This is a genomic window from Xanthomonas sp. 3498, from assembly GCF_014199795.1.
In the GTDB taxonomy this organism is placed as follows: Bacteria; Pseudomonadota; Gammaproteobacteria; order Xanthomonadales; family Xanthomonadaceae; genus Xanthomonas_A; species Xanthomonas_A rydalmerensis.
Window position 1 is genome coordinate 283,357 of sequence record NZ_JACHOH010000003.1, and the last position, 53,974, is coordinate 337,330.

General features: G+C 66.4%; 60 protein-coding genes and 5 tRNA genes (2 of these 65 running past the window's edge). 10 read left to right on the top strand and 55 right to left on the bottom strand.

Annotated elements, in window-relative coordinates; translation table 11 throughout:
- Both GGR66_RS10970 and GGR66_RS10975 read right to left on the bottom strand, forming a co-directional pair.
- Positions 1-126, bottom strand: partial view of a mechanosensitive ion channel domain-containing protein gene (locus GGR66_RS10970; RefSeq protein ID WP_184448279.1) — the 5' end (the start) only. Its footprint begins 1,032 nt before the window's first position; the window shows 126 of its 1,158 coding nt (coding positions 1-126); it begins with the start codon at positions 124-126; the stop codon falls past the left edge of the window.
- A 267-nt stretch (positions 127-393) separates the two neighbouring features.
- Positions 394-1,788: a 3-deoxy-7-phosphoheptulonate synthase class II gene (locus GGR66_RS10975; protein WP_184448280.1), complete on the bottom strand. Its 1,395-nt coding sequence runs from the start codon at positions 1,786-1,788 to the stop codon at positions 394-396.
- A gap of 200 nt (positions 1,789-1,988) precedes the next feature.
- Between GGR66_RS10975 and GGR66_RS10980 the strand changes: the two genes are divergently transcribed.
- Together GGR66_RS10980 and GGR66_RS10985 are read left to right on the top strand one after the other, a co-directional pair.
- The gene (locus GGR66_RS10980; protein ID WP_184448281.1) at positions 1,989-4,133 is read left to right on the top strand and encodes a TonB-dependent receptor; all 2,145 of its coding nucleotides are present in this window, start codon (positions 1,989-1,991) and stop codon (positions 4,131-4,133) included.
- A gap of 222 nt (positions 4,134-4,355) precedes the next feature.
- On the top strand, positions 4,356-5,246 hold the full coding sequence (locus GGR66_RS10985; protein ID WP_184448282.1) for a CocE/NonD family hydrolase: 891 nt from the start codon (positions 4,356-4,358) through the stop codon (positions 5,244-5,246).
- Between the two features lie 183 nt (positions 5,247-5,429).
- Here the strand turns inward: GGR66_RS10985 and GGR66_RS10990 are convergent, their stop codons facing one another.
- From GGR66_RS10990 to GGR66_RS11250, 53 genes are all read right to left on the bottom strand, one after another.
- Positions 5,430-5,942, bottom strand: coding sequence for a disulfide bond formation protein B (locus GGR66_RS10990; RefSeq protein ID WP_160967023.1), 513 nt, complete (start codon positions 5,940-5,942; stop codon positions 5,430-5,432).
- Positions 5,943-6,136: 194 nt separating this feature from the next.
- The gene (rplQ, locus tag GGR66_RS10995) at positions 6,137-6,520 is read right to left on the bottom strand and encodes a 50S ribosomal protein L17 (RefSeq protein ID WP_010340456.1); all 384 of its coding nucleotides are present in this window, start codon (positions 6,518-6,520) and stop codon (positions 6,137-6,139) included.
- Positions 6,521-6,717: 197 nt separating this feature from the next.
- Positions 6,718-7,716 (bottom strand): DNA-directed RNA polymerase subunit alpha, encoded by a 999-nt coding sequence (rpoA, locus tag GGR66_RS11000; RefSeq protein WP_010340455.1) that lies wholly within the window; start codon positions 7,714-7,716, stop codon positions 6,718-6,720.
- Between the two features lie 51 nt (positions 7,717-7,767).
- Complete coding sequence (gene rpsD, locus GGR66_RS11005; protein WP_010340454.1) at positions 7,768-8,397, bottom strand: 30S ribosomal protein S4; 630 nt, start codon at positions 8,395-8,397, stop codon at positions 7,768-7,770.
- A 14-nt stretch (positions 8,398-8,411) separates the two neighbouring features.
- On the bottom strand, positions 8,412-8,804 hold the full coding sequence (gene rpsK, locus GGR66_RS11010; protein WP_003470632.1) for a 30S ribosomal protein S11: 393 nt from the start codon (positions 8,802-8,804) through the stop codon (positions 8,412-8,414).
- 9 nt (positions 8,805-8,813) lie between these two features.
- A complete protein-coding gene (gene rpsM / locus GGR66_RS11015) occupies positions 8,814-9,170 on the bottom strand; it encodes a 30S ribosomal protein S13 (RefSeq protein ID WP_160967083.1) in 357 nt (118 codons plus the stop codon).
- A gap of 339 nt (positions 9,171-9,509) precedes the next feature.
- Entirely contained in the window at positions 9,510-10,880 is a 1,371-nt protein-coding gene (gene secY, locus GGR66_RS11020) for a preprotein translocase subunit SecY (protein WP_160967021.1), read from the bottom strand.
- Positions 10,881-10,887: 7 nt separating this feature from the next.
- Positions 10,888-11,331: a 50S ribosomal protein L15 gene (gene rplO / locus GGR66_RS11025; protein ID WP_010340451.1), complete on the bottom strand. Its 444-nt coding sequence runs from the start codon at positions 11,329-11,331 to the stop codon at positions 10,888-10,890.
- Between the two features lie 6 nt (positions 11,332-11,337).
- Positions 11,338-11,529 (bottom strand): 50S ribosomal protein L30, encoded by a 192-nt coding sequence (gene rpmD, locus GGR66_RS11030; protein ID WP_010340450.1) that lies wholly within the window; start codon positions 11,527-11,529, stop codon positions 11,338-11,340.
- Positions 11,522-12,067 (bottom strand): 30S ribosomal protein S5, encoded by a 546-nt coding sequence (gene rpsE, locus GGR66_RS11035; protein ID WP_160967019.1) that lies wholly within the window; start codon positions 12,065-12,067, stop codon positions 11,522-11,524. The genes rpmD and rpsE overlap by 8 nt, the downstream gene beginning before the upstream one ends.
- Positions 12,068-12,222: 155 nt before the next feature.
- Entirely contained in the window at positions 12,223-12,582 is a 360-nt protein-coding gene (gene rplR, locus GGR66_RS11040) for a 50S ribosomal protein L18 (RefSeq protein WP_160967017.1), read from the bottom strand.
- An 87-nt stretch (positions 12,583-12,669) separates the two neighbouring features.
- Complete coding sequence (rplF, locus tag GGR66_RS11045; protein WP_160967015.1) at positions 12,670-13,197, bottom strand: 50S ribosomal protein L6; 528 nt, start codon at positions 13,195-13,197, stop codon at positions 12,670-12,672.
- Between the two features lie 16 nt (positions 13,198-13,213).
- Positions 13,214-13,612 (bottom strand): 30S ribosomal protein S8, encoded by a 399-nt coding sequence (gene rpsH, locus GGR66_RS11050; protein ID WP_010340446.1) that lies wholly within the window; start codon positions 13,610-13,612, stop codon positions 13,214-13,216.
- 254 nt (positions 13,613-13,866) lie between these two features.
- On the bottom strand, positions 13,867-14,172 hold the full coding sequence (gene rpsN, locus GGR66_RS11055; protein WP_160967013.1) for a 30S ribosomal protein S14: 306 nt from the start codon (positions 14,170-14,172) through the stop codon (positions 13,867-13,869).
- Between the two features lie 107 nt (positions 14,173-14,279).
- Positions 14,280-14,822 carry a 50S ribosomal protein L5 gene (gene rplE, locus GGR66_RS11060; protein WP_010341606.1) on the bottom strand — a complete coding sequence of 181 codons (543 nt, stop codon included), beginning with the start codon at positions 14,820-14,822 and terminating at the stop codon, positions 14,280-14,282.
- An 11-nt stretch (positions 14,823-14,833) separates the two neighbouring features.
- Positions 14,834-15,151, bottom strand: coding sequence for a 50S ribosomal protein L24 (rplX, locus tag GGR66_RS11065; RefSeq protein WP_160967011.1), 318 nt, complete (start codon positions 15,149-15,151; stop codon positions 14,834-14,836).
- Between the two features lie 15 nt (positions 15,152-15,166).
- The gene (gene rplN / locus GGR66_RS11070; RefSeq protein WP_003486699.1) at positions 15,167-15,535 is read right to left on the bottom strand and encodes a 50S ribosomal protein L14; all 369 of its coding nucleotides are present in this window, start codon (positions 15,533-15,535) and stop codon (positions 15,167-15,169) included.
- Positions 15,536-15,549: 14 nt separating this feature from the next.
- Complete coding sequence (gene rpsQ / locus GGR66_RS11075) at positions 15,550-15,819, bottom strand: 30S ribosomal protein S17 (RefSeq protein WP_010341599.1); 270 nt, start codon at positions 15,817-15,819, stop codon at positions 15,550-15,552.
- 11 nt (positions 15,820-15,830) lie between these two features.
- Positions 15,831-16,016: a 50S ribosomal protein L29 gene (rpmC, locus tag GGR66_RS11080; protein ID WP_010341597.1), complete on the bottom strand. Its 186-nt coding sequence runs from the start codon at positions 16,014-16,016 to the stop codon at positions 15,831-15,833.
- Positions 16,016-16,429, bottom strand: a complete 414-nt coding sequence (gene rplP / locus GGR66_RS11085) for a 50S ribosomal protein L16 (protein ID WP_003470657.1) — start codon at positions 16,427-16,429, stop codon at positions 16,016-16,018. Before rplP ends, rpmC begins: the two co-directional genes overlap by 1 nt.
- A gap of 5 nt (positions 16,430-16,434) precedes the next feature.
- Entirely contained in the window at positions 16,435-17,169 is a 735-nt protein-coding gene (gene rpsC / locus GGR66_RS11090; protein ID WP_160967009.1) for a 30S ribosomal protein S3, read from the bottom strand.
- Between the two features lie 17 nt (positions 17,170-17,186).
- Positions 17,187-17,522: a 50S ribosomal protein L22 gene (rplV, locus tag GGR66_RS11095; RefSeq protein WP_184448283.1), complete on the bottom strand. Its 336-nt coding sequence runs from the start codon at positions 17,520-17,522 to the stop codon at positions 17,187-17,189.
- 12 nt (positions 17,523-17,534) lie between these two features.
- A complete protein-coding gene (gene rpsS, locus GGR66_RS11100) occupies positions 17,535-17,804 on the bottom strand; it encodes a 30S ribosomal protein S19 (protein WP_003470666.1) in 270 nt (89 codons plus the stop codon).
- A gap of 6 nt (positions 17,805-17,810) precedes the next feature.
- Positions 17,811-18,638, bottom strand: a complete 828-nt coding sequence (gene rplB / locus GGR66_RS11105) for a 50S ribosomal protein L2 (protein ID WP_160967007.1) — start codon at positions 18,636-18,638, stop codon at positions 17,811-17,813.
- A 10-nt stretch (positions 18,639-18,648) separates the two neighbouring features.
- A complete protein-coding gene (gene rplW, locus GGR66_RS11110) occupies positions 18,649-18,948 on the bottom strand; it encodes a 50S ribosomal protein L23 (RefSeq protein ID WP_010341592.1) in 300 nt (99 codons plus the stop codon).
- On the bottom strand, positions 18,945-19,550 hold the full coding sequence (gene rplD, locus GGR66_RS11115) for a 50S ribosomal protein L4 (protein ID WP_048490092.1): 606 nt from the start codon (positions 19,548-19,550) through the stop codon (positions 18,945-18,947). The genes rplW and rplD overlap by 4 nt, the downstream gene beginning before the upstream one ends.
- A 12-nt stretch (positions 19,551-19,562) precedes the next feature.
- Positions 19,563-20,213: a 50S ribosomal protein L3 gene (gene rplC / locus GGR66_RS11120; protein WP_010341590.1), complete on the bottom strand. Its 651-nt coding sequence runs from the start codon at positions 20,211-20,213 to the stop codon at positions 19,563-19,565.
- Between the two features lie 11 nt (positions 20,214-20,224).
- Entirely contained in the window at positions 20,225-20,536 is a 312-nt protein-coding gene (gene rpsJ / locus GGR66_RS11125; protein ID WP_010341589.1) for a 30S ribosomal protein S10, read from the bottom strand.
- A 477-nt stretch (positions 20,537-21,013) separates the two neighbouring features.
- Complete coding sequence (gene tuf / locus GGR66_RS11130) at positions 21,014-22,204, bottom strand: elongation factor Tu (protein WP_160966994.1); 1,191 nt, start codon at positions 22,202-22,204, stop codon at positions 21,014-21,016.
- A gap of 89 nt (positions 22,205-22,293) precedes the next feature.
- Positions 22,294-24,384, bottom strand: coding sequence for an elongation factor G (gene fusA / locus GGR66_RS11135; RefSeq protein ID WP_160967005.1), 2,091 nt, complete (start codon positions 24,382-24,384; stop codon positions 22,294-22,296).
- 140 nt (positions 24,385-24,524) lie between these two features.
- The gene (rpsG, locus tag GGR66_RS11140) at positions 24,525-24,992 is read right to left on the bottom strand and encodes a 30S ribosomal protein S7 (protein WP_048490049.1); all 468 of its coding nucleotides are present in this window, start codon (positions 24,990-24,992) and stop codon (positions 24,525-24,527) included.
- Between the two features lie 11 nt (positions 24,993-25,003).
- Entirely contained in the window at positions 25,004-25,381 is a 378-nt protein-coding gene (gene rpsL / locus GGR66_RS11145) for a 30S ribosomal protein S12 (protein ID WP_160967003.1), read from the bottom strand.
- A 229-nt stretch (positions 25,382-25,610) separates the two neighbouring features.
- Positions 25,611-29,828, bottom strand: a complete 4,218-nt coding sequence (rpoC, locus tag GGR66_RS11150) for a DNA-directed RNA polymerase subunit beta' (protein WP_160967001.1) — start codon at positions 29,826-29,828, stop codon at positions 25,611-25,613.
- Positions 29,829-29,958: 130 nt separating this feature from the next.
- Positions 29,959-34,110 (bottom strand): DNA-directed RNA polymerase subunit beta, encoded by a 4,152-nt coding sequence (rpoB, locus tag GGR66_RS11155; protein WP_160966999.1) that lies wholly within the window; start codon positions 34,108-34,110, stop codon positions 29,959-29,961.
- Between the two features lie 293 nt (positions 34,111-34,403).
- Positions 34,404-34,772 carry a 50S ribosomal protein L7/L12 gene (gene rplL, locus GGR66_RS11160; RefSeq protein WP_010341338.1) on the bottom strand — a complete coding sequence of 123 codons (369 nt, stop codon included), beginning with the start codon at positions 34,770-34,772 and terminating at the stop codon, positions 34,404-34,406.
- 63 nt (positions 34,773-34,835) lie between these two features.
- Entirely contained in the window at positions 34,836-35,378 is a 543-nt protein-coding gene (gene rplJ, locus GGR66_RS11165; protein WP_010341340.1) for a 50S ribosomal protein L10, read from the bottom strand.
- A 484-nt stretch (positions 35,379-35,862) separates the two neighbouring features.
- Positions 35,863-36,561, bottom strand: coding sequence for a 50S ribosomal protein L1 (gene rplA / locus GGR66_RS11170; protein ID WP_160966997.1), 699 nt, complete (start codon positions 36,559-36,561; stop codon positions 35,863-35,865).
- A gap of 3 nt (positions 36,562-36,564) precedes the next feature.
- Complete coding sequence (rplK, locus tag GGR66_RS11175; protein WP_010341342.1) at positions 36,565-36,993, bottom strand: 50S ribosomal protein L11; 429 nt, start codon at positions 36,991-36,993, stop codon at positions 36,565-36,567.
- 201 nt (positions 36,994-37,194) lie between these two features.
- A complete protein-coding gene (gene nusG / locus GGR66_RS11180; protein WP_145699991.1) occupies positions 37,195-37,752 on the bottom strand; it encodes a transcription termination/antitermination protein NusG in 558 nt (185 codons plus the stop codon).
- Positions 37,753-37,765: 13 nt separating this feature from the next.
- A complete protein-coding gene (gene secE / locus GGR66_RS11185) occupies positions 37,766-38,179 on the bottom strand; it encodes a preprotein translocase subunit SecE (protein ID WP_160966996.1) in 414 nt (137 codons plus the stop codon).
- Positions 38,180-38,229: 50 nt separating this feature from the next.
- Positions 38,230-38,305, bottom strand: a tRNA-Trp gene (locus GGR66_RS11190).
- 165 nt (positions 38,306-38,470) lie between these two features.
- The gene (gene tuf, locus GGR66_RS11195; RefSeq protein ID WP_160966994.1) at positions 38,471-39,661 is read right to left on the bottom strand and encodes an elongation factor Tu; all 1,191 of its coding nucleotides are present in this window, start codon (positions 39,659-39,661) and stop codon (positions 38,471-38,473) included.
- Positions 39,662-39,706: 45 nt separating this feature from the next.
- Positions 39,707-39,782, bottom strand: a tRNA-Thr gene (locus GGR66_RS11200).
- A gap of 30 nt (positions 39,783-39,812) precedes the next feature.
- Positions 39,813-39,886 (bottom strand) — tRNA-Gly (locus GGR66_RS11205).
- A 32-nt stretch (positions 39,887-39,918) separates the two neighbouring features.
- Positions 39,919-40,004 (bottom strand) — tRNA-Tyr (locus GGR66_RS11210).
- A 159-nt stretch (positions 40,005-40,163) separates the two neighbouring features.
- Complete coding sequence (ychF, locus tag GGR66_RS11215) at positions 40,164-41,255, bottom strand: redox-regulated ATPase YchF (RefSeq protein WP_160959215.1); 1,092 nt, start codon at positions 41,253-41,255, stop codon at positions 40,164-40,166.
- A gap of 75 nt (positions 41,256-41,330) precedes the next feature.
- Positions 41,331-41,915: an aminoacyl-tRNA hydrolase gene (gene pth / locus GGR66_RS11220; protein ID WP_184448284.1), complete on the bottom strand. Its 585-nt coding sequence runs from the start codon at positions 41,913-41,915 to the stop codon at positions 41,331-41,333.
- Between the two features lie 53 nt (positions 41,916-41,968).
- A complete protein-coding gene (locus GGR66_RS11225; RefSeq protein WP_160959210.1) occupies positions 41,969-42,619 on the bottom strand; it encodes a 50S ribosomal protein L25/general stress protein Ctc in 651 nt (216 codons plus the stop codon).
- Between the two features lie 163 nt (positions 42,620-42,782).
- On the bottom strand, positions 42,783-43,742 hold the full coding sequence (locus GGR66_RS11230; protein ID WP_160966991.1) for a ribose-phosphate diphosphokinase: 960 nt from the start codon (positions 43,740-43,742) through the stop codon (positions 42,783-42,785).
- A 141-nt stretch (positions 43,743-43,883) separates the two neighbouring features.
- Positions 43,884-43,960, bottom strand: a tRNA-Gln gene (locus tag GGR66_RS11235).
- A gap of 13 nt (positions 43,961-43,973) precedes the next feature.
- The gene (gene ispE / locus GGR66_RS11240; protein WP_184448285.1) at positions 43,974-44,837 is read right to left on the bottom strand and encodes a 4-(cytidine 5'-diphospho)-2-C-methyl-D-erythritol kinase; all 864 of its coding nucleotides are present in this window, start codon (positions 44,835-44,837) and stop codon (positions 43,974-43,976) included.
- The gene (lolB, locus tag GGR66_RS11245) at positions 44,834-45,487 is read right to left on the bottom strand and encodes a lipoprotein insertase outer membrane protein LolB (protein ID WP_184448286.1); all 654 of its coding nucleotides are present in this window, start codon (positions 45,485-45,487) and stop codon (positions 44,834-44,836) included. The genes ispE and lolB overlap by 4 nt, the downstream gene beginning before the upstream one ends.
- The gene (locus tag GGR66_RS11250; protein ID WP_184448287.1) at positions 45,484-47,154 is read right to left on the bottom strand and encodes a tetratricopeptide repeat protein; all 1,671 of its coding nucleotides are present in this window, start codon (positions 47,152-47,154) and stop codon (positions 45,484-45,486) included. The genes lolB and GGR66_RS11250 overlap by 4 nt, the downstream gene beginning before the upstream one ends.
- Positions 47,155-47,220: 66 nt before the next feature.
- Here GGR66_RS11250 and hemA point away from each other — a divergent pair, with 66 nt between their 5' ends.
- The 8 genes from hemA to ppk2 form a co-directional block, all read left to right on the top strand.
- A complete protein-coding gene (gene hemA / locus GGR66_RS11255; protein WP_184448288.1) occupies positions 47,221-48,504 on the top strand; it encodes a glutamyl-tRNA reductase in 1,284 nt (427 codons plus the stop codon).
- Positions 48,482-49,567, top strand: coding sequence for a peptide chain release factor 1 (gene prfA / locus GGR66_RS11260; RefSeq protein ID WP_184448289.1), 1,086 nt, complete (start codon positions 48,482-48,484; stop codon positions 49,565-49,567). Before hemA ends, prfA begins: the two co-directional genes overlap by 23 nt.
- Entirely contained in the window at positions 49,564-50,016 is a 453-nt protein-coding gene (locus GGR66_RS11265; protein WP_184448290.1) for a GNAT family N-acetyltransferase, read from the top strand. Before prfA ends, GGR66_RS11265 begins: the two co-directional genes overlap by 4 nt.
- Positions 50,017-50,056: 40 nt before the next feature.
- Positions 50,057-51,772 carry a tetratricopeptide repeat protein gene (locus GGR66_RS11270; RefSeq protein ID WP_184448291.1) on the top strand — a complete coding sequence of 572 codons (1,716 nt, stop codon included), beginning with the start codon at positions 50,057-50,059 and terminating at the stop codon, positions 51,770-51,772.
- Between the two features lie 376 nt (positions 51,773-52,148).
- Positions 52,149-52,673, top strand: a complete 525-nt coding sequence (locus GGR66_RS11275) for a hypothetical protein (RefSeq protein ID WP_237475314.1) — start codon at positions 52,149-52,151, stop codon at positions 52,671-52,673.
- Positions 52,674-52,875: 202 nt separating this feature from the next.
- Positions 52,876-53,394, top strand: coding sequence for a molybdenum cofactor biosynthesis protein B (moaB, locus tag GGR66_RS11280; protein ID WP_160966975.1), 519 nt, complete (start codon positions 52,876-52,878; stop codon positions 53,392-53,394).
- 13 nt (positions 53,395-53,407) lie between these two features.
- Entirely contained in the window at positions 53,408-53,752 is a 345-nt protein-coding gene (locus GGR66_RS11285; RefSeq protein WP_160966973.1) for a helix-turn-helix domain-containing protein, read from the top strand.
- A protein-coding gene (gene ppk2 / locus GGR66_RS11290) for a polyphosphate kinase 2 (protein WP_160966972.1) crosses the window boundary here: on the top strand, positions 53,749-53,974 show its 5' end (the start). It continues 563 nt past the right edge of the window; only the first 226 of its 789 coding nucleotides appear in the window; it begins with the start codon at positions 53,749-53,751; the stop codon falls past the right edge of the window. The genes GGR66_RS11285 and ppk2 overlap by 4 nt, the downstream gene beginning before the upstream one ends.

A 53,974-nucleotide genomic window follows, 5' to 3' on the forward strand; every position in this document is an offset into this window, starting at 1 on the left:
GTCGCGACCGCGCATGCGCTGGGCGATGCGCAACAGCAGCCACCAGGCCAGGAAGCCGAGAATCAATGCGGCGCCGATCGGCACCGTGTAGGCACGCCAGGGCACCCAGTGAAGATCGAGGGTCAAGTTGCGCTCCTTTGTTGGGGGGAGGAGTCGCGACAGTCTGGCAGTGCGGGGATTAGCGCAATGTCGAGCACGCACGGTGCGGCGCCGGGCAATGGCAGCCGCAGCAGGCGTCGGCGCGTGAGCGCACAATTCTGCGAAACGGGTTGTCAGTGCAGCGAGACGCCGCCACGCGCAGTGCATGCAGATGTAATGGCCCCGCACAGGTCCGTGCCCAGCGCCAGCGCAGCACCGACGCGCATACTGCGCGACGGCGCATGACGCCAACGACTACGCGAGCGGCGTGGCGACGTTGCGCCCGTTCTGCTTGCGCACGATCGCCATCGCGATCTCCAGCGACTGCTCGTAGTTCAAGCGAGGGTCGACACTGGAACGGTAGGCGCGCTCCAGGTCGCGCTCGGTCAGTTCGCGCGCGCCGCCGGTGCACTCGGTGACGTCCTCGCCGGTCAGTTCCAGATGCACGCCGCCCAGGCGGGTGCCGGCCGCGGCGTGGATGTCGAACGACTGCTCCACCTCGCCCAGGACGTTCTGGTAGCGCCGGGTCTTGTAGCCGTTGCTGGTGCTCTCGGTGTTGCCGTGCATCGCATCGCACACCCACAGCACGCGGCGGCCGTCGCGCTTCACCGCGTCCAGCAGCGGCGGCAGCTTCTCGGCGATCTGCGCCGCACCCATGCGGTGGATGAAGGTCAGCCGGCCCGGCTCGTCTTCCGGATTGAGCACGTCGATCAGCCGCAGCAACTGGTCCGGCTGCGCCGACGGCCCGACCTTGATCGCGATCGGATTGCGGATGCCGCGGAAATACTCCACGTGCGCGCCGTCCAGCGCCGCGGTGCGCATGCCGATCCACGGATAGTGCGTGCTGAGGTTGAACCAGCCCCACTGCCGGGGCACCTCGCGGGTCAGCGCTTCCTCGTAGGGCAGCAGCAAGGCCTCGTGCGAGGTGTAGAAATCGACGCGATTGAGGTTGTACAACTGCGCGCCGGAGAGGGTCTCCATGAAACGCACCGCATCGCCGATCGAGGACACCATCTTCTGGTAGTCGTCGGCCAGCGGCGAGCAACCGACCCAGCTCAGGTTCCAGTACTCGGGATGGTGTAGGTCGGCGAACCCGCCGTCGATCAGCGCACGCACGAAGTTCATGGTCATCGCCGAACGCGAGTGCGCGGTGATCATGCGCCGCGGGTCCGGCACCCGCGCCTGCGCGGTGAACTCCGGGCCGTTGACCACGTCGCCGCGGTAGCTGGGCAGGGTCACGCCATCGCGGGTCTCGGTATCGGCCGAGCGCGGCTTGGCGTACTGCCCGGCGTAGCGGCCGACCCGCACCACCGGCAGGCGCAGGCCGTGCACCAGCACCAGGCTCATCTGCAGCAGCACCTTGAGCCGATTGGAGATGGTGCCGGATTCGCAATCGCTGAAGTTCTCCGCGCAATCGCCGCCCTGCAGCAGGAAGCGCTTGCCTTCCTGTGCCTCGGCCAGCTGCTTCTTCAGCGCGAAGATCTCCCAGGACGTCACCAGCGGCGGCAACTGCCGCAACTCCGTCAGCGTGGTCTCCAGCGCCTGCGGGTCCGGATACACCGGCATCTGCAGCGCCGGCCGCTCGCGCCAACTGGCGGGCGACCAGGAGGACGAGGCGGATTCGGACACGGCGGCGGCGGACAGATTCATGAAAGGACTCCTTGGCAGTGTGCGATGTTCGCAGAGCCGGGGCGCGCCGCATAGCGCCGCACGCCGGTCATGCCGGCAGCGCCGCGACATGAATGGCAAGCAACACCGCGACGCCACCATGACTTCCGGCCTACGCCGGCGTTTTTGCGAAAGCACACTGTTATTAAGTAACAATTCCTTTCCCTTTGGTCCGCCTTGCCATGACACGTCGCCCCCTCTCCTCCGCCATCGCCCTGGTCCTGCTGGTCGCCCCCGGCCTCGCCCTCGCCGCAGACGCCGCTGCCGCCGACAGCACCGCTGCCACCGAACCGACCGTCGATCTCGATCCGGTCACCGTCACCGCCAAGCTGGAAGCCGTGCGCAACGCGCTGTCGCCGGACATCGGCAGCAGCCAGTACGCGATCACCGCCGAGGACATCGCCCGCCTGCCGCTGGGCGCCTCCACCCCGCTCAACCAGGTGCTGCTGCAGGCGCCGGGCGTGGTCCAGGACTCCTACGGCGGCATCCATGTGCGCGGCGACCACGCCAATCTGCAGTACCGCATCAACGGCGTGATGATTCCCGAATCCATCTCCGGCTTCGGCCAGACCCTGGACCCGCGCACGATCAAGAACATCCGCCTGCTCGACGGCGCGCTGCCGGCGCAGTTCGGCGACCGCACCGCGGCGGTGGTCGACATCACCACCAAGAACGGCGTGGAACTGGGCAACGGCGGCAGCGTCGGCATCACCGGCGGCTCTTACGGCACGCTCAATCCCAACGCCTCGTGGTGGGGCAGCGACGGCCGCTTCAGCTGGTTCGCCAGCGGCAACTACCTGCAGAACCGCATCGGCATGGAGAACCCGACCGACAGCGACAACCCGATCCACGACAAGACCCACCAGGGCAAGGGCTTCGCCGACCTCAGCTACCTGCTGAACGAGAACACCCGGCTCAGCCTGCTGGTCGGCTACGCCAACAACCGCTTCCAGATCCCCAACAATCCGGGGCAGACGCCGGCGTTCACCTATCTGGGCAACAACAGCTTCGATTCCGCGCAGCTCGACGAGAACCAGCGCGAGAACACCCGCTTCGGCACCCTGGTGCTGCAGGGCGCGCTCGGCGACACCAGCTACCAGCTGTCGGCCGGCCAGCGCTACAGCAGCGTCGCGTTCTCCCCGGACATCGCCGGCGACCTGATCTTCAACGGCATCGCTTCGCAGGTGCAGCGCGCCAACCGCGCCAGCACCCTGCAGGCCGACTTCTCCACGCCGTGGGGCAGCACCCACACCTTGCGCTACGGCGTGTACGGCAACTTCGAACACGCCAACGCCAGCAACAACGCCTACGTGTTCCCGGCCAACGACGACGGCAGCCAGAGCAGCGACGTGCCGCTGTTCATCCCCGACGGCAGCCGCTTCCACGCCAGCACCTACGCGGTGTACCTGCAGGACGAATGGCAGCCGAGCGATGCCTGGACCATCAACTACGGCGTGCGCGGCGATCGCTACAAGGCCTTCGGCACCACCGAGGGCCAGCTCAGCCCGCGCCTGGGCGTGGTCTGGCATGCCAGCGACAGCACCACCCTGCACGCCGGCTATGCGCGCTACTTCACCCCGCCGGCCACCGAGCTGATCTCCACCAGCGACATCGCCCTGTACGACGGCACCACCAACCAGCAGTCGGCGGCGGGCGGCCCGACCAAGCCGCTGAGCGAGCGCAGCGACTACTACGACCTGGGCATCTCGCAGATGGTCGGCGACCACCTGACCCTCGGCCTGGACACCTACTACCGCAAGGCCGACCGCCTGCAGGACGAAGGCCAGTTCGGCGCCGCCTACGTCTACTCCACCTTCAACTACCGCTACGGCCGCATTCGCGGCGCAGAGTTCAGCGCCGACTACAGCAACGGCCCGATCAACGCCTACTTCAACGCGGCCTACAGCAAGGCCATGGGCAAGCAGGTAATGACCAGCCTGTACAACTTCGACCCGGATGCGCTGGCCTACGCCAACGATCACTGGATCCACCTGGACCACGACCAGAAGCTGACCTCCTCCGGCGGCATCAACTACGCCCTGGCCGAGGACAGCCACGTCGGCGCCGACTACCTGTTCGGCAGCGGCCTGCGCACCGACGCCAACGGCGTGCCCAACGGCGGCGAGCTGCCGGCGTACTTCCAGCTCAACCTCAGCGCCGGCCACGACTTCGCCCTGGCCAGCAGCCACCCGCTGCACGCGCAGCTGGCCGTGCTCAACGTGCTCGACCGCCACTACCAGTTGCGCGACGGCGGCGGCATCGGCGTGTTCGCGCCGCAGTGGGCGCCGCGCCGTGGCGTCTACCTGAGCCTGCAGCAGGACTTCTGAGCAGGCGCGGCGATCGCCTGCGGCGTGCCACCCGGCGCACCGCAGGCCTCGCGCCGCAAGACGTGACGGGCCGCGGCCCGTCCGGCACCACAGCGAAGCCGCACGCCGCGTCGTGGCCGTGGCTTCGCCCCGCCCGAGGGAGGCGCCCCACCACGTCATCCCCGTGCTCCGGACCGCCGCCACGACGCGTTGCCATGCATCCCGTCCAGGCAGGTCTCGCGCATGCTCAAACACCTGTTCGCCACCATCGGCGCGGCCACCATTCTCGCCATCGCCGCACCGTCGACGGCACACGCCGAAAGCGTCACCGACTTCCGAATGCCGGTCGTCGTGCAAGGGGTCGACTACGATCTCGCCGCCCGCGTACATCGCCCCGCGGGCCCCGGCCCATTTCCGCTGATCGTCATCCATCACGGCACTCCGGCGGACAAGCGCAAGCTGGCCGACACCCGCCTCGGTTTCGCCCGCGCCGCGCGCTGGTTCGCCGCCCGCGGCTACATGGTGGTGCTGGCCTTACGGCCTGGCTACGGCAGTTCCAGCGGCACTTATCTGGAAGGCGCCGGCAACTGCCACGACGTCGATTTCGTCGTCGCCGGGCGCAAGATCGCCGCGGCCGAAACGGCGATCGTCGACGCCGCCGCACGCCTTCCCGGCGTGGACCCGCAGCGCATCGTGGTGGTCGGCCAGTCCGCCGGCGGTCTCGGCGCGGTGGCCCTGGCCGATGCGCCGCCGCCGGGCGTGCGTGGCGTCATCAGCTTCGCCGGCGGGCGCGGCAGCAATGGCAAGGAGGTCATCTGCGCCGGCGAGGACCGCCTGGTCGCAGCAGAAAAGACCCTCGGCGCGGCCAACACACTGCCGCAACTGTGGCTGTACGCCGCGAACGATCACTTCTTCCGGCGCGACCTGGCGCACCGCATGTATGCGGCCTACCGCGCCGGCTCGACGCCGCCGGTGACCTTCGTCGATCTGCCGGCCTTCGGCGACGATGGCCACAAGACCTTCGCCCAGGCCGATCCGTCGGTGTGGGCCAGGCCGGTGGCGGCGTTCCTGGCCCAGGTCGTCCCGCAGGCTACAAGCGCGCAGGCGCTGCCACAGGCCAGCGCGGCGTATTGAGGCAGACAGGCGAGAGAGCGGATCGCCAATCGGGGGACAGCACATCAGGACGTTGCCCAATCGGATGGACAACGTCGTGGCGCGGCGGCGTGCGTCCGCTCTGCCCATCTCGGCGTCAAGCAGCGCTGACGCCAATCGCCAGGCGCCATAACGCTGAGCGATCAGCGCACAGCAGGGGAACCGTCAGATCAGCGTGCGCCGCCGGCTCTTGAAGCCCGCATACAGCGCGAACACCGCCAGCAACACGAAGCAGATCAGGCACCACATCGGCATCGACAGACCGAGGAAGCGCCAGTCGATGTTGCCGCAGTCGCCGGTGCCGGTCAGCACCCGGCGCAGCACCTCGAACGGCCCCATGGTCTCGCGCAGGAAGCTCAGCGGCGGGCCGCAGGACGCCATCGGGTCCGGGAACAGCTGCACCGAGACGTGCTTGGTGGAGATGCCTGCGCCCACCATCGCGGCCAGGAACGCCAGGACGCCGTAGAGCTTGCGCCCGCCAGCGCTGCGCGGCCCGTGCAGGGCGCCGAGCAGGAACAGCACGCCCAGCGCCGCGAACGCGATGCGCTGGAAGATGCACAGCGGGCACGGCTCGATGCCCAGCCGGTATTGCACGAAAATCGCATAGCCCAGCAAGCCGGCGCAGATCAGAAAGCCGAGCAGGAACTGCGCGCGGAAACCCCAGCGTAACGGATTCATCGGACTCGAACTCGCATCGACGATCCGCGCATTATCCGCGATCGTGCGCCCCATCACCATGTGTCATGCGCTGGTGGTCGCCCTCGCCCGCACGGCGAGCGCTCCCAATCCCTAATCGCGACTCCCCAATCCCGGCCCCAACAACAAAAAAGCCCGGACATGCCGGGCTTCTTGCTGCTGCAGACGCGAACCGATTACTCGGCCACTTCCTCGGCCACAGCCGGGCGATCGACCAGTTCGACGTACGCCATCGGCGCATTGTCGCCGGCGCGGAAGCCGCACTTGAGGATGCGCAGGTAACCGCCCGGGCGCGCCTGGTAGCGCGGGCCCAGCGTGGTGAACAGGGTGCCGACCGCTTCCTTGTCACGCAGGCGGGCGAACGCCAGGCGGCGGTTGGCGACGTTGTCGACCTTGGCCAGGGTGATCAGCGGCTCGGCGACGCGGCGCAGTTCCTTGGCCTTCGGCAGGGTGGTCTTGATCAGCTCGTGCTTGATCAGCGACGCCGCCATGTTCTTGAACATCGCTTCGCGGTGGGCGCTGGTGCGGCTGAACTTGCGGCCGGATTTCTGGTGACGCATGGGTTGGGATTCCTATGGAAGAGTGTGACTGTTGGAGATCGCTGTCGCCGTCGTGGCGTTGAAAGTGGACTGCGGATGGTCCTTGCCGGCCGTCCCTGACCGGGCGACGCCGCGGGCTTTGACCCGTCGACGTGGTGGTGCGGATGACGCGAATGACATGCGGCCGATGCCTTGCGGCACCGGCCGGATGCGCAAACTCAGCCGAGCATGCCGTGCTGGGCGACACCGGCCGGCGGCCAGTTCTCCAGCTTCATGCCGAGCGACAGGCCACGCTGGGCCAGCACTTCCTTGATCTCGGTGAGCGACTTCTTGCCCAGGTTCGGAGTCTTGAGCAGCTCGACTTCGGTCTTCTGGATCAGATCGCCGATGTAGTAGATGCTCTCGGCCTTCAGGCAGTTGGCCGAACGCACGGTCAGTTCCAGATCGTCGATCGGACGCAGCAGCACCGGATCCACGCCGTTGCTGGCCGGCTTGGCCGCGCCACGGTCGCGATGGGTGAAGTCGCCGAACACCGACAGCTGGTCGCTGAGGATGTCGGCGGCGGTGCGCACGGCTTCCTCGGCATCGATCGTGCCGTTGGTTTCGATGTCCAGGACCAGCTTGTCCAGGTCGGTACGCTGCTCGACGCGCGCCGATTCGACCGCGTAGGCGACGCGGCGCACCGGCGAGAACGAGGCGTCCAGGACCAGGCGACCGATGGTGCGGGTCTCTTCGTCCGGACGGCGACGCGCGGCGGCCGGCTGGTAGCCGAAGCCACGCTCGATCTTCAGACGCATGTTGATCGCCGTGTCCTTGGTCAGGTGGCAGATCACGTGGTCGTTGTTGAGGATCTCGACGTTGTGGTCGGTCTTGATGTCGGCGGCAGTGACCGTGCCCGGACCCTGCTTGGACAGCGACAGCGTGGCGCTGTCACCGGTATGCATGCGGATGGCCACGTCCTTGAGGTTCAGCAGGACTTCCAGCACGTCCTCCTGCAGCCCTTCGACCGTGGTGTACTCGTGCAGCACGCCGTCGATCTCGACTTCGGTGATCGCGAAGCCGGGAATCGAGGACAGCAGCACGCGACGCAGGGCATTGCCCAGCGTATGCCCATACCCGCGCTCCAAGGGCTCGATCACGACCTTGGCGCGGTTGTCGGTAAGGCGTTCGATCTGCGGCCCACGGGGGCGCAGAACCTGGTTGGCGGTAACCGTCATGTTGCGGGTTCTCCTGACGAGCCTCCGTGGACCGGAGGCTCTCCGATGTGATTACTTCGAATACAACTCGACGATCAGCGCTTCGTTGATGTCGGCAGGCAGGTCCGCACGGTCCGGCACGGCCTTGAAGATGCCGCTGAACTTCTTCGAATCGACCTCGACCCACGACGGGTTCAGGTCGTGCGTTTCGGCAACGGTCAGCGCTTCCTGCACGCGAAGCTGCTTCTGCGCCTTTTCCGACAGGGCGATCGCGTCGCCGGCCTTGACCTGGTACGAGGCCAGGTTCACCGACTTGCCGTTGACCAGCACGCCACGGTGCGACACCAGCTGGCGCGCGGCCGGACGGGTGACGGCGAAGCCCATGCGGTAGACGACGTTGTCCAGGCGGGTTTCCAGCAGCTGCAGCAGGTTCTCGCCGGTGTTGCCCTTCTTGGTCGAGGCCTTCTTGTAGTAGTTGCGGAACTGACGCTCCAGCAGGCCGTAGATACGCTTGACCTTCTGCTTTTCGCGCAGCTGGGTGGCGTAGTCGGACAGCTTGCCCTTGCGGGCGGTCGCGCCGTGCTGGCCGGGCTTCTGCTCCAGCTTGCACTTGGAGTCCAGCGCACGCGCCGGGCTCTTGAGGGAAAGATCGGCGCCTTCGCGGCGCGCGAGCTTACAGGTAGGACCGATATAACGAGCCATTTCTTATCGCTCCTTTAGACGCGACGCTTCTTCGGCGGACGGCACCCGTTGTGCGGGATCGGCGTCACGTCGATGATGTTGGTGATCTTGTATCCGACGTTGTTCAACGAACGGACGGCGGACTCGCGACCCGGACCCGGGCCCTTGATGCGCACTTCCAGCGACTTCACGCCGTAGTCGAGCGCAGCGCGCCCGGCCTTCTCGGCGGCAACCTGCGCCGCGAACGGCGTGGACTTGCGCGAACCGCGGAAACCGGCGCCACCGGAGGTCGCCCAGGACAACGCATTGCCCTGACGGTCGGTGATGGTCACGATGGTGTTGTTGAACGAAGCGTGGACGTGGGCGACACCGTCGGTGACGACGCGCTTGATCTTCTTCTTGGTCTTTGCTGCTGCGGGCTTAGCCATGTCGGTCCCTTACTTCCTGATCGCCTTGCGCGGGCCCTTGCGGGTGCGGGCGTTGGTACGGGTGCGCTGACCGCGCAGGGGCAGGCCACGACGGTGACGCAGGCCGCGGTAGCAGCCCAGGTCCATCAGTCGCTTGATGGCGATGCCGATTTCGCGACGCAGGTCGCCTTCGACGATGTACTTGCCGACTTCGAGACGCAGGCGCTCGATTTCCGGCTCGGACAGGTCGCGGATCTTGGTGGTCGAGGTCACGCCTGCGGCTTCGCAGACCTTCTTCGAACGGGTACGGCCGATGCCGTAGATGCTTTGCAACCCGACCCAGACGTGCTTCTGGGCTGGCAGGTTGACGCCTGCAATACGCGCCATGACGCGGTTCTCCAACTGAGTGATGGCCCGACGGCGCACCACGGCGCCATCCGGCAGGATGGATCAAAAAGTGAACTTGTAAGTCTAGCAAGGTCTCGGGTTACATGGAAGCCTGCGGAACCTGAGGTTCCGCAAGCCCGGCATGGGGAGTGTGCCCATGCTCCGGCGCCGGACGTCGTTGACAGGGAGAAACCTCCGCCCCGCCGCCCGCGCTACTCCAGCGCAGGACCACCACGTCTCACCCGCGCACGAGACCGCTGCACGGGCCGCCCTTCAAGTCGGAAGACTGCGCCCGGGAACCGGGGGCGTCTTCGCGGAAGGATTCAAACAGTATAGCAATCAACCGCGGGCAAAACCGCCGCCGCGCGAGCCACCCTTGAGGTTGGCCTTCTTCAACAGGCTTTCGTACTGGTGCGACATCAGGTGCGCCTGGATCTGCGCGATGAAGTCCATCACCACCACGACCGCGATCAGCAGCGAGGTGCCGCCGAAGTGGAACGAGGTGCCGAGCTGGGCGCGCATCACTTCCGGCAGCAGACACACGATCACCAGGTACACCGAGCCGGCCGCGGTCAGGCGGGTCAGCACGCCGTCGACGTAGTCGGCGGTGGCCTTGCCCGGCCGGATGCCCGGAATCAGCGCGCCGGACTTCTTCAGGTTGTCCGCGGTTTCCTGCGAGTTGAACACCAGCGCCGTGTAGAAGAACGCGAAGCCGATGATCAGCGCAGCGAATACGATCATGTGCACCGGTTCGCCGGGGCCGAGCGCATTGGCGATGCGCTGCAGCACACTGCCGAAGGTGCTGTTGGAGGCGGCCTGGCCCGACCACATCGACAGCGTCGCCGGGAAGGCGAGGATGCTCGAGGCGAAGATCGGCGGGATCACGCCGGCCATGTTGAGCTTCAGCGGCAGGAACGAGGTCTGGTTCATGTACGCGTTGCGACCGCCCTGGCGGCGCGCGTAGTTCACCGTGATCCGTCGTTGTCCGCGCTCGACGAACACCACGAACAGGGTGAAGGCGAGGATGGTCAGCACGATCAGCAGCAACGCGATGAAGCTCAGGTTGCCGTCGCGGAAGGACTCCACGGTCTGGATCGCCGCTGCCGGCAGCCCGGCGACGATGCCGGCGAAGATGATCAGCGAGACGCCGTTGCCGATGCCGCGCTCGGTCACCTGCTCGCCGACCCACATCAGGAAGATGGTGCCGGCGGTCAGCGCGATCACCGCGGTGAGCACGAAGCCCATGCCGGGGGCGTACACCACCGGCGCGCCGCCCGGTGCGGTCTGGTTCTGCAGCGCCAGGGCGATACTGCCGCCCTGCACCACCGCCAGCAGCACCGCGCCGATGCGCGAATACTGGGTGATCTTGCGTCGGCCCGACTCGCCTTCCTTCTGCATCGCCTTCAGCGACGGAAAGATGTGCGTGGCCAGCTGGATCACGATCGATGCCGAGATGTACGGCATCACGTTCAGCGCGAAGATGCTGAAACGGTGCAGGGCGCCGCCCGAAAACATGTTGAACATGTCCACGATGCCGCCGCCCTGCGCCTGCATCAGCGCAAGCATGGCTTCGGGATTGACGCCCGGCACCGGCACGTAGCAGCCGATGCGATAGACGATCAATGCGCCGAGAACGAACAACAGGCGCTGGCGAAGTTCAGTGAACTTGCCGAGCCCGCCGCCGAGATTACCCATGCCAGCCTGCGCCATCTGCGTGTTACTCCTGCACGCTGCCGCCGGCAGCTTCGATTGCCGCCTTGGCACCGGCGGTCGCGGCGACACCCTTCAGCACGAACTTCTTGGTCAGTTCGCCCTTCAGGACCACCTTGGCCTTCTTGGCGGTGCTCGGGACCAGCTTCGCGGCGCGCAGCGCAGCGAAATCGATCTCGCCGGCCGGCAGGTTGTCGAGCTGGTAGGACAGCACTTCGGCGGTGTCCTTGGCCATCTTCGAACGGAAGCCGATCTTCGGCAGACGGCGCTGCATGGGGGTCTGGCCGCCTTCGAAGCCAGCCTTGATCTTGCCGCCGCCCTTGCGCGCGAACGAACCCTTGTGGCCGCGGCCGGCGGTCTTGCCCAGGCCGGAACCGATGCCGCGACCGACGCGGGTGCGCTCGGTGCGCGCGCCCGGCGCGGGCTTCAGATCATTCAGATGCAAAGTCATGGTCGATTACTCCTCAACCTGGACGAGGTACTGAACCTTGTTGATCAGGCCGCGCACTTGCGGGCTGTCCTTCAGTTCGCGCACATCGTTGAGCTTGTTCAGGCCCAGGGCACGCACCGACAGGCGGTGACGCGACTGGGTACCACGCAGGCCGCGCACCAGGCGCACCTTCACCGTCTTGGTGGATTCATTAGCCATGGGTCAGATCCTCCACCTTCTTGCCGCGCTTGGCCGCGATGCGCGACGGCGACTGCATGTCTTCCAGGCCGCGCAGGGTCGCGCGCACCAGGTTGATCGGGTTGCGCGAACCGACGGCCTTGGCCAGCACGTTCTTCACGCCCACCGCTTCCAGCACGGCGCGCATCGCGCCGCCGGCGATCACGCCGGTACCTTCCGAGGCCGGCATCATGAACACGCGCGCCGCGCCGTGGCCGGACTTCACCGGGTGCCACAGGGTGCCGTTGTTCAGATCGATGTTGAGCATGCCCTTGCGCGCATACTCCATCGACTTCTGGATCGCGACCGGCACTTCGCGCGCCTTGCCGTAACCGAAGCCGATCTTGCCGTTGCCGTCGCCGACCACGGTCAGCGCGGTGAAGGTGAACTGGCGACCGCCCTTGACCGTCTTGCTGACGCGGTTGACCGCGACCAGCTTCTCGATCATGCCGTCGTCGACTTTCTCTTCGCGGTTGCGGTCGCGATCACGACCCCGCGGTGCACGCTGTTCTTCAGCCATTGTGATGCCCTTGATAGAGGAAAAGATTTACGGCTTCGTTGCCGCTTGGAGTTGTGGTCTGGAGCCGTGTTCCCCGGGCGCGCGCAGAAGGCGCGCCAAGGTCCGATGCAACCCGCATCGACGGGACGGGCGCGGCAGTGCCGCACCCGCAAGGATCAGAACTGCAGGCCGCCTTCGCGCGCGGCGTCGGCCAGCGCCTTGATGCGGCCGTGGTAGCGGTAGCCCGAGCGGTCGAAGGCGACCTTCTCGACGCCCGCGGCCTTGGCGCGCTCGGCGATCAGCTTGCCGACCTTGGCGGCGGCGTCGCTGTTCTTGCCGTTCTTCAGGCCGTCCTTGACGTCGGCCTGCAGGGTGTTCGCCGCGGCGAGCACCTTGGAACCGTCGGCGGTGAAGACCTGCGCGTACAGGTGCTGGCCGGTGCGCAGCACCGACAGGCGGGCGACGCCGAGCTCGCGGATGTGAGCGCGGGTCGACTTGGCGCGACGCAGGCGGGCGATGTTCTTGTTGATGGTCATGTCTGTGTCCTACGGAAGCTGAAGGAAGCGAGGCGTTCGTGGGGAACCCGGCCTCGCAAGGCCGGACTCCTGGCGGAAGAACCTGGCTTAGGCCTTCTTGGCTTCCTTGCGAATGATGGCTTCACCGGCGTACTTCACACCCTTGCCCTTGTAGGGCTCCGGCGGACGGAAACCGCGGATCTTGGCGGCGACTTCGCCGACGCGCTGCTTGTCGGCGCCCTGCACCAGGATCTCGGTCTGCGTCGGCGCGGTCAGGGTGATGCCCTCCGGCGCGACGAACACGATCGGGTGCGAGAAACCGAGCGCCAGGCTCAGGTCCTTGCCCTGCATCGTGGCGCGGTAGCCGACGCCCACCAGCTCGAGCTTGCGCTCGAAGCCCGCGGACACGCCCTGCACCATGTTCGCCAGGATGGCGCGGACGGTGCCGGTGATGGCGATGTGCGACGGATCGTTCGCCGACAGCGTGGCGACACCGTTTTCCTGCTTGATTTCGACACCGGCCGGCTTGGCCAGCGACAAGGTGCCCTTCGGGCCCTTGACGCTGAACTGATCGGCCTGGACGGTGAGTTCGACGCCCTTCGGGAGGGAGATCGGCTTCTTGGCTACGCGGGACATGTGAGTGCTCCTTCCCTTAGGCCACGAAGCACAGGACTTCGCCACCGACGCCGGCCTGACGGGCCTGCGCATCGGTCATGATGCCCTTGGACGTGGAAATGATGGCAACGCCCAGACCGCCGAGAACCTTCGGCAGCTCGGTCTTGCCGCGATACTGGCGCAGACCCGAACGCGAAACGCGCTTGAGCGTATCGATGACCGGGCGGCCTTCGAAATACTTCAGAACGATTTCCAGTTCGGACTTGTTGTTCTCGATCGCGTTGACGCGCAGATCGCTGATGTAGCCTTCGGCCTTCAGCACTTCCGCGATCGCAACCTTGATCTTGGAGGACGGCATTTTCACCGTCGGCTTGCCAACCGCGGCCGCATTCTTGATGCGGACCAGCAGGTCGGCGATGGGATCAGTCATGCTCATGGTGTCTACCTTTGAGTGCACCGATATCCGCTTTCGCGAAAATCTTGTGTGGTGGAGCGGTGGAATGACGCAGGGGGTGAAGCGCGCAACCGCCGGAGAAACCCGCGGCGGCTGCCATACCCGTCCCTGCCGCGAGGCAAGGAGCGGGAGTATACGACAAAAAGTCCGACTTGCGTCGGACTCATTGTCTGAACGACACGCGGGCGGTCAGACCGCCCTGCCCGGCCCCGCGAACGGGACCGGCGCCGCTGGAATTACCAGCTGGCCTTGCGCAGACCCGGAACGTCGCCGTTCATGGTCGCCTTGCGCAGCATGTTGCGGCCCAGACCGAACTTGCTGTACACGCCACGCGGGCGGCCGGACAGTTCGCAACGGGTACGCTGGCGGCTCGGCGACGAATCGCGCGGCAGCTTCTGCAGCTTGGTCACGGCCTCGGCCTTCTCGTCGTACGAGGCGGTGCCGGAGGCGATGATCTTCTTCAGCGCATCACGCTTGTCGGCGAACTTCTTCGCCAGCTTCTTGCGCTTGATGTCGCGGTTGACCATGGAGGTCTTTGCCATCTGTAAATCCTCGGGATTCGAGATTGGGGATTTGAGATTTGCGGAACCCGGGGTGGCGGGCATGCGCCCTTCCATCCCGAATCCCGAATCCCGAATCCCGGCGTCAATCAGTTACGGAACGGGAACTTGAACGCTTCGAGCAGCGCCTTGGCTTCGGCGTCGGTCTTGGCGGTGGTGGTGATGGCGATATCCATACCGCGGATCGCATCGACGGCGTCGAAGTCGATTTCCGGGAAGATGATCTGCTCCTTCACGCCCATGTTGAAGTTGCCGCGGCCGTCGAACGAACGCCCCGAGACACCGCGGAAGTCGCGCACGCGCGGCAGCGAGATGTTGATCAGGCGGTCCAGGAACTCGTACATCTTGGCGCGACGCAGCGTGGTCTTGCAGCCGATCGGCCAGCCATCGCGGATCTTGAACGACGCCACCGAGATGCGCGACTTGGTCACCACCGGCTTCTGGCCGGAGACCTTGGCCATGTCGGCGACGGCGTTTTCCAGGATCTTCTTGTTCGTCGCCGCCTCGCCCACGCCCATGTTCAGCGTGACCTTGACCAGCTTCGGCACTTCCATCGGATTGGTGTAACCGAACTTCTTCATCAGAGCCGGTACCACTTCTTCCTTGTAGATCTTTTCGAGACGGGAAGTCATTGTGTCATTCCTCAGGCGTCGAGCGCCTCACCGCTGGAGCGGAACACACGCAGTTTGCGTCCATCCTCCAGCACCTTGAAGCCAACGCGCTCGCCCTTGCCCGTCGCCGGGTTGACGATCGCCACGTTGGAAATATGGATCGACGCTTCGCGCTCGACCACGCCGCCGGCGACGCCCGCCTGCGGGTTCGGCTTGGTGTGGCGCTTGACGATGTTCGCGTTGGAGACGACCACGCGGTCGCCGTCGACGCGGACGACTTCGCCCTGCTTGCCCTTGTCCTTGCCGGTGGTGACGACGACCTGGTCGCCCTTCTTGATACGGTTAGCCATGTGTATGTCCTCCGCTCACAGCACTTCGGGAGCGAGCGAGACGATCTTCATGAACTTCTCGGAACGCAGCTCGCGGGTAACAGGCCCGAAGATGCGCGTGCCGATCGGCTCCTGCTTGTTGTTGAGCAACACCGCGGCGTTGCCGTCGAAGCGGATCAACGAACCGTCCGGACGACGCACACCCTTGCGGGTACGCACGACGACGGCGTCGTAGACTTCGCCCTTCTTGACCTTGCCGCGCGGGATCGCGTCCTTGACGGTGACCTTGATGATGTCGCCAATGTGCGCGTAGCGGCGCTTGGAGCCGCCCAGCACCTTGATGCACATCACTTCCTTGGCACCGGAATTGTCGGCGACGTCGAGGTAGCTCTGCATCTGGATCATGATTCAGATCTCCCTTATTCGGCCGCGCGGGTGACGATTTCCACCACCCGCCAGTTCTTGGTCTTGGACATCGGCGCAATCTCGGTCACGCGCACGACATCGCCTTCGTTGCAGGCGTTGTCGGCATCGTGGGCGTGGAGCTTGGTCGAGCGCTTGATGTACTTGCCGTACAGCGCATGCTTGACCTGACGCTCCACCAGCACGGTGACGGTCTTGTCCATCTTGTTGCTGACCACACGGCCTTCGACCGTGCGCAGCGTCTTGCTTTCGTTATTGTCGCTCATCGCGGCCATCCTTACTTCGTGCTGCCGAGCAGGTGCTTGACGCGAGCGATCTCGCGGCGCACCCGGCGGGTTTCGTGAGTCTTCGGCAGCTGCCCGGTGACCTGCTGCATGCGCAGGGCGAACTGCTCCTTGCGCAGATCGGTCAGGTGGGCCTTCAGATCGTCGGCCGACTTCTCGCGGAGTTGTTTGATGTCCATCAGCGTACCGTCCGGGTCACGAAGGTGGTGGTCACCGAAAGCTTGGCAGCGGCCAGGCGGAACGCCTCGCGCGCGACATCTTCGCCGACACCTTCGATTTCATAGATCATGCGACCGGGCTGGATCTGCGCGACCCAGTACTCGACGTTACCCTTACCGGAGCCCATTCGCACTTCGATCGGCTTCTTGGTGATCGGCTTGTCCGGGAACACGCGGATCCACATCTTGCCGCCGCGCTTGACGTAGCGACTGATCGAGCGGCGCGCCGCTTCAATCTGGCGCGCGGTCAGCTGACCGTGCGCCGTGGCCTTCAGCCCGTACTCGCCGAAGCTGACGGCGTTTCCGCTCCACGCCAGGCCGTCGTTACGACCCTTGTGCATCTTGCGGTATTTGGTTCGCTTGGGTTGCAACATTGCCGTTACCTCGCTTCACGGGCCGGACGCGACGGACGGTCGCCACGGTCGCCGCGATCATTACGATCGTTGCGCGGGGAATCGTCCTGCTTTTCCTGGCCAACCTGGGAGAAATCGAAGATCTCGCCCTTGTAGATCCAGACCTTGATGCCGATGATGCCGTAGGTCGTCTTGGCTTCAGCGAAGCCGTAGTCGATGTCGGCACGCAGCGTGTGCAGCGGCACGCGGCCTTCGCGGTACCACTCGGAACGGGCGATTTCCGCACCGTTCAGACGGCCGGCGACGTTGACCTTGATGCCCAGGGCACCCAGGCGCATCGCGTTGCCGACCGAGCGCTTCATCGCGCGGCGGAACATGATGCGACGCTCCAGCTGCTGCGCGATCGACTCGGCGACCAGCTGCGCGTCCAGCTCCGGCTTGCGCACTTCGGTGACGTTGATGTGGGCGGGGACGCCCATCATCTCGCTCACTTCCTTGCGCAGCTTCTCGATGTCCTCACCGCGCTTGCCGATCACCACGCCCGGGCGGGCGGTGTGGATCGTCACGCGCGCGGTCTTGGCCGGACGCTCGATCAGGATCTTGCTGATGCCCGCCTGCGCCAGCTTCTTGCGCAGCATTTCGCGGACCTTGAGGTCGGCCGCCAGGTAACCGGCGAACTCGCCCTTGTTGGCGTACCACTTGGAATTCCAGTCCTTGGCGATACCCAGGCGGATTCCGATCGGATGAACTTTATGACCCATCGTCTTTTCCTTTCCGCTTACTTGGCGGCGCCCACAACCACAGTGATGTGGCTGGTGCGCTTGAGGATGCGGGTACCGCGGCCTTTCGCCCGCGCCATGAAACGCTTCAGGGTCGGACCTTCATCAACCGTGATGGTCTTGACCTTCAGCTCGTCGACATCCGCGCCCTGGTTGTTCTCGGCATTGGCGATCGCCGACTCCACCACCTTCTTGATCAGGTGGGCAGCCTTCTTGTCCGAGAACTTCAGCAGGTTGACCGCCCGCTCGGCGGAAAGACCGCGCACCTGGTCAGCGACCAGGCGGGCCTTCTGCGGGGAGATGCGCGCGGTGCGCAGGATTGCTTTCGCTTCCATCGTCATCTCTCCTTACCGGCTCGACTTCTTGTCGCCACCGTGACCCTTGAAGGTCCGGGTGACGGCAAATTCGCCGAGCTTGTGGCCGACCATGTTCTCGTTGACCAGCACCGGAACGTGGTTCTTGCCGTTATGCACGGCGATGGTGAAACCCACCATCTCCGGCAGGATCATCGAACGTCGCGACCAGGTCTTGATCGGACGCTTGCTGCCGGCCGCGGCCTCCACCTTCTTGACGAGGTGGTGATCGACGAACGGGCCCTTCTTGAGTGAACGTGCCATGGTCGATTAGCCCCTACGATCGCGGACGATGAATTGTTCGGTGCGCTTGTTATGGCGCGTCTTGTAACCCTTGGTCGGGACACCCCACGGGGTGACCGGATGCGGATTACCCTGACCGGCCTTCGCCTCACCACCACCGTGCGGGTGGTCGACCGGGTTCATGGCCGCACCGCGAACGGTCGGACGCACGCCGCGCCAGCGCTTCGCGCCCGCCTTGCCCAGCTTCTCGAGGTTGTGCTCGTCGTTGCCGACTTCGCCGATGGTGGCGCGGCACTCGGCCGGCACCTTGCGCATCTCGCCGGAGCGCAGACGCAGGGTGGCGTAGATGCCTTCACGCGCGACCAGCTGTACCGCGGCGCCGGCGGCACGCGCGATCTGCGCGCCCTTGCCCGGCTTCAGCTCGATCCCGTGGACGGTGGTACCGACCGGGATGTTGCGCAGCGGCAGGGTGTTGCCGGTCTTGATCGGCGCATCCGAACCCGCGATCACCTGGTCGCCGGCCTTCAGGCCCTTCGGCGCGATGATGTAGCGGCGCTCGCCGTCGGCGTAGCACAGCAGGGCGATATGGGCGGTGCGGTTGGGATCGTATTCGATCCGCTCCACGCGCGCCGGGATACCTTCCTTGTTGCGCTTGAAGTCGATGACGCGGTAGTGCTGCTTGTGACCACCGCCGACGTGGCGGGTGGTGATGCGGCCGTGGTGGTTACGACCACCGGACTTGCTCTGCTTTTCCACCAGTGCAGCGTGCGGGGCGCCCTTGTGCAGATCGGGCGTGACCACGCGCACGGCCGAACGACGGCCTGCGGAGGTGGGCTTGAATTTCATCAATGGCATGGGATGTACCTCAGGCCTTGGCCGTTACGTCGATGGACTGGCCTTCGGCCAGACGCACGTACGCCTTGCGCCAATCGCCGCGACGACCGCTGCGCGAACGGAAGGACTTGTTCTTGCCCTTGACGTTCAACACGTTGACCGACTCGACCTTGACGTCGAACAGCTGCTCGACCGCGGCCTTGACATCGGCCTTGGTGGCTTCGTTCGAAATCTCGAAGACGTACTGATTGGAGAGTTCCTGCAGGCGCGCGGTCTTTTCGGAGACACGCGGAGCGCGCAGCACGCTGAAGATTTTTTCGTTGCTGCTCATGCCAGCCACTCCTCGACCTTCTTGACCGCATCGGCGGTGATCACGACCGTATCGGCCCCGACCAGCGACACCGGATCCAGGCCCTGCACGTCGCGCACTTCCACGTAGGGAAGGTTGCGGGCGGACAGGTACAGATGCTCGGACGCTTCTTCGGTCACGATCAGCGGGCGCTTGCCCACTTCCAGACCCTTCAGCTTCTCGATCAGGCCCTTGGTCTTGCTGGCCTCGACGTCGAACGCGTCGACGACCATCAGGCGGCCCTGGCGGTTCAGTTCCGAGAGGATCGCGCAGATGGCCGCGCGGTACATCTTGCGGTTGACCTTCTGCTCGAAGCTGCGCGGCTTGGCCGCGAAGGTCACGCCACCGCCAACGAAGATCGGAGCGGTCAGCGCGCCGTGGCGAGCGCCACCGCCCTTCTGCTTCTTCGACTTCTTGGTGGTGCCGTTGACTTCCGAACGCGTCTTCTGCGCCTTGGTGCCGGCGCGGCCGGCGTTGCGATAAGCGACGACGACCTGGTGAACCAGATCCTCGCTGAAATCGCGGCCGAACACGGCGTCGGAGACCGAGACCTTGTTGTTGCTACCCGTGATAACGAGTTCCATCGTCATCTCTCCTTATGCCTTGCTAGCCGGACGCACGATCACGTCGCCACCGGCAGCGCCAGGCACAGCGCCGCGAATGGCGATCAGGCCACGCTCGACGTCGACCTTGACCACTTCCAGATTCTGCGTGCTCTGCTGCACCGCGCCCATGTGGCCGGACATCTTCTTGCCCGGGAAAACGCGACCCGGGGTCTGGCGCTGACCCAGCGAACCCGGCGCGCGATGCGACAGCGAGTTACCGTGGGTGGCATCGCCCATGCGGAAGTTGTGCCGCTTGATGGTGCCCTGGAAGCCCTTACCCTTGGTGACGCCCTGGACGTCGACCTTCTGGCCGACGGCGAAGATGTCCGCCTTGATTTCGCCGCCGACGGCGAACTCGCCCAGCTGCGCGTCCTCGACGCGGAACTCCCACAGGCCGCGACCCGCTTCGACCTTCGCCTTGGCGAAATGGCCGGACGCCGGCTTGTTGACCAGCGCGGCGCGACGGGCGCCCACGGTGATCTGCACGGCGCTGTAGCCGTCGGCTTCGACGGTCTTGAGCTGGGTGATGCGGTTCGGGGTCGCTTCGATCAGGGTGACCGGGATGGAGCGGCCGTCTTCGGTGAAGACGCGGCTCATGCCGGCCTTGCGGCCCACGAAGCCCAACGAATACTTCTTCGTCATGGTCGTAGTCCTCAGGTCAACTTGATCTGGACATCGACGCCAGCCGCGAGCTCGAGCTTCATCAGCGCGTCCACGGTCTTGTCGTTGGGGTCGACGATGTCGAGCACGCGCTTGTGCGTGCGGGTCTCGTACTGGTCACGCGCGTCCTTGTCGACGTGCGGGGAAACGAGGATGGTGTAGCGTTCGATCTTGGTCGGCAGCGGGATCGGGCCACGCACTTGCGCGCCGGTCCGCTTGGCCGTCTCGACGATCTCGCTGGCCGAACGGTCGATCAAACGATGATCGAACGCCTTCAGCCGAATCCGGATCTTTTGGTCCGCCATGACGGTGGGTTCCTTCGTTAAAAGAGCGACGGGCAAGGCCTCTGGGATACCTGCCCCGGTTGTTTCCTGATAGTCGTACCGCAGAGCATCCGGCTCGACGGGGGCATTCCTTCCGCCCCAAAAACTGGGGCAGACCAGTCGACCCGGCCTGCCCAGACGGAAAAGTATAATGCGCAGCTAGAGCAGCGTCAACAACCCGGGGTTGTTGAGTGCTCCATGCGACGCGACCTTCCCGGTCCTGCGAACACGAGCGGCGTCCTGCCTCTCTTTTCGCTGTCTTACCGGCGCCCTACCCAGGAACGCCGAGCCGCGCATTATAGCGACGACTTCACGCCTCCGCAACACCTCGCGGCAACAAATCGCCAGAACGTTCGCATGCCCGGAAACGACGAAGGGCCGGCTTGCGCCGACCCTTCGCGATGCCGACGACCGCAGTCGCTGGCGAATCCAACCGGCGGCCTTGGCCGCCGGAGGGCATTACTTGATGATCTTGGCCACCACGCCGGCGCCGACGGTCCGGCCACCTTCGCGGATCGCGAAGCGCAGGCCTTCGTCCATCGCCACCGGGTTGATCAGCGTCACCACCATCTTGACGTTGTCGCCCGGCATCACCATCTCCACGCCTTCCGGCAGCTGGCACGCGCCAGTGATATCGGTGGTGCGGAAGTAGAACTGCGGACGGTAACCCTTGAAGAACGGGGTGTGACGGCCGCCCTCGTCCTTCGACAGCACGTACACTTCGGCTTCGAAGTCGGTGTGCGGCTTGATCGAACCCGGCTTGCACAGCACCTGGCCGCGCTCCACGTCGTCACGCTTGGTGCCGCGCAGCAGCAGGCCCGCGTTGTCGCCCGCCTGGCCCTGGTCCAGCAGCTTGCGGAACATTTCCACGCCGGTCACGGTGGTCTTCTGCGTCGCACGGATGCCGACGATTTCGATTTCGTCGCCCACCTTGATGATGCCGCGCTCGATACGGCCGGTCACCACGGTGCCGCGGCCCGAGATCGAGAACACGTCTTCCACCGGCATCAGGAACGGCTTGTCCACGTCGCGCTGCGGCTCCGGGATGAACGAGTCCAGCGCGTCCACCAGCTTCAGGATCGCCGGCACGCCGATCTCGCTCTGGTCGCCTTCCAGCGCCAGGCGGGCCGAACCGTGGATGATCGGGGTGTCGTCGCCCGGGAAGTCGTACTTGCTCAGCAGCTCGCGCACTTCCATCTCGACCAGCTCGAGCAGTTCGGCGTCGTCGACCATGTCGGCCTTGTTCAGGAACACCACGATGTGCGGCACGCCGACCTGACGCGACAGCAGGATGTGCTCGCGGGTCTGCGGCATCGGGCCGTCAGCGGCCGAGCACACCAGGATCGCGCCGTCCATCTGCGCCGCACCGGTGATCATGTTCTTGACGTAGTCCGCGTGACCCGGGCAATCCACGTGCGCGTAGTGGCGCGTCGGGGATTCGTATTCCACGTGGGCGGTCGAGATCGTGATGCCGCGCGCCTTCTCTTCCGGCGCCGCGTCGATCGCGTCGTACGCCTTGAACTCGCCGCCGAAGCGCTCTGCGCCGATCTTGGTCAGCGCCGCGGTCAGCGTGGTCTTGCCGTGGTCGACGTGACCGATGGTGCCGACGTTGACGTGCGGCTTGGTGCGCTCGAACTTACCCTTTGCCATGTCTCTCTACCTCGTGATTCGTATTGGGGGAACAGAGAGCGGGATGCGGCGCGGACCTGGTCCGCCGCACGCATCCCGTCGCTCTAATCTCAGCTCTTCTTGATGACCGCTTCGGCGATGTTGGCCGGCGCTTCAGCGTAGTGGTCGAACTCCATCGAGAAGGTGGCGCGACCCTGCGACATCGAGCGCAGCGTGGTGGCGTAGCCGAACATTTCGCCCAGCGGCACCATCGCGTTGATCACCTTGCCCGACGGGCTGTCGTCCTGGCCCTGCAGGATGCCGCGACGACGGCTGACGTCGCCCATCACATCGCCCAGGTAGTCTTCCGGCGTCACCACCTCGACCTTCATGATCGGCTCCAGCAGCACCGGGTTGGCCTTGTTGAAGCCTTCCTTGAAGCCCATCGAGCCGGCGATCTTGAACGCCATTTCCGAGGAGTCGACGTCATGGTACGAACCGTCGATCAGGCGCACCTTGACGTCCACGATCGGGTAGCCGGCCATCACGCCGTTGGCCACCGCTTCCTGGATGCCCTTGTCCACCGCCGGGATGTATTCCTTCGGCACCACGCCGCCGACGATCGCGTTCTCGAAGGTGTAGCCCAGGCCACGCTCCTGCGGCTCGATCTCGAGCACGACATGACCGTACTGGCCCTTACCGCCGGACTGACGCACGAACTTGCCTTCCTGCTTGACCGCCTTGCGGATGGTCTCGCGGTAGGCCACCTGCGGCTTGCCGACGTTAGCTTCGACGTTGAACTCGCGCTTCATGCGGTCGACCATGATTTCCAGGTGCAACTCGCCCATGCCGCGGATGATGGTCTGGCCGGATTCCTCGTCGGTGTTGACGCGGAACGAGGGATCTTCCTGCGCCAGACGGCTCAGCGCGATGCCCATCTTTTCCTGGTCCGACTTGGTCTTCGGCTCGACCGCCATCGAGATCACCGGCTCCGGGAACACCATGCGCTCCAGGATGATGATGTTGTCCTGCGCGCACAGCGTGTCGCCGGTGGTGACGTCCTTCAGGCCCACCGCCGCGGCGATGTCGCCCGCGCGCACTTCCTTGATCTCTTCGCGGTTGTTGGAGTGCATCTGCAGGATGCGACCCACGCGCTCCTTCTTCGACTTGACCGGGTTGTACACCTGGTCGCCGGAGTTCAGCGTGCCGGAGTAGACGCGGAAGAAGGTCAGCGAGCCGACGAACGGGTCGGTCATGATCTTGAACGCCAGCGCCGAGAACGGCGCGGTGTCGGTGGCCGGACGGCTGTCTTCCTTGTCGTCCTCGTCGATGCCCTTGACCGGCGGACGATCGCTGGGCGACGGCAGCAGCTGGATCACGCCGTCGAGCATCGCCTGCACGCCCTTGTTCTTGAACGCGGTACCGCAGTACACCGGCACCACTTCCACCTTCAGGGTGCGCTCGCGCAGGCCATTGACGATCTCGGCCTCGGACAGGTCGCCCTCGTTGAGGTACTTGTCCATCAGGTCTTCGTTGGCTTCGGCGGCGGCCTCGACCATGAACGCACGCGCTTCGGTGGCCTTGTCGGCCAGGTGCGCGGGGATCTCACGGTACTCGAACACGGTGCCCTGCGAAGCGGTATCCCAATGGACCGCCTTCATCTTGATCAGGTCGACCACGCCCTCGAAGCCGTCTTCGGCACCGATCGGCACCTGCATTGGCACCGGGTACGCACCCAGGCGCGACTTCAGCTGCTCGACCACCTTGTCGAAGTTGGCGCCGGTGCGGTCCATCTTGTTGACGAACGCAAGGCGCGGCACCGCGTACTTGTTGGCCTGGCGCCACACGGTCTCGGACTGCGGCTGCACGCCACCGACCGCACACAGCACGAACACCGCGCCATCGAGCACGCGCAGCGAACGCTCGACTTCGATGGTGAAGTCGACGTGCCCGGGGGTATCGATGATGTTGAAGCGGTGCTGCGGCAGCGACTTGTCCATGCCGCTCCAGAACGCCGTGGTGGCCGCGGAAGTGATGGTGATGCCACGCTCCTGCTCCTGCTCCATCCAGTCCATCGTCGCGGCACCGTCATGCACCTCGCCGATCTTGTGGCTGACGCCGGTGTAGAACAGGATGCGTTCGGAGGTGGTGGTCTTGCCGGCATCGATGTGGGCCATGATGCCGAAGTTGCGGTAACGCTCGATGGGAGTGGTACGGGCCACAGGGAGCCTCTCAAATTTCTTGGATTTCGGATGGCCGAACGCCGCCTTGCGGCGGCCTTCGGATTTGTGCCGCGCGCGACGGCGCAGCTAGCAGCACTTCTAGATAGTGCTGACGGGCCCCGTTTCCAAGGCCCGGAAGGTCACCAGCGGTAGTGCGCGAACGCCTTGTTCGCTTCCGCCATGCGGTGAGTCTCTTCACGCTTCTTGATGGCGCCACCACGGTTTTCCGAGGCGTCGACCAGCTCGGCCGCCAGCTTGCGCGGCATCGAGTTCTCGCCGCGCTTGCGCGCCGAGTCGATCAGCCAGCGCATCGCCAGCGCCATGCGACGGGAGGAACGCACCTCGACCGGCACCTGGTAGGTGGCACCGCCGACGCGGCGCGACTTGACTTCGACCGCCGGAGCGACGTTGTCCAGCGCCTTCTGCACCAGCTCGACCGCATTGGGGTTCTTCTCGCCGATGACGTCCATCGCGCCGTACACGATCTTTTCGGCGACCGACTTCTTGCCGCTCAGCATCACCATGTTGATGAAGCGGGCGATGGTTTCGCTCCCGTGCTTGGGATCCGGGAGAACGGCGCGCTGCGGCGTATTACCTTTACGTGACATGTGTGCTTCCCTTAGCTCTTCTTCGGACGCTTGGCGCCGTACTTGGAACGACCCTGGCGACGCTTGGCGACGCCGGCGGCATCGAGCGAACCGCGCACGGTGTGGTAGCGCACGCCCGGCAGATCCTTGACGCGACCGCCGCGGATCAGGACCACGGAGTGCTCCTGCAGGTTGTGGCCTTCGCCGCCGATGTAGCTGATGACCTCTTCCTGGTTGGTCAGGCGCACCTTGGCGACCTTACGCAGGGCCGAGTTCGGCTTCTTCGGGGTGGTGGTGTACACGCGCGTGCAGACGCCACGGCGCTGCGGGCACTTGTCAAGCGCCGGAGAGGCGCTCTTGTAGGTGGTCGCCTGCCGCGGCTTGCGGACCAGCTGGTTGATCGTCGCCATCAGGTAGATTCTTCTGATTGAGGCCGTCGGGCCTGGATGCGTGAAAACGAAGGCAGGCCGAAGGACGGCCTGCCGAGACAGGAAAGTATAGCGGGCAAGTCAAAGCGCCGTCAACACAACGGAATTTTTACTTGCTGGCCCATCCGGGGCCGGAATACGGGGCGCGTCCGCTGCGCCCCCTTTCACTTAGAACGACGGTCCCGCGGACGGGACCGGTCCGGCTTGCTGCTTACTCTTCGCTGCCGGCAGCCGTCGGCGCGGGAGCTTCGACCGCCGGCTCGGCGCTGCCGCCGGACAGGGTCTGCATTTCCGACTCGGTCAGGCCGCTGGCATTGCGGCGGCGCAGGCTGTGGTACGCCAGGCCGGTACCGGCCGGGATCAGACGGCCCACGATCACGTTTTCCTTCAGACCGCGCAGCGTGTCGCTGGTGCCGCGGACCGCCGCCTCGGTGAGCACGCGGGTGGTCTCCTGGAACGACGCGGCCGAGATGAACGACTCGGTCGCCAGCGAGGCCTTGGTGATGCCAAGCAGCACCGGGTCGTACTTGGCCGGCAGTTCGTTGCGGGCCGCCAGGCGGGCGTTCTCCTCGATGACGCGCTGGCGCTCGGCCTGCTCGCCATTGAGGAACTTGCTGTTGCCCTGGTCGGTGATCTCGACCTTGCGCAGCATCTGCCGGGTGATGACCTCGATGTGCTTGTCGTTGATCTTCACGCCCTGCAGGCGGTACACGTCCTGGATTTCCTTGACCAGGTACGCGGCCAGCGGCTCGACGCCCAGCAGACGCAGGATGTCCTGCGGGCTCGGCTCGCCGTCCACCACGGTTTCGCCCTTGGCCACGTGCTCGCCTTCGAACACGATGATCTGGCGGTACTTCGGGATCAGCTCTTCGTGCTCCGACCCATCGGTGTCCTTGATGATCAGGCGCTGCTTGCCCTTGGTGTCCTTGCCGAAGCTGATGATGCCCGAGCGCTCGGCCAGGATCGCCGGATCCTTCGGCTTGCGCGCTTCGAACAGATCCGCCACGCGCGGCAGACCACCGGTGATGTCGCGCGTCTTGGACGCTTCCTGCGGGATCTTCGCGACCACGTCGCCGACGCCGACCGCGGCGCCATCCTGCAGGTTGACGATCGAGCGCGGCGGCAGCAGGTACTGCGCCGGCAGATCGGTGCCCGGGATGGTCAGGTCGTTGCCCTTGGCGTCGACGATGCGCACGATCGGGCGCAGGTCCTTGGCCTGGGTGCCGCGACGCTTCGGATCGGTGATTTCGCGCGAGGCCAGGCCGGTCAGTTCGTCGGTCTTCTCGATGACGGTGACGCCATCGATGAAGTCGATGAAGCGGATGAAACCGGCCACTTCCGACACGATCGGGTGGTTATGCGGATCCCAGTTCGCCACCGACTGGCCGGCCTTGACGGCGTCGCCGTCCTTGGCGGTGATGGTGGCGCCGTACGGCAACTTGTAGCGCTCGCGCTCGCGGCCGTGGCCGTCGAGCACCGACAGTTCGCCCGAACGCGACACCGCCACCAGCGAACCGTTGGCGTGCTCGACCGACTTGAGGTTGTTGAACTTGATCGAACCGGTGGTCTTGACCGTGATGTTGTCCACCGCCGCCGCACGCGAAGCCGCGCCGCCGATGTGGAAGGTACGCATGGTCAGCTGGGTACCCGGCTCGCCGATCGACTGCGCGGCGATGACGCCCACCGCTTCGCCGATGTTGACCAGGTGGCCACGGGCCAGGTCGCGGCCGTAGCAGCGTGCGCACACGCCGAACGCCGATTCGCAGGTGATGGTCGAGCGGACCTTGACCGACTGCACGCCGGCCTCTTCCAGCTTGGCCACCCACTGCTCGTCGAGCAGGGTGTTGCGGGTGACGATCGGATCCTCGTCGTTGCCCGGCAGGAACACGTCCTCGGCCACCACGCGGCCGAGCACGCGGTCGCGCAACGGCTCGACCACGTCGCCGCCTTCCACGATCGGGGTCATGGTCAGGCCGTCGGTGGTGCCGCAATCCGGCTCGGTGATCACCACGTCCTGCGCCACGTCGACCAGGCGACGGGTCAGGTAACCGGAGTTGGCGGTCTTCAGCGCGGTATCGGCCAGACCCTTACGGGCACCGTGGGTGGAGTTGAAGTACTCCTGCACGTTCAGGCCTTCGCGGAAGTTCGCCTTGATCGGCGTCTCGATGATCGAGCCGTCCGGGCGGGCCATCAGGCCGCGCATGCCGGCCAGCTGACGGATCTGCGCCTGCGAACCACGCGCGCCGGAGTCGGCCATGATGTACAGCGAGTTCATCGACTTCTGGTCGATGGTCTCGCCCTTGGCGTTGACCACCTTCTCGGTGCCGATGGTGTCCATCATCGCCTTGGCGATGCGCTCGTTGGTGCGCGACCAGATGTCCACGACCTTGTTGTAGCGCTCGCCGGCGGTGACCAGACCGGACTGGTACTGCTCCTGGATTTCCAGCACTTCCTGCTCGGCTTCGCCGAGGATGCCCTTCTTCTCCGACGGGATCAGCATGTCGTCGATGCCGATCGATACGCCGGCGCGGGTCGCGTAGGCGAAGCCGGTGTACATCAGCTTGTCGGCGAACACGACGCTGTCCTTCAGACCCAGCTGGCGGTAGCTGGAGTTGATCAGGCGGCTGATGTTCTTCTTGGTCAGCTCGGTGTTGGCCAGCGCGAACGGCAGGCCTTCCGGCAGGATCTCGGCCAGCAGCGCGCGCCCGATCGTGGTGTCCACGATCGAGGTCTTCTTGCTGCGGTTGCCTTCTTCGTCGATCACCGTCTCGGTGATGCGGACCTTGACCTTGGCGTGCAGTTCGACCGCACGGTTGTCGTAGGCGCGCTTCACTTCGGCGATGTTGGCGAACACCATGCCCTCGCCCTTCTTGTTCTCCAGGGCGCGGCTCATGTAGTACAGGCCCAGCACCACGTCCTGCGACGGCACGATGATCGGCTCGCCGTTGGCCGGCGACAGGATGTTGTTGGTGGACATCATCAGCGCGCGCGCTTCCAGCTGCGCTTCCAGCGACAGCGGCACGTGCACGGCCATCTGGTCACCGTCGAAGTCGGCGTTGAACGCGGTGCAGACCAGCGGGTGCAGCTGAATCGCCTTGCCTTCGATCAGCACCGGCTCGAACGCCTGGATGCCCAGACGGTGCAGGGTCGGCGCACGGTTCAGCAGCACCGGGTGCTCGCGGATCACCTCTTCCAGGATGTCCCAGACTTCGGCTTCTTCGCGCTCGACCAGCTTCTTGGCGGCCTTGATGGTGGTGGCCAGGCCGCGACGCTGCAGCTTGGCGAACACGAACGGCTTGAACAGCTCCAGCGCCATCTTCTTCGGCAGGCCGCACTCGTGCAGACGCAGGGTCGGGCCGACCACGATCACCGAACGGCCGGAGTAGTCCACGCGCTTGCCGAGCAGGTTCTGACGGAACCGGCCCTGCTTGCCCTTGATCATGTCGGCCAGCGACTTCAGCGGACGCTTGTTGGTGCCGGTGATGGCACGGCCGCGACGGCCATTGTCCAGCAGCGCATCGACCGATTCCTGCAGCATGCGCTTTTCGTTGCGGACGATGATGTCCGGCGCGTTCAGCTCGAGCAGGCGGCGCAGGCGGTTGTTGCGGTTGATGACGCGGCGGTACAGGTCGTTCAGATCGGAGGTCGCGAAGCGGCCGCCGTCCAGCGGCACCAGCGGACGCAGATCCGGCGGCAGCACCGGCAGCACGGTCATCACCATCCACTCCGGACGGTTGCCGGACTCGATGAAGGCCTCGATCAGCTTGATGCGCTTGGTCAGGCGCTTGAGCTTGGTTTCCGAACCGGTGCTGGCGATCTCTTCGCGCAGGCGGGTCATTTCCGACTGCAGGTCGATGGTGCGCAGCAGCTCGTACACCGCCTCGGCGCCCATGGCGGCGTCGAAGTCGTCGCCGTGCTCCTGGCGCGCGGTCAGGTACTGCTCTTCGGTCAGCAGCTGGCGGCGCTCCAGGGCGGTCAGGCCCGGCTCGGTCACCACGTAGGCTTCGAAGTACAGCACGCGCTCGATGTCACGCAGGGTCATGTCCAGCATCAGGCCGATGCGCGACGGCAGCGACTTCAGGAACCAGATGTGCGCGACCGGCGAAGCCAGGTCGATGTGGCCCATGCGCTCACGACGCACCTTGGCCAGGGTCACTTCGGTGCCGCACTTCTCGCAGACCACGCCACGGTGCTTCATGCGCTTGTACTTGCCGCACAGGCACTCGTAGTCCTTGATCGGGCCGAAGATGGCGGCGCAGAACAGGCCGTCGCGCTCGGGCTTGAAGGTCCGGTAGTTGATGGTTTCCGGCTTCTTCACTTCGCCGAAGGACCACGAACGGATCAGGTCCGGCGAGGCCAGCGCGATCTTGATCGCGTCGAAGTCCAGCGTCTGGCGCTGCTGGTTGAAGAGGTTGAGCAGGTCTTTCATTTGATTTCTCCGGGAATCGGGAATAGCGAATAGGGAATCGTTGGAAGCGGAGAGTCGGGACAGGAAACGCGGGCGGCCTGTCGGCACACGCCCGGGCGGTTTCCTAGTCCCGACTCCTCATTCCCTGCCCTCAGTCTTCCAGTTCCATGTTGATCGCCAGCGAGCGGATTTCCTTCACCAGCACGTTGAAGGACTCCGGCATGCCGGCGACCATCTCGTGCTCACCGTCGACGATGTTCTTGTACATCTGGTTACGACCCTGCACGTCGTCGGACTTCACCGTCAGCATTTCCTGCAGGGTGTAGGCCGCGCCGTAGGCTTCCAGCGCCCAGACTTCCATTTCGCCGAAGCGCTGGCCGCCGAACTGCGCCTTGCCGCCCAGCGGCTGCTGGGTGACCAGCGAGTACGGGCCGGTGGAACGCGCGTGCATCTTGTCGTCGACCAGGTGGTTCAGCTTCAGCATGTGCATGTAGCCGACCGTGGTGTGGCGATCGAACGCCTCGCCGGTGCGGCCGTCGTACAGCTGGGTCTGGCCGCTGATCGGCAGATCGGCGAGTTCGAGCATGTGCTTGATCTCGGCCTCGGTCGCACCGTCGAACACCGGGGTGGCCATCGGCACGCCGTCGGTCAGGTTCTTCGACAACGACAGCAGCTCCGCATCGCTGAACTGGTCCAGGTCCACGCGGTCCTCGCCCAGCTTCTGGTCGTGGTTGTAGATCTGCGCCAGGAACTTGCGCAGGTCGGCGACCTTGGTCTGAGCCTCGAGCATGTTCTGGATCTTGCGACCCAGGCCCTTGGCGGCCCAGCCCAGGTGCACTTCCAGCACCTGACCGATGTTCATACGCGACGGCACGCCCAGCGGGTTCAGCACGATGTCCACGGTCTCGCCGTTGGCCATGTACGGCATGTCCTCGATCGGCTGGATCATCGACACGACACCCTTGTTGCCGTGGCGACCTGCCATCTTGTCGCCGGGCTGGATGCGGCGCTTGACCGCCAGGAACACCTTGACCATCTTCAGCACGCCCGGGGCGAGGTCGTCGCCAGCGGTGATCTTGCCGCGCTTGTCGGCGAAGCGACGCTCGAACTCCTTCTCGTGCGCCTGGATCTGCTTCTGCGCGCGTTCGATCGCCTCGGAGGCGTCCTCGTCCTTCATGCGCAGCGCGAACCAGTCGGACTTCTTCAGGCCGTCCAGGTAGGCGTCGCTGATGGTGTCGCCCTTCTTCAGGTTCGGACCGCCGTTGGCGACCTTGCCGATCAGCTGGCCACGCAGACGCGCATAGATCGCGCTTTCCAGGATACGGAACTGGTCGTCGAAGTCCTTCTTGACCCGCTTGATCTCGTTTTCCTCGATCTGGCGGGCGCGCTTGTCCTTCTCGATGCCGTCGCGGGTGAACACCTGCACGTCGATGACGGTGCCGTCCATGCCCGGCGGCACGCGCAGCGAGCTGTCCTTCACGTCCGAGGCCTTCTCGCCGAAGATCGCGCGCAGCAGCTTCTCTTCCGGGGTCAGCTGGCTCTCGCCCTTCGGCGTGACCTTGCCGACCATGATGTCGCCGGCGCGCACTTCCGCACCGATGTACACCACGCCGCTCTCGTCCAGACGGTTCAGCGCCTGCTCGGACACGTTGGGGATGTCGGCGGAGATTTCCTCCGGCCCCAGCTTGGTGTCGCGCGCCACGCAGGTCAGCTCTTCGATGTGGATCGTGGTGTAGCGATCCTCTTCCACCACGCGCTCGGAGAGCAGGATGGAGTCTTCGAAGTTGTAGCCGTTCCACGGCATGAACGCGATCAGCATGTTCTGGCCCAGGGCCAGCTCGCCGATGTCGGTCGAGGGACCGTCGGCCAGCACGTCGCCGCGCGCGATCACGTCGCCCACGTTCACCAGCGGACGCTGGTTGATGCAGGTGTTCTGGTTGGAGCGGGTGTACTTGATCAGGTTGTAGATGTCGACGCCGGCGTCGGTGCCGCCGCCGATCTCGGCCTCGTTGACCTTGACCACGATGCGGCCGGCGTCGATCTGCTCGATCACGCCGCCACGGCGGGCGTTCACGGTCACGCCCGAGTCGCGCGCCACCGCACGCTCGATGCCGGTGCCGACCAGCGGCTTCTGCGCACGCAGCGTCGGCACGGCCTGGCGCTGCATGTTCGCGCCCATCAGCGCGCGGTTGGCGTCATCGTGCTCCAGGAACGGCACCAGCGCGGCCGCGATCGACACGGTCTGCATCGGCGACACGTCCATGAAGTGCACTTCCGCCGGCGGCTTCAGCAGCGACTCGCCCTGGTAACGGCACGGCACGAACTGCTCGGTCAGGCGGCTCTTGGCGTCGTGCAGCGCGTTGGCCTGCGCGATGACGTACTCGTTCTCTTCGATCGCCGACAGGTATTCGACCTCGTCGGTGATCTGGCCGTCCACGACCTTACGGTACGGCGTCTCCAGGAAGCCGTACTGGTTGGTGCGGGCATACACCGCCAGCGAGTTGATCAGGCCGATGTTCGGGCCTTCCGGGGTTTCGATGGTGCAGACGCGGCCGTAGTGGGTCGGATGCACGTCGCGCACTTCGAAGCCGGCGCGCTCGCGGGTCAGACCGCCCGGACCCAGCGCGGAGACGCGACGCTTGTGCGTCACTTCCGACAGCGGGTTGTTCTGGTCCATGAACTGCGACAGCTGCGAGGAGCCGAAGAACTCCTTGATCGCGGCGGCCACCGGCTTGGCGTTGATCAGCTCCTGCGGGGTCAGGCCTTCGGACTCGGCCATCGACAGACGCTCCTTGACCGCGCGCTCGACGCGGACCAGGCCCACGCGGAACACGTTCTCGGCCATTTCGCCGACCGAACGCACGCGACGGTTGCCCAGGTGGTCGATGTCGTCGACCACGCCGCGGCCGTTGCGGATCTCGGTCAGGACCTTGATCACGTCCAGGATGTCGGAGCTGTCGGCGTGCTCGGCGACCAGGCGCTTGGACTCCTCGTCGTTGCGCTCGCCGAAGTACTTCTTGTCGTACAGCACCGACTCGCCGGTGACTTCCTTGCGGCCGACACGGCGGTTGAACTTCATGCGGCCGACCGTGGACAGGTCGTAGCGCTCGAAGGTGAAGAACAGGTTGTGGAACAGGTTCTGCGCGGCGTCCTTGGTCGGCGGCTCGCCCGGGCGCATCATGCGGTAGATCTCGACCAGCGCCTCGAGCTGGGTCTTGGTCGGATCGATGCGCAGGGTGTTGGACAGGTACGGACCGCGATCCAGGTCGTTGACCCACAGCGTGCCCACGGCGTCGACGCCGGCCTTGCGGAACGCGGTCAGCTGATCTTCGCTGATCTCGTCGTTGGCGCTGGCCAGCAGTTCGCCGGTCGAGGCATCGACCACGTCGTGCGACAGGATGCGGCCGACCAGGTACTCGTCGGGCACGGCCAGCGCGGCGATGCCGGAGGCCTCGAGCTGCTTGACGTGGCGCGCGGTGATGCGCTTGCCGGCTTCGACGATGACCTTGTCGCCATCGGCCAGGTCGAAGTTCAGGGTCTCGCCGCGCAGGCGCTCGGGCACCAGCTCCAGCTGCACGCCTTCCTTCGGGTCGATGTGGAAGGTGTTGATCTCGAAGAACTCGGACAGCATCTCCTCGTTCGAGTAGCCGAGCGCGCGCAGCAGGATCGACACCGGCAGCTTGCGGCGGCGGTCGATACGGGTGAACAGCGCGTCCTTCGGGTCGAACTCGAAGTCCAGCCAGGAGCCGCGGTACGGAATGATGCGGGCGCTGTACAGCAGCTTGCCCGAGCTGTGGGTCTTGCCGCGGTCGTGGTCGAAGAACACGCCCGGCGAGCGGTGCAGCTGCGAGACGATGACGCGCTCGGTGCCGTTGACGATGAAGGTGCCGTTGTCGGTCATCAGCGGGATCTCGCCGAGGTAGACCTCCTGCTCCTTGACGTACTTGATCGCCTTGGTCGAGGACTCGCGATCGTAGATCACCAGGCGCACGGTCACGCGCAGCGGCGCGCCGTAGCTCATGCCGCGCTGGCGGCATTCACGCTCGTCGAACACCGGTTCGCCGAGCTTGTAGCCGACGTACTCCAGCGCCGCGTTGCCGCTGTAGCTGGAGATCGGGAACACCGATTTCAGGGCCGCGTGCAGGCCGTGGTCCGAACGCTTGTTCGGGTCGGTGTTCTCCTGCAGGAACTCGCGGTAGGAATCCACCTGGATGGCGAGCAGGAACGGCACTTCGAGGATCGAGCGCTGCTTGCCGAAGTCCTTGCGGATACGCTTCTTTTCGGTGAACGAATAAGACGTCATGAGGTATCACCTTGGCTGATGCGGGCCACGCGTCCGCGGCCCTGAGTGAACATAAATTGTCAGTTGGAAGTCGCTGGTATTGCCGGCACCAGCACGCCTTCTCCCGCTACTTCCAACTACCAACTCGATGAGAACGAGATTGGGGATGAGGGGATTCGGGATGGGTCGACGACCCTGCGAATCTCCGATGCCGAATATCCAATCCCGGCATTGCAACAACGGCCAAAGGCCGGGGGCTTTCGCCCCCAGCCTTCAGTGCATCGCCTTGAACGGCTGGCGATGCAAGGGACTGCTTACTTGACTTCGACCTTCGCGCCAGCGGCTTCCAGGTCCTTCTTGAACTTGTCGGCGTCTTCCTTCGACACGGCTTCCTTCAGCACGCCGCCGGCCTCGGTGAGGTCCTTGGCTTCCTTCAGGCCCAGGCCGGTGATGGCGCGGACGGCCTTGATGACGTCGACCTTCTTGGCGCCGGCGTCGATCAGGATGACGTTGAACTCGGTCTGCTCTTCGACCGGCGCGGCGGCCACGGCCGGACCGGCAGCGGCGACCGGGGCGGCGGCGGAGACGCCGAACTTGTCTTCGATGGCCTTGACCAGCTCCATCACTTCCATGAGGGTCTTTTCGGCGATTGCGTCGACGATCTGCTCGTTAGACAGGGACATTGTGATTACCTTTGGAATTTTTTCTGGATGAGGTTCTAGTGAACCGTTTCAGGTGTCGCGAACTTAAGCCGTTTCGGCCGGGGCTTCCGCTTCGGCGTCGGCGGGAGCGGCGTCGCCGCCACCCTGCTTGTCGCCCACAGCCTTGACCGCACGGGCGAACATGCTCGCCGGCTCGGCCAGGACGCGTGCCAGCATGGCCAGCGCCTGCTCGCGGGTCGGCAGCGACGCCAACACCTCGAGATGAGCGGCCGGATACAGCTGACCACCCAGCGACACGACCTTGGCCTGCAGCTTGTCGTTACCCTTGGCGAATTCCTTGATCAGACGACCGGCAGCGCCGGGTTCTTCCGTCGAGAACGCATACAGCAGCGGACCGACCAGCGCGTCCTGGACGCACTCGTATTCGGTACCGGCAACGGCACGCGCGGCCAGGGTGTTCTTGACAACACGCAAGTACACACCGGTTTCGCGCGCCTTCTTGCGCATCGCGGTCATTTGCGAGACCGTGATGCCGGCGTACTCGGCAGCAACCAAGGAGTGGGCCTTCGCGGCGACGTCGGCCAGTTCGGCGACGACTTCTTGCTTCTGGGACAGATTGAGAGCCATTGCACTCCTCCGTTAAAGCCGGGAGTTGAAATGCGCGACCTGGGATGCGTCAGGAGCGATACCGCCGCTCTTGCCAATCCCCAATCCCGAATCCCGAATCCCTGCTTCAAACTTACTCCGCTCGCGGCTCCTGCCGCTTGCGGTCCTGGGCGGCCTCCTTCCTGGATGCCGGGGATGCCGCATGGCATCCCAGTTGGTGGCCGTTCCAGACCTGGAGTGAGCGCGCCCGGAACCCCGGGTTGGCCTGCACCAGAAAAACTCCAGAAAGGCGGCACCATCTACGCCGGCGCGTCCCCGAGGGGACTGGATTAAGCGATCCCGCTGTACCGACGGCGACTCCTTGCCATTGCGAGCTTCCGTGCCCGTCGTCGGTGTGCGCAGACCGCGCCTGCGGTCTTTGACGGCTTCGCGTCGGGTTGCCCCTGGCGACGCCTTCAAAAGGGTGAAACCGGCGCCGCACCTCGCGGGCGGCACCGTGTTGCGATTACTTCAGGGACAGCGACGCCTGATCGACGGTGACGCCCGGACCCATGGTCGAGCTCACCGAGATCTTCTGCAGGTAGGTGCCCTTCGAGGTCGCCGGCTTGGCCTTGACCAGGTCCAGCAGCAGCGCCTGCAGGTTGCTCTTCAGCGCGTCGTCTTCGAAGCTGGCCTTGCCGATGGTGCAGTGGATGATGCCGGCCTTGTCGGTGCGGTAGCGCACCTGACCCGACTTGGCGTTCTTGACCGCTTCGGCCGGGTTGGCGGACACGGTGCCGACCTTGGGGTTCGGCATCAGGCCGCGCGGGCCCAGCAGGGTGCCCAGCTTGCCGACGACGCGCATCGCGTCCGGGGTGGCGATGACCACGTCGTAGTTCAGGTCGCCGCCCTGCATCTTCTCGGCCAGGTCGTCCATGCCGACGGCTTCGGCACCGGCGGCCAGCGCCTCATCGGCCTTGGCGCCGGCGGGGGCGAACACCGCCACGCGCACGCTCTTGCCGGTACCGGCCGGCAGCACGGTGGAACCGCGCACCTGCTGGTCGGATTTCTTCGCGTCCACGCCCAGGCGCACGGCCACGTCGACGGCTTCGACGAACTTGGCCTTGCTGGTGGTCTTGACGATCTTCAGCGCTTCGTCGATCGAATACGCCTTGCCCGGCTGCACCGCAGCACGGATCGCTTTCTGTCGCTTGGTCTGTGCCATTGCTTAACCCTCCACCGTCAGGCCCATGCTGCGGGCAGAACCCGCAATCGTGCGTACCGCCGCTTCCAGCTCGGCCGCCGTCAGGTCGGCTTCCTTCGCCTTGGCGATCTCTTCGAGCTGCTTGCGGGTCACCTTGCCCACCTTCTCGGTGTTCGGGCGCTTGGAGCCGGAGCTGACGCCCGCGGCCTTCTTCAGCAGCACGCTGGCCGGGGTGCTCTTGGTGACGAAGGTGAAGGTACGGTCCGAGTAGGCCGTGATGATGACCGGAGTCGGCAGGCCCGGCTCCAGCTTCTGCGTGGCGGCATTGAACGCCTTGCAGAATTCCATGATGTTCAGGCCGCGCTGACCCAGCGCAGGACCGACCGGCGGCGAGGGGTTGGCCTGACCGGCCTTCACCTGCAGCTTGATGTAACCGACGACTTTCTTTGCCATTTTAGTGTCTCCGGGTGCTAGCGCCTAAACCGCAGGCTCCCCATCGCGACGGGAAAATCACGTGTCCCGCCATCACGTTTTTGAAGTGCGCAGAAAGCCGCCTCGCGGCGGCTTCCGTTCTGCCCGGCGGCTTGCCTGGACAGGGAGCCGCGCAGTATAGCAGAGATTTTGGCGCCCCGGCGCAGCCGCGCCGGGGCGGGCTCAGGCCTTCTCGACCTGGCCGAATTCCAGTTCCACCGGGGTGGAACGGCCGAAGATCAGCACCGCAACACGCAGGCGGCTCTTCTCGTAGTTGACTTCCTCGACCACGCCGTTGAAGTCGTTGAACGGACCGTCGGTGACCCGGACCATCTGGCCCGGCTCGAACAGCACCTTCGGACGCGGCTTCTCCACGCCATCCTGAACGCGCTGTAGGATCGCATCGGCCTCTTCGTCGCGGATCGGCAACGGACGGTCGGCGGTGCCGCCGATGAAGCCCATCACCTTCGGCGTTTCCTTGACCAGGTGCCAGCTTTCGTTGTCGATGCGCGGAATGCCGCCCTCTTCGTGGGTCTCGATCTGCACCAGCACGTAGCCCGGGAAGAACTTGCGCTCGGAACGGCGCTTCTGGCCGGAGCGCATCTCGATCACTTCCTCGGTGGGGACCAGCACGTCGCCGAAGCGCTCCTGCATCTCGTCACGCACAATACGGTCGCGCAGCGCTTGGGCCACGGACTTCTCGAAGCCTGAATAGGCGTGAACGACATACCAACGCTTCACTGCTGCACTCTCCTCAACGGCTCACGAACCACTGCATCAGCTTCTGGATCAGGAAATCGAACCCGCCCAGCAGCAGACTCAGAATGATCACCACCACGATCACCACCCAGGTGGTGCGAATGGCTTCCTGACGGGTCGGCCACACCACTTTGCGCAGTTCGAAACGGGATTCGGACAGGAACTCGCGGCCTTCGCGACCCTTGGCGGTCATCAGGAATACCGCCGCGCCCGCAGCCAGACCCGCGATCACCGCCAGTGCGCGCAGCGGACCGGACCAGCTCCCCAGTTGTGCCGCACGGCTCGGCTCACCGAACCAGAACCAGACGAACAGGCCCGCGATCACCAGCAGCGCTGCGATGACGTACTTGACGATATCGCCGCCAGAAGACGCGGCGGGGCCTTTGGAATGCTCGATCTTGCTGTTCATCCGACTCTTGCTGCTATGCGACCGAGGTCACTGGATAGGGAGCGGCAGATTGGCACGCCAGGAGGGACTCGAACCCCCAACCTGCGGTTTTGGAGACCGCTGCTCTGCCAATTGAGCTACTGGCGTGTAGTAAGAACGACTGCACTTCCCTGAGACGGCGAAGGCGGACCGAAGGTTCCGGCCCGCCCTTCGCTGAACCCGGCGGCCGGAGCCGCCTGCACCTCGTCGGATTCCGGCGGCCGAGGCCGCCATCCTGCCGTCGAGCCCGGCGGCTTTCGCCGCCGGAGGGCATTACTTGATGATCTTGGCCACCACGCCGGCGCCGACGGTCCGGCCACCTTCGCGGATCGCGAAGCGCAGGCCTTCGTCCATCGCCACCGGGTTGATCAGCGTCACCACCATCTTGACGTTGTCGCCCGGCATCACCATCTCCACGCCTTCCGGCAGCTGGCACGCGCCAGTGATATCGGTGGTGCGGAAGTAGAACTGCGGACGGTAACCCTTGAAGAACGGGGTGTGACGGCCGCCCTCGTCCTTCGACAGCACGTACACTTCGGCTTCGAAGTCGGTGTGCGGCTTGATCGAACCCGGCTTGCACAGCACCTGGCCGCGCTCCACGTCGTCACGCTTGGTGCCGCGCAGCAGCAGGCCCGCGTTGTCGCCCGCCTGGCCCTGGTCCAGCAGCTTGCGGAACATTTCCACGCCGGTCACGGTGGTCTTCTGCGTCGCACGGATGCCGACGATTTCGATTTCGTCGCCCACCTTGATGATGCCGCGCTCGATACGGCCGGTCACCACGGTGCCGCGGCCCGAGATCGAGAACACGTCTTCCACCGGCATCAGGAACGGCTTGTCCACGTCGCGCTGCGGCTCCGGGATGAACGAGTCCAGCGCGTCCACCAGCTTCAGGATCGCCGGCACGCCGATCTCGCTCTGGTCGCCTTCCAGCGCCAGGCGGGCCGAACCGTGGATGATCGGGGTGTCGTCGCCCGGGAAGTCGTACTTGCTCAGCAGCTCGCGCACTTCCATCTCGACCAGCTCGAGCAGTTCGGCGTCGTCGACCATGTCGGCCTTGTTCAGGAACACCACGATGTGCGGCACGCCGACCTGACGCGACAGCAGGATGTGCTCGCGGGTCTGCGGCATCGGGCCGTCAGCGGCCGAGCACACCAGGATCGCGCCGTCCATCTGCGCCGCACCGGTGATCATGTTCTTGACGTAGTCCGCGTGACCCGGGCAATCCACGTGCGCGTAGTGGCGCGTCGGGGATTCGTATTCCACGTGGGCGGTCGAGATCGTGATGCCGCGCGCCTTCTCTTCCGGCGCCGCGTCGATCGCGTCGTACGCCTTGAACTCGCCGCCGAAGCGCTCTGCGCCGATCTTGGTCAGCGCCGCGGTCAGCGTGGTCTTGCCGTGGTCGACGTGACCGATGGTGCCGACGTTGACGTGCGGCTTGGTGCGCTCGAACTTACCCTTGGCCATGGCTGCTTCTTCTCGGTGATCGTAGAAAGATTTGACGACTGAATATGGTGCTCACGAAAGGAATCGAACCTTCGACCTCCTCCTTACCAAGGAGGTGCTCTACCGACTGAGCTACGTGAGCGTTGTTCTATTGTGACACAAGCGCGTTCAATGGAGCGGGAGACGGGAATCGAACCCGCACCATCAGCTTGGAAGGCTGAGGTTCTACCGTTGAACTACTCCCGCTACGGGATGCCGCACTGCCACAACAAAATAACTGGTGGAGGGAGGTGGATTCGAACCACCGAAGGCGTAAGCCAGCAGATTTACAGTCTGCCCCCGTTGGCCGCTTGGGTATCCCTCCAACTTACCCACTCGAACCCGGCTGCGAAGCCGAAATCAGAGAGGGGTGAAACAGCCCGCTATTCTTCCCTGACATCCCCGCCTTGTCAACAGTATTTTGACGCGATGTCGCAGGAAATCGTCGTTGCTCGCGCGCGCCCGGCCAGGACACGCGCACGCATCAGACGTTGAAGCGGAAATGCAGGATATCGCCTTCCTGCACGCGGTATTCCTTGCCTTCCAGACGCAGGCGCCCGGCTTCCTTGGCACCGGCCTCGCCCTTGTACTTGATGAAGTCGTCGTAGGCGATGGTTTCGGCGCGGATGAAGCCCTTTTCGAAGTCGGTGTGGATCACCGCCGCGGCCTGCGGCGCGGTCGACCCGGCCTTGACCGTCCAGGCGCGCACTTCCTTCACTCCGGCGGTGAAGTAGGTCTGCAGTCCCAGCAGGGTGTAGCCGGCGCGGATCACCCGGTTCAGGCCCGGCTCGTTCAGACCCAGATCGGCCAGGAACGCATCGCGATCGGCGTCGTCCAGCTGCGACAGCTCTTCCTCGATCGCCGCCGACACCGGCACCACCTCGGCACCCTCGGCGGCGGCATGCGCCCGCACCGCATCCAGGTGCGGATTGTTCTCGAACCCGTCCTCCAGCACGTTGGCGATGTACATCACCGGCTTGAGGGTGAGCAGGAACAGATCGCGCACCAGCGCCTTCTCTTCCTCGTCCAGGCCGGCGTTGCGCCCGGCCTTGCCCTCGGCCAGCGCGGCCTGCAGCTTGGCCAGCACCGGCTTGCGCGCCGCCGCGTCCTTGTCGCCGCCCTTGGCCGAACGCTCGGCACGGTTGAGCGCCTTCTCCACGCTATCCAGGTCGGCCAGGGCCAACTCGGTGTCGATGGTCTCGATGTCGGAGACCGGGTCGACCTTGTTGTTCACGTGGATGATGTCGCCATGCTCGAAGCAGCGCACCACGTGGGTGATCGCATCGACTTCGCGGATATGCGCCAGGAACTTGTTGCCCAGGCCCTCACCACTGGCCGCACCGGCGACCAGGCCGGCGATGTCGACGAACTCGACCGCGGTCGGCACGACCTTCTGCGGATTGATGATCGCCGCCAGCGCGTTCAGACGCGGATCCGGCACCGGCACCACGCCCACGTTCGGCTCGATGGTGCAGAACGGAAAATTGGCCGCGGCGATGCCCGCCTTGGTCAGCGCATTGAACAGGGTCGACTTGCCGACATTGGGCAGGCCGACGATGCCGCATTTGATGCCCATGTTTCAGTTTCCGGGATTTGGGATTCGGGATTGGAGATTCGCCCAGCCGCGCGGCCGCGAATCCCCAATCCCCAATCACGCATCCCTGTTCGTATGCAACCGCTTCATCGCCTCGTTGAAGTCGCCCTGCACGGCCAGCGGCAGCACGTCGATGGCGTCGTCGATGGCGCGGTCGATGAGGACTTGGTCGTCCTTGCCGGCGCGTCCCAGCACCCACGGCACCACCTTGTCCTTGTGGCCGGGATGGCCGATGCCGATGCGCAGGCGGTGGAAGCCGGCATGCCCGAGCAGGCGAATGGTATCGCGCAGTCCGTTCTGGCCGCCGTGGCCGCCGTCGAACTTGAGCCGCGCCGTGCCCGGCACCAGGTCCAGTTCGTCGTGCGCCAGCAACGCCTGCGCCGGTTCGATCTTCCAGAAGCGCAATGCGGCCGTCACCGACTTGCCGCTGAGATTCATGAAGGTGGCCGGCTTCAGCAGCCAGACCGCCTGCCCTGCGACCTCGATCTTGGCGGTCTCGCCGAACAGCTTGGCGTCCACGCTCCAGCGCGCGCCGGCCCGCTCGGCCAACGCGTCGACAAAACGAAACCCGGCGTTGTGCCGGGTGTTCGCGTGTTCGGCACCGGGATTGCCCAGGCCGACGATCAGACGCAGACCAGTCATGCGCAATGCATCGCCGCAGCGTCCGGACCGAAGCCCGGACGCCGCGCAGGCGATTACTTGCCGTCCTTCTTGGCCGGCTCGGCAGCGGCAGCCGCCGCATCGGTGGCTTCCGGCTCTTCCTCGACACGGCCGTGCTTGGCGATGACCACCGCCACGTCGTGCTCCTTGCCCAGCTTCAGTTCCGGCAGCTCGACGCCGGCCGGCAGCTTCAGGTCGGACAGATGGATCACGTCGCCGACCGACAGCGCCGACAGGTCGACTTCGACGAACTCCGGCAGGTCCTTCGGCAGGCACACGACCTGGATTTCGTTCAGCTCGTGGGTCACGACCACTTCGGCCGACTTGCCGGCCGGGGACACGTCCTCGTTGAGGAAGTGCAGCGGCACCGACGCGTGCAGCGCCTCGTTGTCGTTCACGCGCTGGAAGTCGATGTGCATGATCAGCTGCTTGAACGGGTGACGCTGCATATCGCGCAGCAGCACCTTCTGCACGTCGCCGTTCAGGCTCAGACTGAGGATGGACGAATAGAACCAGTCGTTCTGGCTGGCCAGCCAGACTTCGTTGTGGTCGAGCTGGATGTTGACCGGCTTCAGATCGCCACCGTAGACGATCGCCGGGATCAGGCCGTCGCGACGGAGGCGGCGGCTCGCACCCTTGCCCTCGACTTCGCGGCGCTGAACCTTGATTTCATGCGTGGTTGCCATTTGCGTTTACTACCTTGGTTGAATGAACCGCCTCGCGGCGGTTTTGATGACTCTTCCGCGACCAGAAGAGTCTGTGGGAAGCCGGGATTGGAGATTCGGGATTGGGGATTCGCCGAAGCGGCGCTGTTGCGAATCCCCAATCCCGAATCCCCAATCCCTGCCCTTAATCGACGTACAACGAGCTCACCGACTCGCCGAAGGCGATGCGGCGAATGGTTTCGGCCAACAGCTCGGCGACGCTGAGCTGGCGGATCTTGCCGCAGGCGCGGGCGGCCTCCGACAGCGGGATGGTGTCGGTGACGACCAGCTCGTCCAGCTGCGAATTGGTGATGTTGCTCACCGCCGGGCCGGACAGCACCGGATGCGTGCAGTACGCGGCGACCTTCAGCGCGCCGCGCTCCTTCAGCGCGGCCGCGGCCGCGCACAGGGTGCCGGCGGTGTCGACGATGTCGTCGACCAGCACGCAGGTCTTGCCTTCGACGTCGCCGATGATGTTCATCACCGTGGACACGTTGGCGCGCGGGCGGCGCTTGTCGATGATCGCCAGGTCCGCATCGTCCAGGCGCTTGGCCACGGCACGGGCGCGCACCACGCCACCCACGTCCGGCGACACCACGATCAGGTTGTCGGTGCCGTAGGCGCGCCAGATGTCGGCCAGCAGCAGCGGCGAGGCGTAAACGTTGTCGACCGGGATGTCGAAGAAGCCCTGGATCTGGTCGGCGTGCAGGTCCACGGTCAGCACACGGTCGGCGTTGACCGCGCTGAACATCTTGGCGGCGACCTTGGCGGTGATCGGCACGCGCGAGGAGCGCATGCGCCGGTCCTGCCGCGAGTAGCCGAAGTACGGCACCACCGCGGTGACACTGGCGGCGCTGGCGCGCTTGAGCGCGTCGATGATCACCAGCAGTTCCATCAGGTTCTCTGCGCTGGGCGCGCAGGTCGGCTGGATCACGAACACTTCCTGCCGGCGCACGTTCTCCTCGATCTCCACCTGCACTTCACCGTCGGAGAAGCTGGAGACCATCGCCTTGCCGGGGCGCACGCCCAGTTCGCGGCAGATGCTTTTGGCCAGGGGCTTGTTGGCGTTGCCGGAGAACACCAGCAGGTTGCGTTGGTCTTGCATGAGGGGTCTCTCGGGTGGCTGCAAAGAGCGTGTGGCGACGAAAACCGGACGAATCGAAAAAGCGAGGAAAAGCGATGCCTTTCCCGTTGAATCCCCGCACAGGGATGTGCGGGCGTTTGCAGAGGGATCTGCATACCCAAATGGCAGGGGCGGTAGGATTCGAACCTACGAATGCCAGGATCAAAACCTGGTGCCTTGGGCCTCTTGGCGACGCCCCTGCGTAAACCTGTGTCAAGCCTCCAGCGCGTCGAGCAGCGGCGAACGCGGGACGCCGCCTGCCACCCAGGCGCGCATCCCGTCCGGCAAGTCCGCCAGCGCGCGCACGGCGGCAGCGCGATCGGCAAACTCGACGAAACAACCGCTCCCCGACCCGGTCAGGCGTGGCGTACCAATCCGCGCCAGCGCCTGGAACGTGGCCTGGACGGCCGGTTCGCGGCGAAGCAGGACCGGCTCGAACGCGTTACCGAGCAGGAAACCTGAAACGAAGTCCGCTATTTTCGCGGGCGCAGCATCCCGCGTCAAATCGGGGGACTGGAACAGCGCCGCGGTGGGCACGTGCACCCCCGGATCGGCGAGCACATACCAGGCCGGCGGCAGCGCCAGGGCGGTCAATTGCTCGCCCACCCCCTCGGCCCAGGCGTCGCGCCCGCGCACGAACACCGGCACATCCGCACCCAGCGACAGGCCGAGGCCAGCCAGGGCGTCCTCGTCCAGCCCGGCGCCCCACAGCGCGTTCAGCGCCACCAGTGCGGTCGCCGCATCGGACGAGCCACCGCCGAAGCCACCGCCCGCCGGAATGCGCTTTTCGACGCGGATATCCACACCTTGGACGACATTCGCCGCTTTTTGCAGAAGCCGCGCGGCGCGCACCAGCAGGTCGTCGGCCTCGGCGACCCCGGCCACGGAGGGGCCGATCCGCGCCACCACCCCGTCCGCGCGCGGCCGCAGGTGCACCGTATCGCCCCAGTCCAGCAGGCGGAACACGGTCTGCAACTGGTGGTAGCCGTCTGCTCGGCGGCCGGTGATCTGCAGAAACAGGTTCAGCTTCGCCGGGGCAGGCCAGGACGACCAGCCCCCGTCGATGGCCGCGCTCATGGCGCCGGAATGTCCCAGTGATCCACCAGCAAGCGCACCTTGGCGTCGCCGTTGCGCGCCTCGATGCGCCGCGGCAGGGCCGGCTGGCCGTCGCTGGGCGGGTACCACTCCTGGAACTCGATGTCCCAGCCCATCTGCCGCAAGGTGCGCGGCCGCCCCTGGGCATCGTAGTCCACGTGCTCAGGCGCTTCGGTATCCCACGCCACCTGCCCGCGCACCCACTGCGGCAGCAGATTGACCGGGATTTCCCAGCCGGTCGCTTCCAGCAGCAGCTGTTCGGCGTTTTCGCCTTCGCGCGGCCCGCCCTCCATGCCTTCCAGGCGCCCGGCCTCGGAGTGGCTGTCGCCGATCAGGCGCCAGCTCTGCCGGGTCACCGGCGCGCTGAGCTGCACCTCGTACTGGCGATGCTGCTGCTTCCAGTCGATGCGGCCGCTGCCGCCATTGCGGCCGTTGCTGATCGCGACCCGTCCCTGGAACGACCAGTCCGGATGCGCCTGCAGCCACTGCGCGCGCGCGGCCTCGGCCTGCTGCGCGGCGGCATCGGGCGTGGCGACGGCGACTGGCGCCGGGGTGCGGGTCGGCAGCGCGCTGCAGCCGCCCAGCAGCAGCCCGGCCGCCAGCGCCCACGCAGCGCGCAAGCCAGGCCTCACGGGCTCACCTGTTCCAGGGCGCGGCGCAGCGCGCGATTGTCAGGATCGAGCTTGCGCGCCTCGTTGAAGTACTTGTTGGCCTCCTCGTGCTTGCCCTGCTCCCACAGCACCTGGCCGATGTGCGCGGCGATCTCCGGATCCTTCACCTGGCTCCAGGCGCGACGCAGCTGCACCAGCGCCTCCTGGGTCTTGCCGAGCCGGTACAGCACCCAGCCGTAGCTGTCGATGATCGCGGCATTGTCCGGATCGGCGGTGCGGGCGCGGTCGATCAGCTGCAGCGCCTCGCGATAGCGCTTGGTGCGGTCGGCCAGGGTATAGCCGAGCGCATTGAGTGCCGCCACGTTCTCCGGGTCGGTGACCAGGATCTTGCGCAGATCGGCCTCGGCGCGGTCGATGCGGTCGCGGCGCTCCCAGGACAAGCCGCGCGCGTACAGCAGTGCGTTGTCGTCCGGATACGCGGCCAGGCCACGCTCGAACACCTGCAGCTCGCCTGCGTCGTCGCCGCTGCGCTGGCGCAGTTCCGCCTCCAGCACATAGGCGTCGCGGCGCGCGGCATCGTCGGCCTCGGCATCGTCCTGCAGCGCGCGCGCCTCGGCGAAGGCCGCGTCCTTCTGGCCCAGCGCGTACAACGCGCCGGCCGCGCGCAGCCGCGCCTCGCTGCGCAGCGGGCCGCCCGGCACGCCGCGATACCAGTCCACCGCCTCCTGGTTGCGCTTGAGGAACTCGGCGATCTTGCCGAGCAGCAGGCGTCGCTCCGGATCGGGCCGGTCGGCGCCCTTGCGCAGTTCGTCGTACAGCGCCGTCAAGGCGGCGTTGTCCTGCAGCTTGGCCAGCATCGAGGCGCGCAGGCCATAGTTCTGGGTGGTCTGTGGCCCCAGCGCCAGCACCCGCGCCGCGGCGGCGGTGTCGCCGATGGCGTCGTAGGCATAGGCCAGCGCGGTGCGCAGCTCCGGATCGCCCGACACCTTGGGCTCCACGCCCTCCAGCAGCGCGCGCGCCTGCTCGGTCTTGCCCGCCTGCTGCAGCTGCGTGGCGTGCAGCAGCGCCACGCGCGGCTCCTGCGGGAAGCGCTTGACCAGTTGGTCGACGATGCGCTCGGCCAGCTTGGGCTGGTCCAGGCGCAGCGCCAGGCGCCCGAACTCCTGCCAGGCCTCGAGCTGGTCGGGGATGGCGTTGGCGTCGAGCAACTGGTCCAGGGCCTTGGCCGCCACCTCCGGATCGCGGTTGCCGCTGACCAGGGCAATCAGGGCGAAGCGCCAGCCGCGCGGATCCTTGTCGCGCAGCAAGGCCACCAGCAGGCTGCGCGCCTGGCGCAGGTTGCCATTGCGCAGGGCCAGCGAAGCCTCGGAGCTGCGCATGGCTAGCGACTCGGGCGCGCGCTGCCGCCACAGCGCCAGGGCCTGGGCGGCGGCGGCACTGTCGTTGGCCAGCATCGCGATGCGGGTGGCGCGTTCGGCCAGACCGGCGTCGCCGGGGCTGTCGTTGGCGGCCTGCAGGTACCAGCGCGAGGCGTCGGCCAGCTGCCCGGCCTGCAGGGCGAACTCGCCGGCCAGGACCGGGGTCATCACGTCCTGGGCGGGGCTCGGCGCCTTGGCCGCGGCCGGTGCGGCCACGGCGGCGATTGCGGACAGCAGCAGAAAGGTACGGATGCGAATCAGTGCGGGCATCGGAAGCGGCCGGGCCGTAAAATGGGGCCCTGAATGGCCAGCAGCTTATCGCAAGCAACTGAACAGATGACGTTGTGGGTGCTCGGATTGAACCACCAGACCGCGCCGGTCGACCTGCGCGAACGGGTGGCATTCGCCGGCGACGCATTGCCGCGCGCGCTGCAATCGCTGCGTGCGCTGCCCGACGTCACCGAAGCGGCGCTGCTGTCCACGTGCAATCGCACCGAGCTGTACGCCATTGCCGGCGATGCACAGCACCTGGCCGACTGGCTGGATTCGCACGCCGCCGGCCTGCACGGCTATCTGTACCAGCACCAGGATGCGGACGCGGTGCGGCACCTGTTCCGGGTCGCCACCGGGCTGGACTCGATGGTGCTGGGCGAGCCGCAGATCCTCGGCCAAGTGAAGGACGCCTGGTCGCTGGCACGCGAGCACGGGGCGATGGGCAGCCGCCTGGACCGGCTGTTCCAGCAGACCTTCTCGGTGGCCAAGCGCGCACGCACCGACACCCGGGTCGGCGCCAATCCGGTCTCGGTCGCCTCCACCGCGGTGCGCCTGGCGCAGAGCTCCTTCGCCCGGCTCAGCGAATCCACCGTGCTGCTGGTCGGCGCCGGCGAGACCATCGAGCTGGCCGCCAAGCATCTCAGCGAGGGGCGCGTGCGACGCCTGCTGATCGCAAACCGCACCCTCGCCCACGCACAGGAACTGGCCAGCCGCCACGGCGGCGTGGCGCTGCCGCTGAGCGAGCTGGAGCGTCACCTGCACGAGGCCGACGTGGTGTTCTCGGCCACCGCCGCGCGCGAGCCGGTGGTGACCCGGGCGCAGGTCGAGCAGGCGCTGCGCGCGCGCAAGCACAAGCCGATGCTGCTGTTCGACCTGGCGGTGCCGCGCGACATCGAGGCCGGCGTGGCCGAGCTGGCCGACGCCTACCTGTATACCGTGGACGACCTGGAGCGCGCGGTCGAGGACAACCGACGCGGCCGCCGCGAGGCCGCCGAGGCGGCCGAGGCGATCATCGACCTGCAGGTGGTGCGCTACATGGAAGCGCTGCAGGCCAGCACCCGCCAGGCGCCGCTCAAGCGCCTGCGCGCGCACGGCGACAGCACCCGCGACGACGTGCTGGCCAAGGCGCGGCAACAACTGGCGCACGGCAAGCCCGCCGACGAGGTGCTGGAGTTCCTCGCCAACACCCTGACCAACCGCCTGCTGCATCCGCCCACCGCGGCCCTGCGCGAGGCGGCGCTGCGCGGCGACGCCGACCTGGCCCGCGCCGCCGAGCGCCTGTTCCCGGAGAAGCCGGGCTACCACCATCCGATCATGAAGACCGATGACACCGACCCTGCGCCGTAAGCTGGAGGCGCTGGCCGAGCGTCGCGAAGAACTCGAACGCCTGCTGTCCGACCCCGAAGTGGTAGGCGACAACACGCGCTTCCGCGATTACTCGCGGGAGTTCGCGCAACTGGAGCCGGTCGCCGCCGCGCTGGCGGCCGAGGCCGCGGCCAAGGCCGACCTGGCCTCGGCCGAGGCGATGCGCGCCGATCCGGAACTGCGCGAGCTGGCCGAGGAGGAAATCGGCGCCGCGCAGGCGCGCCTGGCCGAACTGGATGCGGAACTGGCGCTGCTGCTGGTGCCGCGGGATCCGCGCGACGACGGCAACCTGTTCCTGGAAGTGCGTGCCGGCACCGGCGGCGACGAGGCGGCGATCTTCGCCGGCGACCTGTTCCGCATGTACGCGCGCTACGCCGAACGCCAGGGCTGGAAGGTGGAAGTGGAATCGGACAGCCCCGGCGAGCACGGCGGCTACAAGGAGATCGTGGCGCGCATCGTCGGCCGCGGCGCCTACTCCAAGCTGAAATTCGAATCCGGCACGCACCGCGTGCAGCGCGTGCCGGCGACCGAGTCGCAGGGCCGCATCCACACCTCCGCGGCGACGGTGGCGATCATCCCCGAGGCCGACGACGTGGAGGAGATCGCGATCAACCCGGCCGACCTGAAGATCGACACCTTCCGTTCCTCCGGCGCCGGCGGCCAGCACGTCAACAAGACCGAGTCGGCGATCCGCATCACCCATGTCCCCAGCGGCGTGGTGGTCGAGTGCCAGACCGAGCGCAGCCAGCACGCAAACCGCGACAAGGCGATGAAACGGCTCAAGGCGCAGTTGCTGGAGGCCGAGCGCAGCAAGCAGGCCGCGGCCGAGGCGCAGGACCGCAAGCTGCAGGTCGGCAGTGGCGACCGCAGCCAGCGCATCCGCACCTACAACTTCCCGCAGGGCCGGATCACCGACCACCGCGTCGAGGGCCTGACCCTGTACGACCTGCCGAACGTGATCGAGGGCGACCTCGATGCACTGATCGGGCGCCTGAGCCACGAGCATCAGGTCGACGAACTCGCGCGCCTGAGCGACAGCCCGTGAGCGTGCGCGTGCGCCAGGCCGATGCGCACGACCTGCCGGCGCTGGCAGCGCTGTTCGATGCCTACCGGCAGTTCTACGGGCAGGCCCCGGATGCGGCGACCGCGCACGCCTTCCTGGCTGCGCGCCTGGCCCGCGCCGAGTCGGTGGTGCTGCTGGCCGAGCGCGATGCGCAGGCCGCCGGCTTCGTCCAGTTGTATCCGTCCTTCTCTTCGGTGCGGGCGGCACGGCTGTGGATCCTCAACGATCTGTACGTCGCGCCTGCGCACCGCCGCCACGGCGTGGCGCAGGCGCTGCTGCACGCCGCCGAGCGCCACGCCGCGGACGATGACGCGGTGCGCATCGTGCTGGAGACGGCGCAGGACAATCTCTCCGCGCAGGCCCTGTACCGCGCCTGCGGCTGGCAGCAGGACCTGAGCGCGCAGCACTACGCCAAGGCGCTGGTGCCATGAGCGTGCGCGGACTGCGGTCGATCGCGGCCGCCACGGCCGCATGAACGGCGGCGGCGCCGACGAACGCCTGCACCTGCAGGCCGCGGTGCGGCGCGATCCGCAGGATTTCCTGGCCTGGGTGATGCTCGCCGACGCCGAACTCGGCGCCGGCGCGGTTGCCGCGGGCGAACAGGCTGCCGTGCGCGCACTGCAGCTGCGTCCGGAGCATCCGGAGGCGCTGGCGCGGCTGGGCCGGGTGCGCTGGACCCAGGGTCGCCATGCCGAGGCCGCGCAGGCCCTGCGCGCAGCGCTGCAACAGGCGCCGCAGCACCCGGGCATCGCGGTCTGGCTGGGCCACGCACTGGAAGACAACGGCGAGGCGGAAGCCGCGGCGCAGGCCTATGCGCACGCGCATGCCTTGCTGCCGCAGGAACCGTCGATCGCCGCCTACCTGCTGAACTGGCGCCGCAAGCTGTGCGACTGGCGCGGGCTGGACGCGCTGTCGCAACAGGTGCGCAGCGCGGTGCAGCAGGGGCACCCGACGATCGAACCGTTCGCCTTCCTCAACGAGGACGCGGGCGAGGACGAGCAGTTGCGCTGCGCGCGCAACCGCGCCCAGGCGCTGGCGCGCGCCCTCGCGCCGCTGCCTGCCACGCAGGTGCGCAGTGATGGCGCGCTGCGTATTGGGTTCCTGTCCAACGGCTTCGGCGCACATCCCACCGGCCTGCTGACCGTCGCCCTGTTCGAGCGCCTGCGGGCGCACCCCGACCTGCAGGTGCACCTGTTCGCGCTCAACCACGACGATCGCAGCGCGATCGGCGCGCGTCTGCAGGCGGCCGCGCATGCCTGGCACGCCGTGGCCGGGCAGCCGCATCGGCAGATCGCCCAGCGCATCCGCGACGCCGGCATCGACCTGCTGTTCGATCTGCGCGGCTGGGGCGGCGGCGGCACGCCCGAGGTGCTGGCGCTGCGCCCGGCGCCGGTGCAGTTGAACTGGCTGGCCTACCCCGGCACCTCCGGCGCGCCGTGGATCGACTACGTGGTCGGCGATGCCTATGTGTTGCCGCCCACCCTGGCCGCGCACTACAGCGAGCGGGTGCTGCGGCTGCCGCGCGCCTTCCAGCCCTCCGACGACACCCGCCATGTCGGCACCCCACCGGCGCGCCGCGACTGCGGCCTGCCCGAGCGCGGCACCGTGTTCTGCTGCTTCAACAACAGCTACAAGCTCGGACCGCGCAGCATGGCGCGAATGCTGGAGGTGCTGCGACAGGTGCCGGACAGCGTGCTGTGGCTGCTGTCCGGCCCGGGCCAGGCCGATGACCGACTGCGTGCGGCCGCTGCGGCGGCCGGCGTGGAACCGACGCGTCTGCGCTTCATGCCCAAGCTGGCGCATCCGGACTATCTGGCGCGCTACCGGCACGCCGACCTGTTCCTGGACACGCATCCTTACAACGCCCACACCACCGCCTCCGATGCCCTCTGGGCCGGCTGCCCGGTGCTGACCTGCCCCGGCAGCACCTTCGCCGCACGCGTGGCCGGCAGCCTCAACCATCATCTCGGCCTGGACGAAATGAATGCCGCCGACGACGCGGCGTTCGTCGCGACCGCGGTGCGCCTGGGTCGCGATCCTGCTGCACTGCAGGCGCTGCGCGAGCGGTTGCACGCGCGGCGCGCGGACAGCGGGCTGTTCGACATGCAAGGTTTCGCCTCCGACTTCGCCGCGCTGCTGCGCGGCACTGCGTCACGCCAAGGCTGGCAAGGCGCCGCGTCGGCCTGATTGAATCGGGATGCGCGGCAGCCGCGCGGCGCGCATGAACATGCGTGAGGCGCGACGGCGCATCACTTGTCGCCATCGACGTCGCTGATGGAACCTTTGCATCGCATCATTCGGTCTCTTCTCGCGCGCAACGCAACGACGCACCCCGCGATGAGGACGATCCATCGCTGCAGATCGCACCGAAGCGTCACAGACAATCAGCGAGTACGGCCTGTGCATGTCAGCGGATCGCCTACAACACTTGACCTCAAGCAAACTTGAGGTCCGACACTGCGCGCACGCTCCCTGTGCAGATCCCGCGATGTCGCTGTCGTTCCCCACGTCCACGCCCTCCTCCCCCGCGCCCACACGCAGCATGCTGCTCGCCGAGGCGTCCATGCCCGACCGGACCGCACTGCTCGAATGCGTGCGCGGCCTGTGCGACCACCGCCTGCACGCCCTGACCTGGATGGAATCCCTCGGCGACGCCCCCGATCTGCTGTACGCACGCTGCTGCTGCGACGCGGCACCGGAACTGCATGAATTGCTGCGCGCACGCCTGCCAGCGCTGCGGCGGACGCTGCGGCGCTACCGGCGCATTCGCAGCGGCGTGTCCGATCCGCACCGGGAAGCGTCGTGCGTGGTGGTCACACGCGTCCCGACACGCGATGCGGCGCAGGCGCAGCGCCGCGCCGACGCTGCCTTCGCCGCCCTGCAGGATGGCGCGCATGCGCTGCGGGGATTGATCGCCGCGCAGCTGTACCTGTCCGACGACGGCCGCACTCTGCTCGAATGCACCGAGTGGCACGGCGCCGACGCGCAGCGACGCGCGCTGCAGCGCGAGCCCGAGCGCCTGCCGCTGGCGGCCGATCGTACTGCCAGCGTCCATCGCTTCCGGCCGCGCACGCTGGCCCTGGCGTGAAATACCCGATCCTCCGCATGAAGCGGCTCGATCGCGCTTAGGCGCCGGGATCGGGCTCAAGCAAGGCCGACACGCCACGCGGCCTGCCTTATTGGGCGCGGGCCGGTCTCCATCCAGCAAGCAATGGCCCTGGAAGCACCGTAGCTGAAGCGGTGGCGCGGGCAGGCTATACGCCGGCCGGGCGAGCGGCTAGGCTGCCGGCATGAGCGCAAACGCCGACTTCATTGCCTTGAACCTGTGCGTGCTGACCGTCTCGGACACGCGCAGCCTCGACCAGGACAGTTCCGGCGACTACCTGGTCGCCGCCCTCAGCGGCGTCGGCCATCGCCTGCACGCGCGGGAGCTGCTGCCGGACGATCGCTACCGGATGCGCGCCACGGTCTCGGCCTGGATCGCCGATCCCGGGGTGGATGGCATCCTGGTCACCGGCGGCACCGGCTTCACCGGCCGCGATTCCACGCCCGAGGCCCTGCTGCCGTTGCTGGACAAGCAGATGCCAGGCTTCGGCGAGCTGTTCCGCGCGATCAGTGTCGAGGAGATCGGCACCTCCTCGCTGCAGTCGCGCGCCTTCGCCGGCCTGGCCAATGCCACCTTCCTGTTCTGCCTGCCCGGCTCCACCTCGGCCTGCCGCACGGCCTGGGAACGGATCATCGTCGCGCAGCTGGATGCCCGCACCCGCCCCTGCAATCTGGCCACGCTGCGCCCGCGGCTGAAGGAATGACCTGGACTCCCGCATGTCCCTGGACACCACGTTGCGCCTGCTGGCCAAAGCCAGCGGCATGAGCGCCGCGGACATCGCCGCGGCCATCCCACGCGCCGGTGCGGCCACGGTCAAGGCCTGGATGGCCGGCGAGAAGTTGCCCGGGCGCGCCCAGCTCACTGCGCTGGCGCGCACCTTCGGCGTCCCCGCCGGCGCCCTGCTCGGCGAACTGGCCAGCCAGCTGGACCCGGCGCGCACCCGCGGCGAACACGACTTGCTGCAGGCCTACCGCGCCCTCGACACCCGCCAGCAAGGCGCGCTGCTGGAAGTGGCGCGCAGCATGGCCGGCACCGGCACCCGCAAGCGGAGCAGCAAATGAGTCATCTGAAGCGCAAGCAGTACAAGGCCCTGATGCAGCCGCTGCAGTTGGAACTGATGGCGATGGCGCAGGCCGTGCAGCACAGCGGCGAGCGTGTGCTGGTGCTGTTCGAAGGCCGCGACACCGCCGGCAAGGGTGGTGCGATCCAGGCCATCGCCGAACACCTGAACCCGCGCCAGTGCCGGGTGGTGGCCCTGCCCAAGCCGACCGACCGCGAAGCCA

What these genes read in the sequence shown, in the direction of transcription:
- rpsS (WP_003470666.1), bottom strand. Translation starts at nt 17,804, where the DNA reads ATGGCACGTTCACTCAAGAAGGGCCCGTTCGTCGATCACCACCTCGTC.
- rplR (WP_160967017.1), bottom strand. Translation starts at nt 12,582, where the DNA reads ATGACCATCAACAAGAACATCGCCCGCCTGCGTCGCGCCAAGTCGACC.
- ychF (WP_160959215.1), bottom strand. Translation starts at nt 41,255, where the DNA reads ATGGGCATCAAATGCGGCATCGTCGGCCTGCCCAATGTCGGCAAGTCG.
- tuf (WP_160966994.1), bottom strand. Translation starts at nt 39,661, where the DNA reads ATGGCCAAGGGTAAGTTCGAGCGCACCAAGCCGCACGTCAACGTCGGC.
- tuf (WP_160966994.1), bottom strand. Translation starts at nt 22,204, where the DNA reads ATGGCAAAGGGTAAGTTCGAGCGCACCAAGCCGCACGTCAACGTCGGC.
- rpsG (WP_048490049.1), bottom strand. Translation starts at nt 24,992, where the DNA reads ATGTCACGTAAAGGTAATACGCCGCAGCGCGCCGTTCTCCCGGATCCC.
- rpsQ (WP_010341599.1), bottom strand. Translation starts at nt 15,819, where the DNA reads ATGAGCGACAATAACGAAAGCAAGACGCTGCGCACGGTCGAAGGCCGT.
- rpsE (WP_160967019.1), bottom strand. Translation starts at nt 12,067, where the DNA reads ATGGCTGAAGAACAGCGTGCACCGCGGGGTCGTGATCGCGACCGCAAC.
- rpsD (WP_010340454.1), bottom strand. Translation starts at nt 8,397, where the DNA reads ATGGCTCGTTATATCGGTCCTACCTGTAAGCTCGCGCGCCGCGAAGGC.
- rpsM (WP_160967083.1), bottom strand. Translation starts at nt 9,170, where the DNA reads ATGGCGCGTATTGCAGGCGTCAACCTGCCAGCCCAGAAGCACGTCTGG.
- rplF (WP_160967015.1), bottom strand. Translation starts at nt 13,197, where the DNA reads ATGTCCCGCGTAGCCAAGAAGCCGATCTCCCTCCCGAAGGGCGTCGAA.
- rpsL (WP_160967003.1), bottom strand. Translation starts at nt 25,381, where the DNA reads ATGGCGACGATCAACCAGCTGGTCCGCAAGCCGCGGCAGGCGACCACC.
- rpmC (WP_010341597.1), bottom strand. Translation starts at nt 16,016, where the DNA reads ATGGACATCAAACAACTCCGCGAGAAGTCGGCCGACGATCTGAAGGCC.
- rplD (WP_048490092.1), bottom strand. Translation starts at nt 19,550, where the DNA reads ATGGAACTCGTTATCACGGGTAGCAACAACAAGGTCTCGGTCTCCGAC.
- rpsJ (WP_010341589.1), bottom strand. Translation starts at nt 20,536, where the DNA reads ATGGCGGACCAAAAGATCCGGATTCGGCTGAAGGCGTTCGATCATCGT.
- GGR66_RS10990 (WP_160967023.1), bottom strand. Translation starts at nt 5,942, where the DNA reads ATGAATCCGTTACGCTGGGGTTTCCGCGCGCAGTTCCTGCTCGGCTTT.
- rplJ (WP_010341340.1), bottom strand. Translation starts at nt 35,378, where the DNA reads ATGGCTCTCAATCTGTCCCAGAAGCAAGAAGTCGTCGCCGAACTGGCC.
- rpsK (WP_003470632.1), bottom strand. Translation starts at nt 8,804, where the DNA reads ATGGCTAAGCCCGCAGCAGCAAAGACCAAGAAGAAGATCAAGCGCGTC.
- rplV (WP_184448283.1), bottom strand. Translation starts at nt 17,522, where the DNA reads ATGGAAGCGAAAGCAATCCTGCGCACCGCGCGCATCTCCCCGCAGAAG.
- prfA (WP_184448289.1), top strand. Translation starts at nt 48,482, where the DNA reads ATGACACCGACCCTGCGCCGTAAGCTGGAGGCGCTGGCCGAGCGTCGC.
- GGR66_RS11285 (WP_160966973.1), top strand. Translation starts at nt 53,408, where the DNA reads ATGTCCCTGGACACCACGTTGCGCCTGCTGGCCAAAGCCAGCGGCATG.
- rplQ (WP_010340456.1), bottom strand. Translation starts at nt 6,520, where the DNA reads ATGCGTCACCAGAAATCCGGCCGCAAGTTCAGCCGCACCAGCGCCCAC.
- rpoB (WP_160966999.1), bottom strand. Translation starts at nt 34,110, where the DNA reads ATGACGTCTTATTCGTTCACCGAAAAGAAGCGTATCCGCAAGGACTTC.
- pth (WP_184448284.1), bottom strand. Translation starts at nt 41,915, where the DNA reads ATGACTGGTCTGCGTCTGATCGTCGGCCTGGGCAATCCCGGTGCCGAA.
- rplW (WP_010341592.1), bottom strand. Translation starts at nt 18,948, where the DNA reads ATGAGCAGCAACGAAAAAATCTTCAGCGTGCTGCGCGCTCCGCGTGTC.
- GGR66_RS10980 (WP_184448281.1), top strand. Translation starts at nt 1,989, where the DNA reads ATGACACGTCGCCCCCTCTCCTCCGCCATCGCCCTGGTCCTGCTGGTC.
- ispE (WP_184448285.1), bottom strand. Translation starts at nt 44,837, where the DNA reads ATGAGCGCGGCCATCGACGGGGGCTGGTCGTCCTGGCCTGCCCCGGCG.
- rplK (WP_010341342.1), bottom strand. Translation starts at nt 36,993, where the DNA reads ATGGCAAAGAAAGTCGTCGGTTACATCAAGCTGCAGGTGAAGGCCGGT.
- GGR66_RS11225 (WP_160959210.1), bottom strand. Translation starts at nt 42,619, where the DNA reads ATGGCAACCACGCATGAAATCAAGGTTCAGCGCCGCGAAGTCGAGGGC.
- GGR66_RS11275 (WP_237475314.1), top strand. Translation starts at nt 52,149, where the DNA reads ATGCCCGACCGGACCGCACTGCTCGAATGCGTGCGCGGCCTGTGCGAC.
- moaB (WP_160966975.1), top strand. Translation starts at nt 52,876, where the DNA reads ATGAGCGCAAACGCCGACTTCATTGCCTTGAACCTGTGCGTGCTGACC.
- GGR66_RS11230 (WP_160966991.1), bottom strand. Translation starts at nt 43,742, where the DNA reads ATGCAAGACCAACGCAACCTGCTGGTGTTCTCCGGCAACGCCAACAAG.
- rplO (WP_010340451.1), bottom strand. Translation starts at nt 11,331, where the DNA reads ATGACTTTGCATCTGAATGATCTGAAGCCCGCGCCGGGCGCGCGCACC.
- GGR66_RS11250 (WP_184448287.1), bottom strand. Translation starts at nt 47,154, where the DNA reads ATGCCCGCACTGATTCGCATCCGTACCTTTCTGCTGCTGTCCGCAATC.
- rpsH (WP_010340446.1), bottom strand. Translation starts at nt 13,612, where the DNA reads ATGAGCATGACTGATCCCATCGCCGACCTGCTGGTCCGCATCAAGAAT.
- rpmD (WP_010340450.1), bottom strand. Translation starts at nt 11,529, where the DNA reads ATGGCTAATGAATCCACCAAGACGGTGAAGGTGCGCCTGGTGCGCGGC.
- rpoC (WP_160967001.1), bottom strand. Translation starts at nt 29,828, where the DNA reads ATGAAAGACCTGCTCAACCTCTTCAACCAGCAGCGCCAGACGCTGGAC.
- rplL (WP_010341338.1), bottom strand. Translation starts at nt 34,772, where the DNA reads ATGTCCCTGTCTAACGAGCAGATCGTCGACGCAATCGCCGAAAAGACC.
- rplX (WP_160967011.1), bottom strand. Translation starts at nt 15,151, where the DNA reads ATGGCTAACCGTATCAAGAAGGGCGACCAGGTCGTCGTCACCACCGGC.
- rplA (WP_160966997.1), bottom strand. Translation starts at nt 36,561, where the DNA reads ATGGCACAGACCAAGCGACAGAAAGCGATCCGTGCTGCGGTGCAGCCG.
- GGR66_RS11270 (WP_184448291.1), top strand. Translation starts at nt 50,057, where the DNA reads ATGAACGGCGGCGGCGCCGACGAACGCCTGCACCTGCAGGCCGCGGTG.
- rplN (WP_003486699.1), bottom strand. Translation starts at nt 15,535, where the DNA reads ATGATCCAGATGCAGAGCTACCTCGACGTCGCCGACAATTCCGGTGCC.
- secE (WP_160966996.1), bottom strand. Translation starts at nt 38,179, where the DNA reads ATGAACAGCAAGATCGAGCATTCCAAAGGCCCCGCCGCGTCTTCTGGC.
- rpsN (WP_160967013.1), bottom strand. Translation starts at nt 14,172, where the DNA reads ATGGCAAAGACCTCCATGGTCAACCGCGACATCAAGCGCAAGAAGCTG.
- rplE (WP_010341606.1), bottom strand. Translation starts at nt 14,822, where the DNA reads ATGACTTCCCGTCTCGAAAAGATCTACAAGGAAGAAGTGGTACCGGCT.
- rpsC (WP_160967009.1), bottom strand. Translation starts at nt 17,169, where the DNA reads ATGGGTCATAAAGTTCATCCGATCGGAATCCGCCTGGGTATCGCCAAG.
- rplP (WP_003470657.1), bottom strand. Translation starts at nt 16,429, where the DNA reads ATGTTGCAACCCAAGCGAACCAAATACCGCAAGATGCACAAGGGTCGT.
- GGR66_RS10975 (WP_184448280.1), bottom strand. Translation starts at nt 1,788, where the DNA reads ATGAATCTGTCCGCCGCCGCCGTGTCCGAATCCGCCTCGTCCTCCTGG.
- hemA (WP_184448288.1), top strand. Translation starts at nt 47,221, where the DNA reads ATGACGTTGTGGGTGCTCGGATTGAACCACCAGACCGCGCCGGTCGAC.
- rplC (WP_010341590.1), bottom strand. Translation starts at nt 20,213, where the DNA reads ATGACGAAGAAGTATTCGTTGGGCTTCGTGGGCCGCAAGGCCGGCATG.
- rplB (WP_160967007.1), bottom strand. Translation starts at nt 18,638, where the DNA reads ATGCCATTGATGAAATTCAAGCCCACCTCCGCAGGCCGTCGTTCGGCC.
- secY (WP_160967021.1), bottom strand. Translation starts at nt 10,880, where the DNA reads ATGGCGCAGGCTGGCATGGGTAATCTCGGCGGCGGGCTCGGCAAGTTC.
- GGR66_RS10985 (WP_184448282.1), top strand. Translation starts at nt 4,356, where the DNA reads ATGCTCAAACACCTGTTCGCCACCATCGGCGCGGCCACCATTCTCGCC.
- rpoA (WP_010340455.1), bottom strand. Translation starts at nt 7,716, where the DNA reads ATGACGGTTACCGCCAACCAGGTTCTGCGCCCCCGTGGGCCGCAGATC.